At 29.9% G+C, this 57,671-nt stretch carries 53 protein-coding genes and 1 other RNA gene (2 of these 54 cut by a window edge); 21 read left to right on the top strand and 33 right to left on the bottom strand.

All coding sequences use genetic code 11. From position 1 onward, the window contains the following. The 3 genes from lpdA to CXF68_RS11595 all read left to right on the top strand — a co-directional run. Positions 1 to 334, top strand: the final stretch of a protein-coding gene (gene lpdA, locus CXF68_RS11605) for a dihydrolipoyl dehydrogenase (protein ID WP_101044850.1). It extends 1,055 nt beyond the left edge of the window; only the last 334 of its 1,389 coding nucleotides appear in the window; its start codon lies off the left edge, out of view; its stop codon occupies positions 332 to 334. 195 nt (positions 335 to 529) lie between these two features. Beyond that, positions 530 to 1,132, top strand: coding sequence for a hypothetical protein (locus tag CXF68_RS11600; RefSeq protein ID WP_101044848.1), 603 nt, complete (start codon positions 530 to 532; stop codon positions 1,130 to 1,132). 681 nt (positions 1,133 to 1,813) lie between these two features. After that, a complete protein-coding gene (locus tag CXF68_RS11595; protein WP_101044846.1) occupies positions 1,814 to 4,123 on the top strand; it encodes a DNA topoisomerase 3 in 2,310 nt (769 codons plus the stop codon). Positions 4,124 to 4,287: 164 nt separating this feature from the next. Here the strand turns inward: CXF68_RS11595 and CXF68_RS11585 are convergent, their stop codons facing one another. Further along, positions 4,288 to 4,959: an RNA methyltransferase gene (locus CXF68_RS11585; RefSeq protein ID WP_101044841.1), complete on the bottom strand. Its 672-nt coding sequence runs from the start codon at positions 4,957 to 4,959 to the stop codon at positions 4,288 to 4,290. Positions 4,960 to 5,152: 193 nt separating this feature from the next. Here CXF68_RS11585 and CXF68_RS11580 point away from each other — a divergent pair, with 193 nt between their 5' ends. Beyond that, positions 5,153 to 6,202: a sensor histidine kinase gene (locus CXF68_RS11580; RefSeq protein WP_101044838.1), complete on the top strand. Its 1,050-nt coding sequence runs from the start codon at positions 5,153 to 5,155 to the stop codon at positions 6,200 to 6,202. Continuing rightward, on the top strand, positions 6,202 to 6,969 hold the full coding sequence (locus tag CXF68_RS11575; RefSeq protein ID WP_101044836.1) for a LytTR family DNA-binding domain-containing protein: 768 nt from the start codon (positions 6,202 to 6,204) through the stop codon (positions 6,967 to 6,969). Before CXF68_RS11580 ends, CXF68_RS11575 begins: the two co-directional genes overlap by 1 nt. Before the next feature lie 28 nt (positions 6,970 to 6,997). Here CXF68_RS11575 and CXF68_RS11570 read toward each other — a convergent pair whose 3' ends face one another. The 7 genes from CXF68_RS11570 to CXF68_RS20590 form a co-directional block, all read right to left on the bottom strand. Continuing rightward, a complete protein-coding gene (locus CXF68_RS11570; protein ID WP_101044834.1) occupies positions 6,998 to 7,672 on the bottom strand; it encodes an ion channel in 675 nt (224 codons plus the stop codon). A 1-nt stretch (position 7,673) separates the two neighbouring features. Beyond that, entirely contained in the window at positions 7,674 to 10,784 is a 3,111-nt protein-coding gene (locus CXF68_RS11565; protein WP_101044832.1) for an efflux RND transporter permease subunit, read from the bottom strand. Positions 10,785 to 10,802: 18 nt separating this feature from the next. Next, entirely contained in the window at positions 10,803 to 11,894 is a 1,092-nt protein-coding gene (locus CXF68_RS11560) for an efflux RND transporter periplasmic adaptor subunit (RefSeq protein ID WP_101044830.1), read from the bottom strand. 11 nt (positions 11,895 to 11,905) lie between these two features. Beyond that, entirely contained in the window at positions 11,906 to 14,242 is a 2,337-nt protein-coding gene (locus tag CXF68_RS11555) for a TolC family protein (RefSeq protein ID WP_198553807.1), read from the bottom strand. Between the two features lie 121 nt (positions 14,243 to 14,363). Beyond that, entirely contained in the window at positions 14,364 to 14,810 is a 447-nt protein-coding gene (locus tag CXF68_RS11550) for a phosphate-starvation-inducible PsiE family protein (protein WP_101044825.1), read from the bottom strand. 104 nt (positions 14,811 to 14,914) lie between these two features. After that, positions 14,915 to 15,571: a hypothetical protein gene (locus tag CXF68_RS11545; protein WP_101044824.1), complete on the bottom strand. Its 657-nt coding sequence runs from the start codon at positions 15,569 to 15,571 to the stop codon at positions 14,915 to 14,917. Positions 15,572 to 15,604: 33 nt separating this feature from the next. Beyond that, the gene (locus CXF68_RS20590; protein ID WP_157821912.1) at positions 15,605 to 15,751 is read right to left on the bottom strand and encodes a hypothetical protein; all 147 of its coding nucleotides are present in this window, start codon (positions 15,749 to 15,751) and stop codon (positions 15,605 to 15,607) included. A 315-nt stretch (positions 15,752 to 16,066) separates the two neighbouring features. On the opposite strand from CXF68_RS20590, the gene CXF68_RS11540 reads away from it, so the two are divergent. Beyond that, positions 16,067 to 16,753 carry an NAD-dependent deacylase gene (locus CXF68_RS11540; protein ID WP_101044822.1) on the top strand — a complete coding sequence of 229 codons (687 nt, stop codon included), beginning with the start codon at positions 16,067 to 16,069 and terminating at the stop codon, positions 16,751 to 16,753. Here CXF68_RS11540 and CXF68_RS11535 read toward each other — a convergent pair. The 6 genes from CXF68_RS11535 to CXF68_RS11510 form a co-directional block, all read right to left on the bottom strand. Further along, positions 16,734 to 17,201 carry a DUF6495 family protein gene (locus tag CXF68_RS11535; RefSeq protein WP_101044820.1) on the bottom strand — a complete coding sequence of 156 codons (468 nt, stop codon included), beginning with the start codon at positions 17,199 to 17,201 and terminating at the stop codon, positions 16,734 to 16,736. The two genes, CXF68_RS11540 and CXF68_RS11535, sit on opposite strands and share 20 nt — an antisense overlap. A 191-nt stretch (positions 17,202 to 17,392) precedes the next feature. Next, the gene (locus tag CXF68_RS11530) at positions 17,393 to 18,325 is read right to left on the bottom strand and encodes an anti-sigma factor (protein ID WP_101044818.1); all 933 of its coding nucleotides are present in this window, start codon (positions 18,323 to 18,325) and stop codon (positions 17,393 to 17,395) included. Between the two features lie 244 nt (positions 18,326 to 18,569). Beyond that, the gene (locus tag CXF68_RS11525; RefSeq protein WP_101044816.1) at positions 18,570 to 21,347 is read right to left on the bottom strand and encodes a bifunctional aconitate hydratase 2/2-methylisocitrate dehydratase; all 2,778 of its coding nucleotides are present in this window, start codon (positions 21,345 to 21,347) and stop codon (positions 18,570 to 18,572) included. A 510-nt stretch (positions 21,348 to 21,857) separates the two neighbouring features. Then, positions 21,858 to 22,167: RNase P RNA component class A (gene rnpB / locus CXF68_RS11520), an RNA gene on the bottom strand. Between the two features lie 241 nt (positions 22,168 to 22,408). Further along, the gene (gene dnaJ / locus CXF68_RS11515; RefSeq protein ID WP_101044814.1) at positions 22,409 to 23,536 is read right to left on the bottom strand and encodes a molecular chaperone DnaJ; all 1,128 of its coding nucleotides are present in this window, start codon (positions 23,534 to 23,536) and stop codon (positions 22,409 to 22,411) included. A gap of 93 nt (positions 23,537 to 23,629) precedes the next feature. Continuing rightward, on the bottom strand, positions 23,630 to 24,208 hold the full coding sequence (locus CXF68_RS11510) for a nucleotide exchange factor GrpE (RefSeq protein WP_101044812.1): 579 nt from the start codon (positions 24,206 to 24,208) through the stop codon (positions 23,630 to 23,632). A 165-nt stretch (positions 24,209 to 24,373) separates the two neighbouring features. Here CXF68_RS11510 and CXF68_RS11505 point away from each other — a divergent pair, with 165 nt between their 5' ends. Beyond that, the gene (locus CXF68_RS11505) at positions 24,374 to 24,568 is read left to right on the top strand and encodes a hypothetical protein (protein WP_101044810.1); all 195 of its coding nucleotides are present in this window, start codon (positions 24,374 to 24,376) and stop codon (positions 24,566 to 24,568) included. Positions 24,569 to 24,640: 72 nt separating this feature from the next. Here CXF68_RS11505 and murA read toward each other — a convergent pair whose 3' ends face one another. The 3 genes from murA to CXF68_RS11490 are packed head-to-tail and all read right to left on the bottom strand — an operon-like array spanning position 24,641 to position 28,985. Beyond that, complete coding sequence (gene murA, locus CXF68_RS11500; RefSeq protein ID WP_101044808.1) at positions 24,641 to 25,954, bottom strand: UDP-N-acetylglucosamine 1-carboxyvinyltransferase; 1,314 nt, start codon at positions 25,952 to 25,954, stop codon at positions 24,641 to 24,643. Continuing rightward, entirely contained in the window at positions 25,955 to 26,608 is a 654-nt protein-coding gene (locus tag CXF68_RS11495; RefSeq protein WP_101044806.1) for a DUF4290 domain-containing protein, read from the bottom strand. Between the two features lie 49 nt (positions 26,609 to 26,657). Further along, complete coding sequence (locus CXF68_RS11490) at positions 26,658 to 28,985, bottom strand: ATP-dependent helicase (RefSeq protein ID WP_101044803.1); 2,328 nt, start codon at positions 28,983 to 28,985, stop codon at positions 26,658 to 26,660. 340 nt (positions 28,986 to 29,325) lie between these two features. Here CXF68_RS11490 and CXF68_RS11485 point away from each other — a divergent pair, with 340 nt between their 5' ends. After that, positions 29,326 to 29,838, top strand: a complete 513-nt coding sequence (locus tag CXF68_RS11485; protein ID WP_101044801.1) for a hypothetical protein — start codon at positions 29,326 to 29,328, stop codon at positions 29,836 to 29,838. Positions 29,839 to 30,076: 238 nt separating this feature from the next. Here CXF68_RS11485 and CXF68_RS11480 read toward each other — a convergent pair whose 3' ends face one another. Further along, the gene (locus CXF68_RS11480) at positions 30,077 to 30,916 is read right to left on the bottom strand and encodes a sulfurtransferase (RefSeq protein ID WP_101044799.1); all 840 of its coding nucleotides are present in this window, start codon (positions 30,914 to 30,916) and stop codon (positions 30,077 to 30,079) included. Between the two features lie 96 nt (positions 30,917 to 31,012). Next, positions 31,013 to 32,338, bottom strand: a complete 1,326-nt coding sequence (locus CXF68_RS11475; protein WP_101044797.1) for a dicarboxylate/amino acid:cation symporter — start codon at positions 32,336 to 32,338, stop codon at positions 31,013 to 31,015. Positions 32,339 to 32,459: 121 nt separating this feature from the next. Between CXF68_RS11475 and CXF68_RS11470 the strand changes: the two genes are divergently transcribed. From CXF68_RS11470 to CXF68_RS20845, 11 genes are all read left to right on the top strand, one after another. Further along, positions 32,460 to 33,104: a DUF937 domain-containing protein gene (locus CXF68_RS11470; protein ID WP_101044795.1), complete on the top strand. Its 645-nt coding sequence runs from the start codon at positions 32,460 to 32,462 to the stop codon at positions 33,102 to 33,104. 72 nt (positions 33,105 to 33,176) lie between these two features. Beyond that, positions 33,177 to 33,485, top strand: coding sequence for a DUF6787 family protein (locus CXF68_RS11465; protein ID WP_101044793.1), 309 nt, complete (start codon positions 33,177 to 33,179; stop codon positions 33,483 to 33,485). A 251-nt stretch (positions 33,486 to 33,736) separates the two neighbouring features. Next, positions 33,737 to 34,336, top strand: coding sequence for a CDP-alcohol phosphatidyltransferase family protein (locus CXF68_RS11460; RefSeq protein ID WP_101044791.1), 600 nt, complete (start codon positions 33,737 to 33,739; stop codon positions 34,334 to 34,336). 23 nt (positions 34,337 to 34,359) lie between these two features. Continuing rightward, the gene (locus CXF68_RS11455; RefSeq protein ID WP_101044789.1) at positions 34,360 to 34,587 is read left to right on the top strand and encodes a hypothetical protein; all 228 of its coding nucleotides are present in this window, start codon (positions 34,360 to 34,362) and stop codon (positions 34,585 to 34,587) included. Between the two features lie 47 nt (positions 34,588 to 34,634). After that, positions 34,635 to 35,441 (top strand): VanW family protein, encoded by an 807-nt coding sequence (locus CXF68_RS11450; protein ID WP_101044787.1) that lies wholly within the window; start codon positions 34,635 to 34,637, stop codon positions 35,439 to 35,441. 52 nt (positions 35,442 to 35,493) lie between these two features. Continuing rightward, entirely contained in the window at positions 35,494 to 36,027 is a 534-nt protein-coding gene (locus tag CXF68_RS11445) for a Crp/Fnr family transcriptional regulator (protein ID WP_101044785.1), read from the top strand. A 97-nt stretch (positions 36,028 to 36,124) separates the two neighbouring features. Further along, positions 36,125 to 36,289 (top strand): hypothetical protein, encoded by a 165-nt coding sequence (locus CXF68_RS21000; RefSeq protein WP_232771646.1) that lies wholly within the window; start codon positions 36,125 to 36,127, stop codon positions 36,287 to 36,289. Next, complete coding sequence (locus CXF68_RS11440; RefSeq protein ID WP_369800551.1) at positions 36,286 to 36,894, top strand: MBL fold metallo-hydrolase; 609 nt, start codon at positions 36,286 to 36,288, stop codon at positions 36,892 to 36,894. Before CXF68_RS21000 ends, CXF68_RS11440 begins: the two co-directional genes overlap by 4 nt. A 342-nt stretch (positions 36,895 to 37,236) precedes the next feature. Beyond that, positions 37,237 to 38,415 carry a hypothetical protein gene (locus CXF68_RS11435; RefSeq protein ID WP_232771645.1) on the top strand — a complete coding sequence of 393 codons (1,179 nt, stop codon included), beginning with the start codon at positions 37,237 to 37,239 and terminating at the stop codon, positions 38,413 to 38,415. 532 nt (positions 38,416 to 38,947) lie between these two features. After that, positions 38,948 to 43,024 carry a zinc-dependent metalloprotease gene (locus CXF68_RS11430; protein WP_101044783.1) on the top strand — a complete coding sequence of 1,359 codons (4,077 nt, stop codon included), beginning with the start codon at positions 38,948 to 38,950 and terminating at the stop codon, positions 43,022 to 43,024. A gap of 15 nt (positions 43,025 to 43,039) precedes the next feature. Further along, on the top strand, positions 43,040 to 43,210 hold the full coding sequence (locus CXF68_RS20845; RefSeq protein WP_198553806.1) for a hypothetical protein: 171 nt from the start codon (positions 43,040 to 43,042) through the stop codon (positions 43,208 to 43,210). Between the two features lie 361 nt (positions 43,211 to 43,571). On the opposite strand, the gene ettA is transcribed toward CXF68_RS20845, so the two are convergent. The 5 genes from ettA to CXF68_RS11405 all read right to left on the bottom strand — a co-directional run bounded on the left by ettA (position 43,572) and on the right by CXF68_RS11405 (position 49,973). Further along, entirely contained in the window at positions 43,572 to 45,263 is a 1,692-nt protein-coding gene (gene ettA, locus CXF68_RS11425) for an energy-dependent translational throttle protein EttA (RefSeq protein ID WP_101044780.1), read from the bottom strand. Positions 45,264 to 45,283: 20 nt separating this feature from the next. After that, positions 45,284 to 45,460, bottom strand: a complete 177-nt coding sequence (locus tag CXF68_RS11420) for a CAL67264 family membrane protein (protein WP_232771699.1) — start codon at positions 45,458 to 45,460, stop codon at positions 45,284 to 45,286. A gap of 127 nt (positions 45,461 to 45,587) precedes the next feature. Beyond that, the gene (gene lpxD, locus CXF68_RS11415) at positions 45,588 to 46,574 is read right to left on the bottom strand and encodes a UDP-3-O-(3-hydroxymyristoyl)glucosamine N-acyltransferase (RefSeq protein WP_101044776.1); all 987 of its coding nucleotides are present in this window, start codon (positions 46,572 to 46,574) and stop codon (positions 45,588 to 45,590) included. A 103-nt stretch (positions 46,575 to 46,677) separates the two neighbouring features. Further along, positions 46,678 to 48,702 (bottom strand): NADPH-dependent 2,4-dienoyl-CoA reductase, encoded by a 2,025-nt coding sequence (locus CXF68_RS11410; protein WP_101044774.1) that lies wholly within the window; start codon positions 48,700 to 48,702, stop codon positions 46,678 to 46,680. 155 nt (positions 48,703 to 48,857) lie between these two features. Then, complete coding sequence (locus CXF68_RS11405) at positions 48,858 to 49,973, bottom strand: histidine decarboxylase (RefSeq protein ID WP_101044772.1); 1,116 nt, start codon at positions 49,971 to 49,973, stop codon at positions 48,858 to 48,860. Between the two features lie 155 nt (positions 49,974 to 50,128). Here CXF68_RS11405 and CXF68_RS11400 point away from each other — a divergent pair, with 155 nt between their 5' ends. After that, complete coding sequence (locus CXF68_RS11400; RefSeq protein ID WP_101044770.1) at positions 50,129 to 50,593, top strand: Lrp/AsnC family transcriptional regulator; 465 nt, start codon at positions 50,129 to 50,131, stop codon at positions 50,591 to 50,593. A gap of 53 nt (positions 50,594 to 50,646) precedes the next feature. On the opposite strand, the gene CXF68_RS11395 is transcribed toward CXF68_RS11400, so the two are convergent. From CXF68_RS11395 to CXF68_RS11370, 6 genes are all read right to left on the bottom strand, one after another. Continuing rightward, on the bottom strand, positions 50,647 to 51,516 hold the full coding sequence (locus CXF68_RS11395) for a pirin family protein (protein ID WP_101044768.1): 870 nt from the start codon (positions 51,514 to 51,516) through the stop codon (positions 50,647 to 50,649). An 86-nt stretch (positions 51,517 to 51,602) separates the two neighbouring features. After that, complete coding sequence (locus tag CXF68_RS11390) at positions 51,603 to 52,040, bottom strand: MarR family winged helix-turn-helix transcriptional regulator (protein WP_101044766.1); 438 nt, start codon at positions 52,038 to 52,040, stop codon at positions 51,603 to 51,605. A 4-nt stretch (positions 52,041 to 52,044) separates the two neighbouring features. Then, positions 52,045 to 52,284 (bottom strand): glutaredoxin domain-containing protein, encoded by a 240-nt coding sequence (locus CXF68_RS11385; RefSeq protein WP_101044764.1) that lies wholly within the window; start codon positions 52,282 to 52,284, stop codon positions 52,045 to 52,047. Between the two features lie 76 nt (positions 52,285 to 52,360). Next, on the bottom strand, positions 52,361 to 52,894 hold the full coding sequence (locus tag CXF68_RS11380) for an NADPH-dependent FMN reductase (RefSeq protein WP_101044762.1): 534 nt from the start codon (positions 52,892 to 52,894) through the stop codon (positions 52,361 to 52,363). Between the two features lie 48 nt (positions 52,895 to 52,942). Further along, positions 52,943 to 53,350, bottom strand: coding sequence for an OsmC family protein (locus tag CXF68_RS11375; protein ID WP_064967556.1), 408 nt, complete (start codon positions 53,348 to 53,350; stop codon positions 52,943 to 52,945). Positions 53,351 to 53,352: 2 nt separating this feature from the next. Next, positions 53,353 to 53,703: a DoxX family protein gene (locus CXF68_RS11370; RefSeq protein ID WP_101047486.1), complete on the bottom strand. Its 351-nt coding sequence runs from the start codon at positions 53,701 to 53,703 to the stop codon at positions 53,353 to 53,355. A 161-nt stretch (positions 53,704 to 53,864) separates the two neighbouring features. On the opposite strand from CXF68_RS11370, the gene CXF68_RS21205 reads away from it, so the two are divergent. Then, positions 53,865 to 54,821 carry a helix-turn-helix domain-containing GNAT family N-acetyltransferase gene (locus tag CXF68_RS21205; protein ID WP_101044760.1) on the top strand — a complete coding sequence of 319 codons (957 nt, stop codon included), beginning with the start codon at positions 53,865 to 53,867 and terminating at the stop codon, positions 54,819 to 54,821. A 42-nt stretch (positions 54,822 to 54,863) separates the two neighbouring features. Here the strand turns inward: CXF68_RS21205 and CXF68_RS11360 are convergent, their stop codons facing one another. The 3 genes from CXF68_RS11360 to CXF68_RS11350 form a co-directional block, all read right to left on the bottom strand. After that, positions 54,864 to 56,558 (bottom strand): DUF4199 family protein, encoded by a 1,695-nt coding sequence (locus CXF68_RS11360; protein ID WP_101044758.1) that lies wholly within the window; start codon positions 56,556 to 56,558, stop codon positions 54,864 to 54,866. A gap of 94 nt (positions 56,559 to 56,652) precedes the next feature. Further along, the gene (locus CXF68_RS11355) at positions 56,653 to 57,189 is read right to left on the bottom strand and encodes a hypothetical protein (protein WP_101044756.1); all 537 of its coding nucleotides are present in this window, start codon (positions 57,187 to 57,189) and stop codon (positions 56,653 to 56,655) included. Between the two features lie 3 nt (positions 57,190 to 57,192). Beyond that, positions 57,193 to 57,671: the 3' portion of a DUF6638 family protein gene (locus tag CXF68_RS11350; RefSeq protein WP_101044754.1), read on the bottom strand. The gene runs 757 nt beyond the window's last position; the window shows 479 of its 1,236 coding nt (coding positions 758-1,236); the start codon falls outside the window, past its right edge; its stop codon occupies positions 57,193 to 57,195.

The raw sequence follows: 57,671 nt of genomic DNA, 5'->3' as shown, positions 1-57,671 counted from the left end.
AATTGCTTCTGTTGGTTTAACTGAAGAAAAAGCAAAAGAAGCTGGTTACGAATTAAAAGTTGGTAAATTTCCTTTCTCTGCATCTGGTAAAGCAACTGCAGCTGGAACTCCTGATGGATTTGTAAAAGTAATTTTTGATGCCAAGTACGGTGAATGGTTAGGTTGCCATATGATTGGTGCTGGTGTTACCGATATGATTGCTGAAGCTGTTTTAGGACGTAAATTAGAAACTACAGGTCATGAAGTATTAAAAACTATCCACCCTCACCCAACAATGAGTGAAGCGGTTATGGAAGCTGTTGCTGATGCTTATGATGAAGTAATACACTTATAGCCTTTATATAAATAAAGACAAAAAAACCTTACCAAATTGGTAAGGTTTTTTCTTTTATAAAATTACCTAAAACCTAATAATCACACCTTACTAACTAATAGTAAAAGAAAATTAAAAACTCCTTATTATGGCATTAAATTTGTTACACTCTTTCACTTAAAATTTAAAATTTAAATTAATTTAAACTAAATTACTATGAAAAATTTCACTTTAAGTGTATTGTTTTTATTTGCTATGTTAAACATATCATTTGCTCAAGAAAAAGAAAAAAGACAAGAGGTTGGTATTAATTTCACATCCCTAAACAACTTCGGAGTTACCTATAAAATAGGTACTTCTAAAAACCTATGGCGTTTTAATATTTTAGCTATAAATTTTAACAACAACAAAGACGAAGAAGCAAACACACAACAACAAGTTCACGAAAATTATAATCAGGGAGCAGGAATCAGCATTGGTAAAGAATTTAGGAAAGTTATTACTAAAAACTTAGAATTTCGTTATGGTTTTGATGTTGCTTTTAATTATAACTGGTCTAAAAATATTAATAAAAATAATAATGACTACTATGAGAGTGAAAGAACAATATACACTCCTTCTTTAATTGGTGTTATTGGTGCTAACTATATTTTTAGTGATAACTTAGCTTTTGGAGTAGAATTACTACCTCGCTTTAGTTATAGAACTGGAAAAAATAGAATAGTAAATGGTGGTGCCGAAACTAAAGGGGATATTTCTGGATTTGGATTTAACCTAAACAATGATGTTGCACGATTATCTTTATCATACAGGTTTTAAATTAACTGCTATGACAAATACTCAATAATAAAAACACAAAGGATTTATTTATAAAAAAATATAGTCTTAAGTTTAAGCCTCGCATTTTACGTGGCTTTTCTTTTACCCTTATTTTAAATGTAAACAATTACTTCTACCCTCTTTTTATTATATTCTTTTGTAACACTTAGCCAGCAAACAAATTCTGAAAAAATTAATTTGTTAAAACAAGTTAACTAAAGATAAAGCAATGTTTGAAAATATTGTATGGATAAAAACAGCATCCAAAATCAAGAATATTAATTTTAGCATAGAAAGCAAAGTGATTTTATTCTTCAAAAAATGAAAGATAAATATATCTCAGTAGATTTTATATTATATGAAGAAAGTATGACTGATCATTGTTTACATCAAAATGTATATTAGAACAACACCTTAAATTAAATTACAATCCTAAGCCATGAGTTATTCGAATAGAATAATTATCTTAATATGACCACATAGTTACGACTCCCTAAATCAAAATTTAGAATAGCATTATTTTCTATAGCTCCATAAGCTTTCTTTTTAAAGCACTTATAAATTTACAACATAAGCTAAACTATGAACGTTTTTTTTAAACTAAGCATACCAAAAACAAATTAAAATGATTTTCCAACATTCATAAATATTTTAGTAATTTCGAACTTCTAAATAGAGATAATGAAAGTCTGTATCGCAGAGAAACCAAGTGTAGCACGAGAAATTGCTAATATATTAGGAGCCAATACCAAACGAGACGGATATTTCGAAGGTAATGGCTATGCAGTTACCTATACTTTTGGTCATTTATGTACTCTTTTAGAACCTAAAGATTACAAAGCGCATTGGAAAAGTTGGGATTTAAATAATTTACCAATGCTTCCCGAACGTTTTGACACCAAAGTAACGAACGATGGAGGTATTCAAAAACAATTTAATATCGTTAAATCTTTATTTGAAAGAGCTGATGTTGTTATTAATTGTGGGGATGCAGGAACAGAAGGAGAATTAATACAACGCTGGGTAATAAACCAGGCAAATTATAAAGGTGAAGTACAACGTTTATGGATTTCTTCTTTAACTGAAGAAGCTATTAGAGAAGGTTTTAATAATTTAAAACCTTCTGAACAATACGATAATTTGTATTATGCTGGTTTTTCACGTGCCATTGGCGATTGGTTATTAGGATTAAATGCAACTCGATTATATACCGTTAAATTTGGTGGATACAAACAAGTATTATCTGTAGGTAGAGTACAAACTCCTACCCTAGCCATGCTCGTTAATCGATTTAAAGAAATTGAAAACTTTAAACCACAACCTTATTGGGAACTGCAAACTTTATATCGTGAAACACTATTTAGTTATGAAGAAGGTCGTTTTCTTAAAAAAGAAGAAGGTCAAGTTTTTGCAGATAAAGTAAAAGAAAGTGATTTTGAAATCACGTCGGTTACCAAAAAGAAAGGAAAAGAATATGCGCCTAAATTATTCGATTTAACAGGTTTACAAGTATACTGTAATAATAAGTTTGGGTTTTCTGCCGATGAAACATTAAAAATGGTTCAAAAGCTTTATGAAATGAAAGTAGTAACCTATCCAAGAGTTGATACAACCTTTTTACCAAATGATGTGTATCCGAAAATAGCAGGTATTTTAAGTAAATTAACAAACTATAGTCAATTAACAAAACCGTTATTAGGTCAGAAAATAAAGAAATCTAAAAAGGTTTTTGATGATAAAAAAGTAACAGATCACCACGCTATTATTCCTACTGGAATTCAGAATAATTTACAATACAATCAGCAACAAGTGTATGATATTATTACACGTCGTTTTATTGCTGTTTTTTATCCAGAAAGTGAAGTCGCAAATACCGCTGTAATTGGTGAAGTTGATAAAATATCCTTTAAAACAAGCGGAAAAGAAATTTTATCTAAAGGTTGGCGCATTGTTTTCGAACATGGAAATGATTCTAAAAAAACAACAGATGCTACACTCCCTACTTTTGTAAAAGGAGAAAAAGGACCGCATGAACCTAGCTTTTTAGAGAAAGAGACCAAACCGCCTCGTAATTATACGGAGGCAAGTTTACTACGTGCTATGGAAACGGCAGGTAAACAAGTTGATGATGATGAAATGCGTGAACTAATGAAAGAGAACGGTATCGGTCGTCCTTCTACACGTGCAAGTATTATTGAAACTTTATTTAGAAGAAAATATATAGCTCGTCAAAAAAAATTAGTGATCCCTACTCAAACAGGAATCGATTTAATTGATTTGATTGATAATGAATTATTAAAATCTGCAGAATTAACGGGGCGTTGGGAAAAACGTTTAAAAGAAATTGAACGAGGTGAATTTAACGCTGGAACTTTCATTAATAACATGAAAAAAATGGTGGATGAGTTGGTCTATGAAGTTCGCTCAAACACTAAAATTAAACGTCTTTCTTCTGAAAATGAAACACCTAAAGTTACTGAAAAAAAAGAAGCTCCAAAGAAAAAAACAGTTGTAAGTAAAGAGTGTCCTAAATGTAAAAAAGGAAAATTACTAAAAGGAAGTACTGCTTATGGATGTTCTGGATACAAAAATGGTTGTGATTTTAAATTGCCTTTTGATTTTATGGATAAAAAAATATCTGAAAATCAATTAATTCGTCTCATTGATAAAGGCTGTACTACTAACTTAAAAGGTTTTAAACAAGGTGATGCAAAAATTGAAGGCTTAGTTCGTTTTGATGATGTTTTTAATTTAAAACTAGAACCTAAACAAGTGTCAGTTCGAGCGGAATCGAGAACAACTGAAACCCCAGATACTATTACATGTCCAAAATGTAAAAAAGGAACTGTTTTAAAAGGGAAATCGGCTTATGGGTGTTCAGATTATAAAAATGGATGTAAGTTTGTTTTTACTTTTGATAACATCAAAAAAATGGCTAATGGGCAACCGCTAACTAAAGAGCTAGTATTAAGAATCATAAGTTCTAATTAACTTTCTTATTTCTTTTTATCAGAAATACTCCAATAATAATTAGGGCTAAGCTAATCACTATGTTTTCCCAAGACTTGTCAACGTATCCTCCCCAACCATAAAACCCATCTCTTTTATAAAAAAGGACTAAGACTCCTACTAGAATAATTAAAAGCCCTATTGCTTTATTTTCTTTCATTGTGATAATACTCAATTAACTTATCAGGGTTTTTAATGGTATTTTTTATCCATTCAAAATACAAAACTCTTTTTTCTTCAACAGATAACTCCCAATTCACGGCTGTTTTTCTTAAACGAGAAGTTACATCGTTTAAAGTTATAGCAGCCGCAACCGATATATTTAAACTTTCGGTAAAACCAACCATTGGTATTTTTAAAAAACCATCAGCTTCCTGTTTTATATAATCAGAAATTCCGTCTTTTTCAGCTCCAAATACAAAAGCAGACTTCTTTGTTACATCAAAATCAGCCAATACACAAGAATCGGTATGTGGTGTTGTACCAATAATTTGATATCCTTTTGCTCGTAAATCTTCTAAACAAGCTTTGGTATTATCACCATCTTCTTTGTACCTATTAATATTTAACCATTTCTGACTTCCTTTTGCAACATGCCTAGATACTTTGTTTGTAAACCTATTCTCAATAGCATATACATCTTGAACTCCAAAAATATCACAGCTTCTTACAACTGCACTTGCATTATGTGGTTGAAATATATCCTCTAACACAACCGCAAAATGGCGTGTTCTCTTATTTAACACCTTGTTAAATGTGTCTTTACGTTTATCTGTAATAAAACCTTCTAAATACGCTAATAATCCTTCATCAATCATAGAGCAAACATACTAAAATTTCATATTTTAGTTTCATAAAAATTCATAATGAGTAATTTTTAAAAAAATAGATAACTTTAATAGAATTTATTATCCTGCCTACATAAATTCCTTTAGCCATATACCTTTTCTTTTTAAGAAAAACTTCTTTCAAGTTAATATATACTCTAAATTAATGTAATTTTGAATTTATATGAGCACACTTTTAAATAACAATAATTGGCAATCACAAAAAATTAATCAAGCAATTATAATAGTTATCGCTTTATTAGATTCAATACTATTTAACTTACATAAAGCACTATCAGTATTTAATAATTTTTCATCAGAAAGTAACAACACTTTAAATACACCTTTATTAGATATAGTATTTAGATTGATATTTCTATTTTCAGTTTCTTGGTTCATACTTCAACTAAATACTAATTGGTATAAACATTTAAAGAATAAAAATTTCTCTATAGAAATAGGTATCTATACAATTGTTCATATAGTCTTATTTTTTATTGTCATTAAACTTTTTCTTCTTATTTCACCATTTATTACAAAACAAGAAGCTTCAAAATCTGAAATTGAGCTGCTATATTTTGGTTATACTATAATTTTTTTAACATTAATTTTTATAGCTAAATTGTTACGTTATCAAGTTATTCACAAAAATGATTTAATTGAAAAAGAAGCACTTAAAATACATAGTTTACAAAATGAATTAATGGCTTTGAAGAATCAGGTAAATCCTCATTTTTTATTCAACTCTTTAAACTCTTTGAGTGCTTTAGTTAGAGATAATGAAGAAGCAACAACATTTATTACTAAATTATCTTATCTATACAGATACATATTACAAAGTGGAGAAAAAGATGTAGTTACTTTAGAAGAAGAATTAGATTTTTTAAAAAACTATGTTCATTTAATAAAAGCAAGATATAAGGATAGAGTTTCAGTAAATGTTAATATTCAAGAACATTTATTAAACTATAAAATTCCTGTTTTATCTTTACAATTACTTGTTGAAAACGCAGTAAAGCATAACGAAACGTCAAAAGAAAACCCTTTAATTGTTAAAGTATTTAATCAAGAAAATACACTAATAGTTCAAAACGAAATAAAACCAAGAATTACATTCGGCCCTACTACAGGAAAAGGATTAAAAAATATACAAAAACGTTTTTCTTTGTTAATGAAAGACACTATAACTATTGACAAGGCAAATAATAATTTTAAAGTTAAACTACCATTATAATGAAAGTTGTAATTATAGAAGATGAAATAACCGCAAGTGAACAGTTAGAGTTTTTATTAAATAAAATAGATCAGAATATAGAGGTTTTAAAAGTTTTAGATTCTGTAAAATCTAGTATTTCTTATTTATCCAAACCTAATGATGCTGATTTACTTTTTATGGATATTCACTTATCTGATGGTATTTCTTTTGAAATATTTAAGCAAGTAAATATAACTACCCCTATAATTTTTACTACTGCTTATGATCAATATGCAATTAAAGCTTTTAAAGTAAATAGTGTAGATTATTTATTGAAACCAATAAATAAAGAAGAATTAGAAAAAGCTATTAGTAAGTTTAAACAATTAAACAATACACCTGAAGTAGCTAAAACTCAAACGCAAGTTCAAGGACTTTTAGATCTTCTTAAAAAAGAAAACCCAACATATAAAACAACATACCTTGTTCAGAAACAAGATACGCTACTACCTATAAAAATAAATGATATTGCTTTTTTTACTATTGATACAGGTATAATTAGAGCTGTTACTTTTAATAATAAATCATTTATAATCAATGAAAAATTAGAAGATATTGAAGAGGATGTTAATCCAATACAATTTTACAGAGTAAATAGACAGTTTATAATTAACAAAGATTCTATAGTAAACATAAAACCCTATTTTACAGGTAAGTTAATATTAAATACAAATCCTATTAATAAAGAAAAAATTGTAATTAGTAGAGCGAAATCTAAAGATTTTAAAGACTGGATTAATTCTTAAAATAAATTTCACCTTTTAATTTTTTTTATCAATCTTTTTTATTTGTAACTACAGATTGATTAATGTATTTACCAACAACAATGGCTGTAATAACAACTAAATACATTTGCCCCATTAAACCAATTAATATGGTTGCTTTCTGAGCTAAAGTAGTTACAGGTAATATGTCACCATATCCAATAGTTAATAAGGTTATATAGCTAAAATACATCAATTGTTCTGTTAAAGCATCAGTATTAGAAACCATCACTTTTAAACCTTCGAAAGAACCAGGATTTGAAATTTCTATTGCTAGACAGATAAAAAAACCAATTAATCCTAATGAGATATAACCACTTATTAGCCCAAAAATAACATTTCTATCTACAATTTTAGCTAGCCAAACTTGTTTAATTAATTGTGTAGCGACAAAACCATAAAACAAAAAATACCCTCCCATTTTTATGTATCTGAATAGCAATTTTTTTTCTTCTAACTTAAAAATAAAATTTAAGAAGAGTATACATAAAAGCCCTATAAAAAACCATAAAAAAAATTTGCTTTTTGAGACTAAAACAATACCTGCAACAATATTTATTAGGAAAAATATAGATAGTATTAAACTTTCAAAAACACCAGAAGGAATTAATAATGAACCAAATAATATTACTATTTGGCTAATAAAGAAAATACTAAATCGATGTGAATATAATCGTTCTAACATTTTAATTCAGTAAATCTTCATTAAACTCATAATCCTTATAATCTACTTTATACATTACACTATAAAATGCGGGTATAAACAACAACGTAATTACAGTACCAAACAATAAGCCAATCATAATGGTTACTGCCATAGGTTCCCACATTTCACCTCCTCCAAGATACAATGGTATTAAACCTAATACAGTTGTAAATGTTGCTAATAATATAGGCCTGAAACGCTGTAAACAAGCTGCTATAATGGCATCTTGTGGTTTTCTTTTTAATTCGTTTTCTTCTATTTCAATTCTATCCACTAGTACGATAGCGTTATTAATAACAATTCCTGCTAATGAAATTACACCTAAAAATGCCATAAAGCCAAATGGTACACCAAATAATAGTAAACCTAAAACCATACCTATAACACCTAAAGGAATCGTACACACTATCATTATCATTTTTCTAAAAGAATTAAATTGAATGATTAACAACATAACAATTATAAATGCTGATAAAGGTAAATAGTTAGCAACAGCTCCCATATTCTCTGCTGAACTTTTAGCATCACCTCCTAGCTCGTAATTATAATCTTTACCCCAAGCTTCTTTTTGTTTTTCTAACCAAGGTGTTATAGCTTGTGTAACTTCTGAAGCATTACCCGTAATTGTTAACTCACTCGATACTTTAATTGTTCTAGTTAAGTCAACACGCTTAATTTTTGAGTATTGCCATTCAGGTACTATAGAAGCTACTTGTAATAAAGGCACACTCTTTCCAGAGTTTTGTGCATAAATGTTTAAAGTTTCTAATGACGATAATGATTGCTGCTTCTTTTGATCGCTCTTCATTACAATAGGAATAGATTTATCTCCTTCTCTATATTCTCCTGCTTGAAAACCATCTAAAACAGTTTGCAAAGACGTTGCAATATCTTTATTTGTTACTCCAGCGGTTTGTGCTTTATTAGCATCAATATCAATAACAAACTTTTTACCTTTTGGGCCCCAATCGTCTTTAATATTTTTAGTACCTGAAATTGTAAATAGTTTTGCTTTTATAGCTTCAGAAATACTTGCTAGTTTATCAGGATTATCACCAGATACTTCAATTTCTACAGGCGTTCCACCACCACCAGAACCAAGTAAACCTACCTTAATGTCGGCATTCGGAAAGTTTTCAAACCCAAAAGCATCTAGTTTTTCAACCATTAGATTATTAACTAAAAAAGAGGATGTATTTATTAAAATATGAGCATAATTAGAATTCGCTTCATCTGCATTATACCCTAAATCATAAGCAGCCGGTCCTTCTCCAATATAAGCTGACCAATCTACAATTCCATCAGTTTTACTAGCTGTTACTTTTAAATCAGATAACATATAATCTTCAAGGGCATTAACAACTGCGGTCGTGCTTTCAATTTTTGTACCTTCTGGTAAATTAATGTCTACAGTTATCATATTACGATCACTATCTGGAAAAAAAACAAAACTTAAAAATCCAAATCCAAAAATAGATAAGAAAAACATGAATACAATTAAGATTAAAACAGATTTTTTCCAAGATAACGCTAAAAGAATAAGGTCTTTATATTTATTTTTAAGTCCGTTAATTAGTTTATCTAAAAAGCTAACTTTCCCAACTTCTTTGGGCTTTACTTTTAAGAAAAACACACAGAATAACGTAACGATACTCAACGCAATTACCCAAGATGCTAGCAATGCAATAGTAATAACAACAAAAATTGGTCCCATTATATCACCCATTACAGATTCTGCCATAAAAAAAGCTAAGAATGCTGCAGATGTTGTTAATGTTGAAATTAATAAAGGTGTAAATAATTCTGAACAAGATTCTATTGCTGCTTTTTTAACAGGAATACCTTCTTCCATTTTTACCATAACCGATTCTGCAACCACAATAGCATTATCAACCATCATACCCAACGCCATAATTAATGCAGCTAGTGAAATTTGATTTAAGCCAATATCAATTAACCCCATTATCATTAAAGTTGTAATGGTTACAATAGGTATTAAACTTGCAATAACCAACCCTGTTCTTACACCTAAAAAGAAAAGCATTACAGCTAATACAATAGCAATAGCTTGTAAAAGATTACCTATAAAATTATTAATTTTTAAATCAATATAAGTATCTATTGATGCTAAACGAGACACCTCTAAACCAACTGGTAATTTATCCTTCCATTCAGCTAATATAACATCTAACTCCTCACCTAATTTGATAATGTTAGCTCCTTTTTTAAGTGAAACATGAAGTGAAATGGCATCTTTACCATTAATACGTACTTTTTGCTTTGGTGGGTTTATATATCCTTTCTTAACAGTAGTAATATCTTTTAAAGCTAATACTTGCCCATTTTGCCCAACAGGAATTAACATATTGCGAATAGATGCAATATCATTAAAATTCCCTGTTGGTTCTAAAATAATACGTTCTGATTCTACATTAATGGTTCCTCCAGAACTTAAAATATTAGTACCAGCAATAATATTTTGCAATTTACTAGCTGTTAATCCATATGTTTTTAAACGTATATTTTCAAATTCTACAAAGACACGTTCATCTTGCACACCTTTTAATTCTACTTTTGCAGCATCTTCTAATTTAATTAAATCATCTCTTAAATCATCTGCATAATCTTTCATTTCTGCATATGCAAAACCATCAGAGATTAACCCAACCGCAATTCCAAAAACCTCACCAATACCATCATCTTTTAACTGCGGATGTACATTATTTGGTAAACCTTGAACTGTACTCAACTTACGTCGTAACCTATCCCAAACAGGTTGTAATTCTTCAGGTTTAACCTCCATCTTTAACTCTACATTAACAATTGAGAGCCCAGTACGAGATGTACTTTTAACAGATTTTAATTCAGGTAATTCTTGTGCGATTTTTTCAATTTTATCACTAACCAATTCCTCTACTCGTTCAGGACTTGCTCCTGGAAAAGATGATACAATTGAGGCTACACGAATAGTATATGGTGGCATACTATCTCTTGATAATGATGTATAAAAAAGCACCCCCATAACCATTACAACTGCCAGTATACTTAAAACAACACGATTACGATTTATTGAAAACTCGGTAAGATTCATAGTTTATTTTTAAGTTTATTATTTTAACCTTACTTGCTGACCATCAAGTAAGGTTTGTAAGCCTGCTGTAGCTATTTTATCACCATTTTTTAAACCGCTTTTTACTTTAAAACCATCGGTTGTCAGTTCACCTAATTCTATATGATGTTTACTTACTTTACCTTTTTTACCATCTTTTGATGATATAATAAATACAAAGCGACCTTTACCATCTTCTCCAACAGCTTTTACAGGAATAATTAATGATTTATTAGCTATTACATTAACTTCAGAAAAATCAAAAGTTACGCTTGATGCCATTCCAGGTTTTATTTCCTCTAAAGGAGTATCTATACCTATTGATGCTTTATAAGTTGCTGCGTCAGTATCTATAATTGGAGACACTTCTATAACTTTTCCTGATAATATTTTACCTTCTAATGCTGAAAATTCTAATTTAGTAATCATACCAATAGTCACTTTATTTACGACTGTTTCAGGTAAACCAACTTCAATTTTCATTTCTTTACCTGCATTTAAAATTGCAAATTGATGTCCAGCTCCAACACGTTCACCTACTCTACCTTCGGTATCTGCTATCAATCCGTCTTTAGGTGCTTTTATAACTCCATAACTTAATTGTGTTGCTTGAATACTTTTGTTTCGTTTTGCACTTTCAAATTGATCTAAAGCTGTTTGATACGAATTTTTAGCTTGCTCGTAATCACTCAACGAATTACTTCCTTTTTCATATAAAGACTTTATACGATTAAGATTAGATTTTGAAGTATTCATTGACGATTTAGCACTTTTTAAAGCTGATACACTTTGCTCATAAGCTAAGCTTGCTTCTACATTATCAAGTTTTGCAATCACGTCTCCTTTTTTTACTTTTTGACCTTTACTTACATTCACTTTAGTAATGATTCCACTACCTCTAAAACTTAACTCTATTTCATCACCAGCTTTGGCAACTCCACTAAAAGTTCTTATCTTTTGCGTATTAACATCTCCAACAACTGTATATTTTACAGGCCTTAAAACAATTTTCTTAGTTTTTTCTTCTTCTTTACAAGATACAAAAGCAATTAAAGTTAATAAAATTATTGCTGTATATAGTTTAATTTTCATGATGGTAGCTGTTAGTTTTTACTTAAAAAATAAGCGTTAACATTTTGAATGAATTCTTGATTTTCTACTTCGGTATGGGCTAAAAAGAAATACCCAATAGTACGTTCTAATTTCATTGACGTTAGTAAATAATTGTAGTTTGCTGTAGCACTTCCTAATTGCGATTGTAAATAATTGTTTTGTGCATCAATTAATTGAATCACTGGTACCGCTCCTTGCTTATATGCGTTTTGCGTTAAGTCTAAACTTTCTTTAGCTGTATTTTCTGCTACTTTAGAAATTTCAATATTGGCTATCTGACTAATTAAATCTAGAATAATATCATTAACATTCTTTTCGATACTTAATTCAATATTCTGTTTCTCAAAACCTAATTGTTCTTCTTGTATTTTAGCTGTTTGACGTTTAATATTACGTTGATTTTGATTAAAAATTGGAAGTGACACATTCAATCCAAAATTATATGTTCCATCTGGAGCACTTGGAAAACCAGTTGGAAAAGTAGTTCCTTCTCCGGATTTTGAAATAGCTAAATTATACTGTCCTTGCAATGCTACTGTTGGAATAAAACGACCTGTATCATTTAATTTATAAGTACGTTTTGTAATGTTTAAATTATAATCTAAACTCTTTAATTCTGGTGCGTTTTTCTTAGCTTCTTCAACTAAAAAATCAATTAATGCTGGTTGTAATTTTGGATTATCTAAAATCGTATAAAAATCTTCGTACTTGTAATTTTTAAAAACACCTTGTGATAATACTGCATCAGCAATATCTATGTCTTTATTTATGGTCGTATTTGTTAATTGATTAATCGTAAAGAATGCTTGTTTAAGTTGATTTCGTGCATCTATAAGGTTTTGCGTATTTTGTGCTAATTGACTTTTAAAACGTAATACATCTGATTTCCCTGAAGCTCCACCTTCAAAATTTTGTTCTGCTAATTCTAAATTTCGTTTTGTTAACTGCAAGTTTTGATTCTGAATAGTGGCATTTGTTTTTAATATTAAAGCATTAAAATAAGCGACAGATGCATTCAATAAAGCATCTAACTCACTAGCGTTGTATTTTGCCTTTTCAGCCTTTTGTAATTCTTTTTGAATATCAACATTTGCTGATGCACTTTCAGAATAAATAAGTTGCTCGGCAACAATAGCTCCTGAAGTTGAAAACTCAGGATTTGTTCCATTAGATATTTTAGCAACCCTTGGATCTAAATAAACACCATTAACACTTGCTGTAACATTAGGTAAATAACCACTTTTAGCCAATTTTATATCTTGTTGAACTAACTCTATACCTTTTTTAGCTGAAGACAACCCTAAATTTCTATCAACAACACTATTCATTATATCTAAAAGAGATAAAGCATCTTTTTTATTAGGTTCTTCATTGCCTGCAATAAAGTCAGCAAAACCTAACATCGCATACCGTAGCGGAAAATCTATTTGTTTAGCTGTATTAAAGTTTATCGTTAATTTATTTTTATATTCTAATAGTATTGGCAATTCTGATGCATTTGTTCCATTTGTTATGGCTTCAATATTTAAAGCAATTCGTCTAAAAAATTGATCTAAATTTGTTTGTGGTTGATTGGTTGCCAAAATACCACGTTCAACATCTGCAATTCTATTAGCAGAAAATGAGGGTAATTTCTTAACATTTACGGTATTTATTAAACTTTTGAATTGTGTATTATTTAATTGAAAACCTCCTCCTAGATAAACAGCATCTAAACCATCTAATGACTCAGACATTAAACCTGTTTCGGTAATTCTAATAATTTTATATTGCTTTCCTTCTTTTGTAAAATAAGGTTCAAATACAGATTGAAGTGGTAATATATCAGCTACATAGTCATCAACTATAATCCCAATATTTTTATAATCGAATAATGTTTTAAAAGCCTCTAGATCTTTTTTATAAGATAAAGGCGTAATGATATATGTGATGTTATTAATTTGACTTGTTTTCTGCTCTGGTAAAAGGTTTATAAAATCAGAATTTATAGAACCAAAAACAATTGTTGGCTTTGCATAAGTTTTATACTGGTAAATAGCAATATTATCTAACACACCTAAAGATAAAATAATATCTACACCATTATTATCAACTAGCGATCTATAGTTTGTTTTTGCTTTTTCTAAATTATAGTTATTTTCCAACGGTTTATTAAAATTAATTATTTGGCCTTGCCCAAGAACAGCGCTAATCTCTGTTTTTAATTGTTCTAATAAAGGTTGAATTTCTGGAGTATTTTTATCTGTAAGAAGCCCTATAGTAATAGTTTGTGCATAGCTTAGATTAAAAATTAATACAAAAAACAAAAATGGTAGTATTTTTTTCATTTGCGACATAATAATACGTAAAATAAACATTTTAAATATATAACAATTAATTTACTTTCACCTTTTAAAGTTATATTCTCTTACGAAAAAGCTCTTTTTATTAAGGCGGGGATAAAGATAACTACTTAGGTTTCCGTATTCCTCTTTTTATTAAAAAATAACCGACAGAAAGTGCTATAATCAAAGAACTAATAGCCATAATAACAAAAGGTTTCATATGAGCTATATCCAAATCAATAACATGTCTTGATATTCCTATTAAAGCAACAAGTAATACGATTTCTACATGCACTATACCTTCTTTCAAATACATTTTTATAGTGTGTAATAATTCAACACCTATTAAGACAGATAAAAAACCGCCAAAGACCTTATGTAAATGTATTAATATATCATTTTCTATAGAAAATGAATCTTGTACTCCTAAAATAACGTCACTAAAAAGTAGTCCTATAAACATTATTACTGAGTAAATAACAACTGATAAAAGTGCTAATAATAAAATTACTAGAATCCCCTTTTCTATTATTTCTATACTTTTTATAACTTTTGTCTCAATTTTTTTCATTTGTTATAAATAATTGGTTTGTCTATTTTTTATAAATTTGTTTTACACTTAAAAAACTACTTAGTTATGAAATTAGCGATAGTTTTTTTACGAAATCTGATAACCTAATCAATTAATAATTTCACTATTTCTTTTGAAAAATCTTTAGAGATAGCTCTTAAATTCTTAGGGTTATCTATCTCTGAAATAATCACAGAAATTAACTGGTTATCATCCTTTTCTGTCAAATCAAAAACAACTGTTTCTAAAATATATTTTTTTACTTCAAAATTTTCAATACGTGCTGGTTTAGTTTGATAATAGTTATTTACATAGTCTATATAAAAATTACCACTATACTTATTATAAAAATAAACAGGATAACTTCTTACTGAATATTCAGCACTAGATTCTACTGATTTCGTATATTCTTGTATCTCCTTTAATGTTGTTAAAACCACTACATCAATATCTTTATTTTTAATTCTGTTCACTAATTCACTTTCTTCTATAACTGAAAGTTTTTTATTACTATCAATTACAGGAAAGCTCTTATAGCTTTCTATAGAATGTACTCCATTATCATTTAAACGATTTACGAGATTCTCTTCAAATTGCCTTCTTATTAAATTATCTTCTGTTTTACTAAAAACAATAATATTTTTGTTCTTTAAACCTAAAGACTTGTCCTTTTTCCATGAACTAAGTGTTTCAACTGACGAACAACTAAATTGTAATGCAGTTAATACTAATATTCCGAATGTTTTAAAAAATATTTTCACGATTACGATGTTTTAAAGTGATTAAAAATTGGTTTAATGCCTCAATGCATATCCTGCTCCACTACCTAACTCTTTTAAAGTTTTACTTATTTTTTTTAAAATTTCCATTCCCTTTTTATTTAATATTTCAACTATTTTATTAATTATATTAATCTTGATTGTTAAATTTTGAGTTGTCATAATTGTTTAGTTTTAAATTCTATACAAATATATCCTGAACCTCAAAAGCATACTATGAAGATCTAAGTGACTCGACAAAAATGAAAGGTGAAATGTATTTATTAGCAAGTGAATATAAATGAGCTATGTCAAAATTCAATGAATATAAAAATTGAATGAGATAATCAAAGAGGAATGGATTTAATACCAACTAATAATCCTTGATCAGCCACACAACAAATACACTAAAAATTCATACTTTAGTATCAAGAAAAATGATAATTAGTGTTTTTTCTAATAACTGAATAATAGCTCTTGTTATAACATAATAAATAGATGAAAAAAAGGTTGGTAATATTAACAGGTGCTGGTATTAGTGCTGAAAGTGGAATTGAAACTTTTAGAGGTGCTGATGGTTTATGGGAAGGTCATGATATTTACGAAGTTGCTTCACCACAAGGTTTTCGTGCAAACCCTGAATTAGTTCTCAATTTTTACAATCAACGCAGAAAACAACTACTTACTGTTTCACCTAATAAAGCACATGTAAATTTAGTTAAGTTAGAAGATAATTACCATGTTAATATTGTTACTCAGAATGTAGATGATTTACATGAACGTGCTGGTAGTACTAAAGTTTTACATTTACATGGTGAATTATTAAAATCGAGAAGTACTTTTGACAAAAATTTAGTTTATAACTGTACAAAAGATATTAGTCTTGGCAATCACTGTGAAAAAGATTCTCAATTACGGCCGCATATCGTATGGTTTGGTGAAGATGTACCAATGTTAGATAAAGCTATTGAAATTACTGCAAAAGCTGATATTTTAATAATAATTGGTACTTCAATGCAAGTATACCCTGCTGCGAGCTTAATTGATTATGTACCTGCAAGCACCCCTATTTACTTTATTGATCCAAAACCTGTTGTAAATAAAAACGCCTTTGATAATTTAACAATTATTAAAGACGTTGCTAGTTTAGGAACCGAACAATTACTTAAGATGTTAATCGATTAAAATATTCAAATATTTCTCCTTTAGAAATTGAACTTCCTTTTTCTATTAAGTCAAAAACTTCAATATTTCGTTCTTTGTCGTATTTTTTAGTACCTGTAAGAAATTCAATTTTATCATCATTAGGGTTTTTCATTAACCACTCAAAACCTTCTTGCTCTAATAAATTTATATCTTTATCTATATTAATAACGATACGATGAGTTTCTTTTTCATCACATTTAAATAAATTAACCACTTTCGGAGAAAAGTGTTCTAAATATTCGGTTTTATTAAGCACATCATCCCAAACAACGTCACTAAAAACATTCATTTCGTCTTCAGCCACTTGTGGTTTTTCTTCTTTTAATTCTTTCCATTCTTTTGCATTTATACTCTGAGATGCCAAAAAACGGGCAAATTCTTCATGCAATCCTTCAAATTGTTCTTTGGTAAGTTGTCTGTACTTCATTCGGCAATTTTAATAATAAATTAGGGTATGAGCAATTTTATTTATGAAAATTAATACTAAATAAAAAGAGAGTTCTAGCTAAAAAATGACAACACATATACTATGTAATAAGTTTATTTACAAAAAAAACCATCTATAAAAGACGGTTTTAATATATAGAACGAATTAAAAACTCATATAAAAATTTATATTTATCTAGTTACAGTACCTGATATTACTTTACCTGAATATTTATTATCTACTGAAAAAGACGTTGCTAATGTTTGACTACTTAAAGCCTGTACAAAAGGTTTTAATCCGAAAGGAGTTTCTGCATCATTTGTTGTTGGTTCAATAGAAATTACTACTGTAGCACTTGTTAAATCAATTGGAAAAGTTACATTAGGGTATCTATTATTAGGGTCAATGATAAAATCTTCTCCCGGAAATGGAGGAACTCCATTTGGTCCTTTAAATTCGTTGTTATTAGCAGCTCCGAAAAGACTTACATCCGCAGCATCAGAATCTGAAAATCTACCAGTTGAAATTGGTGTTGGGTTTCCTGAATTATCATTTATAACAACCCATCCTTCATAAATCCAACCATCTGCAAGTGTTGGTAAATTAGTAAAGCCTCCTCCTGTTGGTGGTAATGCATTGATAAACCAAATTCCGTTAGCATCTGTTCCTACAGTTCCAACTGAAGGTGCTTTTAAAAATCCTTGACCTGTTGCTGTTTCTAAATTACTTGAACCACTATACAATGTATTATCTGTTGATGGAGATGCAGTACTGTTTATAAAAGTTCCTTTTGAAAAAATCCATCCACTTGGACTTGATAAATCTGTGCCTGTTTCTGTTGCTGATTCAATTGTTAACACATAATCTGTTGCTGCATTCACTTTAGTTATATCTAGAGATGTACTTGTATTACTAGCTCCCTCAATATGAGAAAATCTTCCTGTCGATACTTTTTCTGTTCCAACAATAAGCCAACCTTCATACACATAGTTATCACCTAAATCTGGTAAATTTTGAAATGATTGTGTTACTGTTTTTGTCGTTGCAATATCATCATTATCATCACTACAAGAAGTGAAAGAAATTGCTGCAATAGCCAATAGACTTAAAAATGCTTTTTTCATAATTGTGTAAGTATTTTATTATACAACTGTTAAGTCGAGTATAAAATTGAAACTTACACATAGCTTAAAAAACTTCTATTATATATATAAATTTACGACCTATTTAATGAAGAATATAATTATTAAAACCATCTACTATTATTACATATAACAATAACTATACTATTTCTTATTAATACTGTATAATTAAAAAGCCCGAGTTATACACTCGAGCTTTTTAATTATATAAAACAGCATAATAACTCTACACTACTAATTTCTTTGTAGATGGCTTAAATTTAGTTAAAACGATACCTTCAACTGCTTTCTCATATTCTTCCATCGTTGGAGTTCTTCCTAAAATAGTTGATAATACTACTACTGGTGTAGAAGCAAGTAACGATTCTCCTTTTTTACCATCAGTATCTCTTACAACCCTTCCTTGGAATAAACGAGTAGAAGTAGCCATTACAGTATCTCCTGGTTCTGCTTTTTCTTGATTACCCATACATAAACTACATCCTGGACGCTCTAAATATAACTTGTTTTCGTATTTAGTTCTTGCAACTCCTTTCGGCGCATTGTCATCAAATACAAACCCTGCATACTTTTCTAGTACTTCCCAATCTCCTTCTGCTTTTAATTCATCTACAATATTGTATGTAGGTGGGGCAACAACTAAGGGAGCTTTAAACTCTACTTTCCCTTTTTGCGCTTCTACGTTTTTAAGCATTTGCGCCAATATTTGCATATCTCCTTTATGCACCATACACGAACCTATAAAACCTAAATCAACTTTCTTGGTTCCACCGTAAAAAGATAATCGTTGAATATTGTCATGCGTATAACGCTTTGATACATCTTCGTTATTTACATCTGGATCAGCAATCATTGGTTCAACAATCTTATCTAAATCAATAACAACTTCAGCATAATATTTAGCATCTGCATCTGGTTTTAATGCCGATTTAGTTCCTGACTTAATCTCCTTGATACGGTTATTTGCTTTGTCAACTAATCCTTTAAAATCCTGCTTCTTATTATCCATACCCTTATCAATCATGATTTGAATACGATCTCTTGATATTTCTAAAGATTCAATTAATGTTTCATCTTCTGAAATACAGATAGAAGCTTTCGCTTTCATTTCAGCTGTCCAATCTGTAAATGTAAATGCCTGATCAGATGTTAATGTTCCAATATGAACTTCAATGATTCTTCCTTGAAATACATTATCACCACCAAACTGATTTAACATTTGTTCTTGTGTTGCGTGTACCACATCACGGAAGTCCATAAAAGATTTCATCTCTCCTTTAAAAGTAACTTTTACCGATTCTGGAATTGGCATTGTAGCTTCTCCTGTTGCTAAAGCTAAAGCAACGGTACCTGAATCTGCTCCAAAAGCGACACCTTTTGCCATACGTGTATGTGAATCTCCACCTATAATTACATCCCAATCATCAACAGCAATATCATTTAATACTTTATGAATAACATCAGTCATTGCATGGTATTTCCCCTCAGGGTGACGTGCAGTTACTAATCCAAAGTCATTCATAAACTTCATTAATCTTGGAATATTAGCTTTTGACTTATCATCCCAAACAGAAGCAGTATGACATCCTGATTGATAACCAGCATCAACAACTGGAGAAATTACAGTAGCTGCCATCATCTCTAATTCTTGAGAAGTCATTAACCCTGTAGTATCTTGAGATCCAACAATGTTTACCTCAACTCTAACATTAGAGCCTGCGTGTAATATTTTACCAGGAGTAGTTCCTACTGCATTTTTGTTGAATATTTTTTCAACAGCAGTTAAACCTTGTCCTTCAACTGAAACTTCTTTTGAAGTAGCATATACCTGAGGAACATCTATACCTAATAATTTACAGGCAAAAGTTTGTAATTTTTTACCGAAAACAACAGCATAAGAACCTCCTGCTTTTATAAACTCCATTTTTGGTGGTGTTAAAGCTGTAGAAATATCTTTTAACTCTTTATCTCCGTTGTATAACTTTTTTTCTTTAGTATTAATTGTAAGAACCGTACCTGTAGCCACAGAATATTCTTCTTTTAAGATAGCATCTCCTTCTTCATCTACAACCGTATTTCCATCAGCATCTTTTTGCTTTACCCAGTTTTTTAAATCGATACCAATACCTCCAGTTACCCCAACAGTTGTTAAGAAAATTGGAGCAATACCATTAGTACCAGCAATTACTGGAGCAATATTTATAAACGGTACATATGGACTAGACGATATACCTGTCCATAATGCTACGTTATTTACACCTGACATTCTTGATGAACCAACTCCCATTGTTCCTTTATCAGCAAGCAACATAACACGCTTATTAGGGTGTTGTTTTTTTAGAGCTAACAATTCATTCTGCATATCTTTATTATGCTCAAACATACATTGCCCATGTAACTCTCTATCTGACCTAGAATGTGCATCTGCACCTGGTGATAGTAAATCTGTAGAAATATCACCAATTCCTGCAACAAATGTTACAATTTCAATTTCTTCATCTACCTCTGGTAATTTGGTGAAAAATTCTGCTTTAGCATAACTTTCTATAATTTCTTTTGCAATATCATCTCCAGCTTTTAATGCATTCTCTAAACGCTCTGTATCCGCTTCATAAAGAAAAACCTGCGTCTTTAAAACAGCTGCTGCTTCTCTTGCTAAAGAAACATCAGTTCCTAAGGCTAAATCTAATAAGACATCAACTGAAGGTCCACCTTTCATGTGTGATAATTGCTCAAAAGCAAAAGAAGGTGTAATTTCTTTTAATACAAATTCTCCTAAGATAATTTCTTTTAAAAATTTTGCTTTTACAGTTGCTGCACTTGTAGTTCCAGGTAAAACATTATAGATAAAAAAGTTGAGAGATTCTTCTCTATGCTCATTACCTGAATCTTTAATTTGTTCAATAATTTCACTTAATAATTCAGCACCATCAACTGGTTTTGGGTGAAGCCCCTGAGCTTTTCGCTCTTCGATCTCCTTGATGTAATCTTGATAAATGTTCATAAAAGGTTTCTTTTAATGTTGATGGCTTATTTTGCAAATTCTATCGCTTATATTAAACGCACTTTAAATTTACATTTAATATTTTTAATCATATTAATATGAAAAGCCAAACAATGTAATTTTTATTAGTTTTTGTATTGCAAAAGTACTACTTATAAATAAAATTTAAAAAATAAACACTTAACTAGCTTAATTAGTAAATAAACTTTGATATAAAACATAAAAAAAAACACAATTCGAAAAAAAAACCTATTTAAATGTTAATTTTTAATCAAATTCATAATTCAAAAACTAATGATTTAAGTTTTAAATTAATGATTCGTAATAAAAAGGTAGAAATTAGTAGGTAAATTCTTATATAAAATTTTAATCCTTTACCATCATTGAGCTCCTTTTACGATAAATAGTGCTGAAAAAAGCTCGAACTAACAAGTAATAATTAATACATTTTTATTAAACGAAGTATATTATAAAACTTAAGTAATTACTTATTTCTCAAATATATAAAAATAAAAAAGTAGACCAGTAAGCTGGATTCTGTTTCTTATAAATAAGACTCTTATCATTTATCTAGTTTTACAATTACTTGTAAAATCAATCTGCCTACCCCTTAGAATCGCGCGAGTAGCGCTCAAGCTCTAATGTACATGACATTGCACCGTATAGAGTTTACCTGGTTTCACTACAGCATTACCTGTACATACTTTCTGCTGCACTTGTCCTCGATTTGCATCGGACGGTTGTTATCCGCTATACTACTCTTTGGTGTCCAGACTTTCCTACTTATACTAAATATAAGTCGATAAGATAGGTCTACTTATTTATTTTTAAATGAGTTCATAATTTTTCAAAAAAAACCCACTCAATAAATTGAGTGGGAAAATTGCTATGAAAAAGAAAAAGTGTCTATAACGTCTTATAGACACTGCAAATATAGAAATATTTTTTACTTTACACAATGTTTTTACTAAAAAATTATCTTTTTTTATAAAAAAATAAAACCCACTCAGTATTTGAGCGGGTTTTAGGTAGTCTAAAAATATTTTATTTAAAATAATTCTTTAAGAAAACATATCTTTTACTTTCTCAAAAAATGATTTATCTGATCTTTGAGGGTTTGGACTAAAATTTTCATCCTCTTGCATCGATTCAAAAAACTTACGTTGATCTTTTGTTAACTCCTGCGGAGTCCAAACATTAATATGAATTAAAAAGTCTCCATTACCATAGCGCTCTATACTAGGCAATCCTTTTCCTTTTAATCTTAAAATTTTTCCAGATTGAGTTCCTGCCTCTATTTTTATTTTTACATTTCCTGTTACTGTTTCTATTTCTTTAGAAATACCTAAAACTGCTTCAGAAAAATTAATATATAAATCGTAGTGAATGTTACTCCCTTCTCTTTTTAATGTTTCATGCTGAACTTCTTCTATTAACACTAATAAATCTCCTGGAATAGAGTTTTTACCTGGAGCTTCATTTCCTTTTCCTCCTACTTTTAATTGTACTCCTTCAGTAACCCCTTCAGGAATATTAATTGAAACTGTTTCTTCTTTAATAATTAAACCCTGAGCATCTGATCCGTTAGGTTTATTACTAATTATTTCTCCAGCTCCTTGACAAGTACCACAAGTAGTTGCTGTTTGCATTCTACCTAAAATTGTATTGGTAACTCGCATTTGTTGCCCACTACCATTACATGTTGTACATGTTTTATAAGTAACTCCTTCTGCCTGAACCTTTCTACGAACTTTAACTTTCTTTTCTACACCATTCGCTATTTCTTCTAAAGTTAGCTTTACACGAATACGCATATTAGATCCTTTAACTCTAGCTTGTCGTTGACCTCCGCCACCGCCGAAACCACCAAAACCGCCACCGCCGAAAATATCTCCAAACTGACTAAATATGTCATCCATATTCATTCCGCCGCCGCCAAAACCGCCACCGCCACCTTGTGGACCATCGAAAGCTGCATGACCATATTGATCGTAACGAGCTTTTTTATTATCATCACTAAGCACTTCGTATGCTTCAGCACATAACTTAAACTTTTCTTCTGCGCTTTTATCATCCGGGTTTTTATCTGGATGATATTTAATCGCCATTTTTCGATATCCTTTTTTAATTTCAGCTTGCGATGCCGATTTTGATATACCTAATACTTCGTAATAATCTTGTTTTGCCATTTTTATTCTATTCTGTCAGTGCCATAATTAAAGTGATGTTATATAACTTTGTAAAAAAATTTTAAAAGTAAAACCTTTTTAATGACCTATTATTTATGCTTGTCCTACCACCACTTTCGGATGACGAATAATTTTATCTCCTAACTTATACCCTTTTTCTACACAATCAACAACTTTTCCTTTTAAATCATCAGATGGTGCAGGTATTTGTGTAATTGCTTGATGCACTTCTGCATCAAAAACATCACTTGGCTTTACCTCTATAGCTGTTAATCCCTTTTGCTCTAAAGTTGATACCATTTTTTGGTGAATTAATAGCACACCTTTACGTAGTTCTTCAGCGTTTTTATCATCTTTATCATCTTCAACATGTGATAAAGCTCGTTCGAAATCATCTAAAACTGGCAGTAAAACTGTCATTACTTCCTGTCCTGCTGTTTTAAAAAGCTCCATACGTTCTTTAGAAGTACGTTTTTTATAATTTTCAAACTCAGCAAATAAACGTAAATACTTATCTTTTTCTGCTTGAAGCAATTCTTCAGTTGTAGGTACTACTTTCTCTTCAACCTCCTCAACCTCTTGTGCTTTCTCTGCTTCTTGAGTTTCTTCTACTGGCGCATTATCAATTGCGTCTTTTAACTCGTCTTCTTTTGTATATTGATCTTTACTCATTGTAAATAGTCTCTTTAAATTCTTCAGCATACTTTTATCAATAATATTGCCAATAAAAAAATTGTGTCAACTTGACATTAATTAATTCATCTCTTTTTTTAATCGTGTATAATTCCTATATTTATAGGAAATAAATTTAATTAACATTTAAGTCCCTCATTAATTATGAAAAATAACTTATTAAGTATTACTGGCGCAACAATTTTAACTAGACAAGAACAAAAAAATCTAACTGGAGGTATCTCTTCTGTAGATGCTAGTAAATGTGGTTGTGATTGCGCAGGACGTGTTACAGGTCCTTTCTATTGTCATAAGATTATTGCTTGTCCACAAGTATATACTTGTGACCAAGAAATGTAATACTATATCTTAAAAGAAAAACCAGTAACTTATAAAAGTTGCTGGTTTTTTTATTTAAATTAACTTCTTAAATTAATCTTCTATTCTTTCGATTTTTGCTCCGATAGACTTCAATCTAGCTTCAATATCTTCGTATCCTCTATCTATTTGCTCAATATTATTAATAATACTAGTACCTTTTGCCGATAAGGCTGCTATTAATAAGGAAATTCCAGCACGTATGTCTGGCGAAGTCATTTTTGTAGCTTTTAACATTGACTGAAAATCATGCCCTATTACAGTTGCTCTATGCGGATCACATAAAATCACTTTAGCCCCCATATCTATTAATTTATCAACAAAAAACAAACGGCTTTCAAACATTTTTTGATGAATTAAGACTGTTCCTTTTGCTTGTGTTGCGATTACCAATACAATACTTAATAAATCGGGAGTAAAACCAGGCCAAGGTGCATCGGCTACTGTTAAAATAGATCCGTCGATGTAGTTTTGAATTTCATAACTATCTTGCTCAGGAATAAAAATATCATCTCCTCTTTTTTCTAATTGAATTCCTAGTTTACGAAATACGTTTGGTATTTGTCCTAAATTTTTCCAACTAACATCTTTAATTGTTAATTCAGATCGAGTCATTGCTGCCATACCAATCCAACTACCAATTTCTATCATATCAGGCAATACTCTGTGCTCACAACCACTCAAAGAGGCTACTCCTTCAATAGTTAACAGGTTGGAACCTACACCTGATATTTTTGCCCCCATAGAATTCAACATTTTTGATAGTTGTTGAATGTAAGGCTCACAAGCTGCATTATATATCGTTGTTGTTCCTTTTGCTAAAACTGATGCCATTAAAATATTAGCCGTACCTGTTACCGAAGCTTCATCCAATAACATATCTGTACCAACTAAGCCTGTTTCGGTTTCAACTCCGTAAAAATATTCTTCTTTATTATAACGAAATTTTGCTCCTAGGTTAATAAACCCTTCAAAATGGGTATCTAAACGACGACGCCCTATTTTATCACCTCCAGGTCTTGGAATATATCCTTTCCCAAAACGTGCTAACAAAGGACCAACAATCATTATTGAACCTCTTAATGAACTTCCGTCTCTTTTAAAGTCAGCAGATTCTAAATATTTTAAGTTAATAGCATCTGCTTGAAATTGGTACGAATTCTTTCCTAATTTTTCAATTTTAACGCCTAATTCTCCTAAAATAAAAATAAGTTTATTTACGTCAATAATATCAGGAATATTATTTATCGTTACTTTCTCTGCTGTTAACAATACAGCACATATAATTTGTAACGCTTCATTTTTTGCTCCTTGAGGTGTAATTACTCCGTTAAGCTTGTGACCTCCTTCAATTTTAAATGATGCCATTTATTTTTTTCTGTATTTGTTATTACTATAATTAGATTTTACCTTTGGGTTGTTTTTATGATTTGATTGCCCTTGACTACTACGTTTTCTTAATAAATTTTTACTTTCAGATAACCTTTCTTTAGACTCTCTTAAATCTATTTCCTTGTCAGACAAATCATATAAATGCTTAAAGATAACTGCATCATCAACGGTATCTTTATTCCAATTTAAATAGCATTTCTTCATGTGATTTGCTATCGTAAAGACTAATGCTTCTCTTTTTTCTCCTTCTTCCCATGTCAACGCGATATTTATCATTGTTTGGATATTGTTTCCATAATAACGATACCTTGAAGCTGATTTTGGATAATCCATTTTCTTTGGCTTCTCTATCAATTCTTCTTTTGATGGTATTTCATATGGAGAATCAGCATCTAACTGAAAATCGGCTATAATATGCAACTGATCCCAGAGCTTATGTTTAAAATCTGGCACATCACGTAAATGAGGTTGTAAATTTCCCATTACATCGACAATTGCTTTTGCCATTATATTTCTTTCTTCTTTAGTTTCTAAAGCAATACAATGATTTATTAATTTCTGTATATGTCTTCCGTATTCTGGAATTATTAAGTGATCTCTCTCTGAATTGTACTCTAAATCAAACGTCATTTCTCTGTATTTATAGCTGCAAAATAGGTAATTATTACGGATTAATTATCTATCCGATTACCTTTAATTTTGCGAATTGTAATAATAATTTCTTTTTTCCTACGGTACCAAACTTAATTTCGGCTTTTTTATTGGGGCCTTTACCTTCTAAGGCAATTACCTCGCCTGTTCCAAAACGATTATGCTCAACAAAATTACCTACAACAATTTCACCTTCAAATAAGTTCATTTTCGGGTTTACTTCTGATACCTTTTTCATTTTACTTTTTGGTGGTATCAAATCTGCTTTCTCTTTTTTAGCTAAAAACTCTTTTCGTTTCTTTTGAATAGGCTTCTGAAAACGAATATTTTTAGGCGAATCATCATCAAACACACTTGCATCAATAAATCTATTCGCTAAACCTTGAGGAACTTTAGGTGCTAAATGTTCTACAAATTTACCTTCTATTTCTTCTAAAAAACGACTAGGTTCACCGTCTGTTAATTTACCCCAACGATAACGTGTTTGCGCATACGTTAAGTAAGCTACTTTTTCTGCTCTAGTTAATGCAACATAAAATAAACGTCGTTCTTCTTCTAATTCACTACGTGTATTCATACTCATACCTGAAGGAAACAAACTTTCTTCCAAACCTACAATATATACATACGGATATTCTAATCCTTTTGATAAGTGAATTGTCATTAACGAAACCATTGGTGTATCATCGCTCTCACTATCAAAATCTGTTGCTAATGCAACATCTTCTAAGAAAATAGGCAACGATGCATCATCTCCTGCTTCAATTTTATCCGTAATAAAATCTTTTATTCCGTTTAATAATTCTTGAATATTTTCAACCTTATTTACCCCCTCTGGTGTACCATCTTTTTGTAAATCTTTAACTAATTGTGTTTGCTTTACAACTAAGTCGGCAATTTCAAAGGCATTCATTTTTTGTGCGTCTATTTGTAAACGCTGAATCATTCTCGTAAAATTAGCTAGCTTATTTTTTGTTCCTATATTTATTTTTAAATCAACTTTATCTAAATTTAATAAAATCTCAAAAATTGATTTTTTATAATGATTTGCAGCGATTGCTAATTTATCAATTGTCGTTGCACCTATACCTCGTGCTGGGTAATTAATAATTCGTTTTAAAGCTTCTTCATCATTTGGGTTTATTAGTATACGTAAATACGATAATAAATCTTTTATTTCTTTACGTTGATAAAAAGACATCCCTCCGTAAATTTTATATTTAATATCTTTTTTACGTAAAGCGTCTTCCATTGCTCTTGATTGGGCATTGGTACGGTATAAAATAGCAAAAGAATCATTTGTTAATTGATTATTCATTTTGTTATCCCAAATAGACTGCGCTACAAAACGTCCTTCTTCTCCATCAGAAATTGTTCGCATTATTTTAATGCTTTCACCAGGATCATTCGCTGTCCAAACTTCTTTATCTAGTTTTGTTTTATTTTTATCTATTACACTATTGGCTGCTTCTACAATATTACTTGTTGATCGATAGTTTTGCTCTAGTTTAAATGTTTTAACATCAGGATAATCTTTTTGAAAATTTAAGATGTTATTAATGTTTGCTCCACGAAAACTATAAATACTTTGCGAATCATCACCTACCACACAAATATTTTGAAAACGATCTGCTAAAGCTCTTACTATTAAATATTGGGAGTGGTTTGTATCTTGATACTCATCAACCATTATGTACTTAAAACGACTTTGATATTTTGCTAGTACTTCAGGAAAACGTGTTAACAACTCATTGGTTCTTAATAATAAATCATCAAAATCCATAGCTCCTGCCTTAAAACATCTTTCTACATAGGCTTTATAAATATCTCCTACTCTAGGTCTACTTGCTTCTAAATCGGCTTCTTGTAAATCAGCGTTTTTAAAATAGGCTCTAACAGTTATTAAACTATTTTTAAAAGATGAGATTCTACTTAAAATTTGCTTTGGCTTATAACGATCTTTATCTAGTTTCATTTCTCTAATGATCGTAGATATTAATCGCACAGAATCTTGCGAATCATAAATTGTAAAATTAGATGGGTAGCCTAAACGATCTGACTCTGATCGTAAAATTCTAGAAAAAACCGAGTGAAAGGTTCCCATCCATAAATTTTTAGCTTCGCTAAAGCCCACTACTCCGCCAATACGCTCTTTCATTTCACGTGCTGCCTTGTTAGTAAAGGTTAACGATAAAATGTTAAAGGAATCGACTCCTTGCTTCATTAAATGAGCTATACGATACGTTAAAACTCTCGTTTTACCCGATCCGGCTCCTGCTATAATAATCATTGGGCCATCTTTTTGTAAAACGGCTGCTCTTTGTGGTTCGTTAAGTTGCTCTAAATAAGTGCTCAATAGAAAAAGATTGAAAGAATTTTTAAAACGGAAATTTAACCATTCTTTTAACTATTATAAAGAATGTATGCTTTTTTTTATTCACTTTTTTTACATACTCAAAAACAGCTAAAATTATATCATATTTTCTTGTCTCAAATATTTTTTTTTATTTGCGTGTCAACAATAAAAAACATGTCTTTTTAATTTATAATTTATATACATTACTTTAAATAAATGTGTTCTCCTTTTTTTAAATTACCCCTTAGTACAAAAGTTATAAATTAACTAAATGTATTTTTATTAAAATTTTTATTAAAATTCGGATTGGCAATTTTAACAGGACTTGTATATTCGCATTATGGAAAGTAAAATTATTGAAAGTTTAGCGTACATATTACCTGCCTTAGTTACAGGTGGTGTTGCATATTTTATATTAGGCGCTTTTATTAAGCAAGATAATAACGAGAAAAAATTTGAAACTTTAGTTAATAAAAAACGTGAGAGTTTACCTGTAAAACTGCAAGCTTACGAACGTTTACTTTTATTTTGCGAACGTATTAATCCTACAAAACTATTGCTTAGAGTAAATCCTATTGGAGATAATACTAGCAGTTATTTACAATTATTAATTGCCAATATTGAGCAAGAGTATGAGCACAACATGGTACAGCAATTGTATGTATCTGAAGATAGCTGGAAAGCAATTATAGCTGCTAAATTAACAATTATTTCTAAACTTAGAAAAACAGCTGAAACAGCTGAAAACGCAAAAGATTTACGCGAAAAAGTATTAATTGATTATTCTCAAAACGAAAACCCAACACAAACATCGATTGCTTATTTAAAACAAGAAGTTAAAAAATTAATTTAAAGCGTAATTTTATATTCTTTTTCTAGTTTAATTTTAAACTACATAAATTCAACCTAAAACACCATAATTAAAAGAGTAGTGTTAACTACTTATTTATTTTCACATCCAAAAACAGCAATTATATAACCTAACTCATTTCTTTTACTGCTTTATTCCTTACAGGTTACACACCATTACATATAAATTTTAATAAAAAACAGTATTACAAATAACCTTTCCTTTTACAAAATAAGAATTTTTATTTTTCTATTGGTAATTCTAAATTACTTGCCCATTCGGTCCAAGAACCATCAAACACTGTATAATTTTCATTTCCTGCAACTTCATTACCTAAAGCTAAAATACAAGCTGTAATACCTGATCCGCAAGAAAACACAACATTCTCTTTTTTAGGGTTTAGATCTAAAAAAATCTCTTTAAGCTCTTTAACTGATTTCATTTTTCCATTTACTTGCAATTCCGTGTATGGCAAGCTTTTTGAATTCGGGATATGCCCACCCCTTAAACCTTTTCTTGGTTCGGCTACTGTTGCATTAAATCGTGCTTTCGAACGTGCATCTAAAATACATTTCTTATCATTTGAAGCCTTTAACACCTCTATAGTACCACTTACTTTTTCTACATTAAAGTTCACCTTAAAATCACCTTTCTTTATTTTTGTTTTTTTAATTTCTTCTGTTAAAAAACTCAACTCTTGCCATTTAGGCAATCCACCATTTAAAACCGCTACATTCTTAAAACCAAAAATTTTAAATAACCACCAAGCTCTCGCTGATGAATACACGCCTATATCATCATAAACAACAATACAACTGTCGTTATTTACCCCCAGTTCTCTAGCCTGTTTTTCAAAATGATTTTCATTCGGAATTGTATTTGGAAATACTCCTTTTGAATCTAAAAAAACATTCTTTAAATCAAAGAATACTGTATTTAATATCTGCCTCCTTTCTTTTTCATCACCTTTAGAGCCTCCTACTTTAGGAATAGTTGCATCTAAAACAATTAAATTTTCTGCGTTAATATTTTCAGACAACCAATTAACAGTAACTAACGGACTTGGAACTTTAAGTTTCATTTATCTTCATTTAATAATTCATTTTTTATCTAAAAAAAAGCATCAATGATTATTTATACATTGATGCTCTTATATGCTATATATTAAGATAATTTTTTATTTTACTTCATCGTAATTATCATCCCAGTTTTTAGGTTTAGGGTCATGTAATTTACCTACTGATTTTGCAACAATCATAGATACTGTTGCATCTCCTGTTACATTAATTGTTGTACGTAACATATCTAAAGGCCTATCTACCGCAAAAATTAACGCCAATGCTACCGGATATAAATCTTTTGGAAAACCTATAGACTCTAATACAATTACCAACATAACCATACCTGCTCCAGGAACAGCTGCACTACCAATAGAAGCTAACAAAGCTGTTAAAACAATTGATAATTGATTTGCAAAACCTAATCCTTCAGGCCATAAAACTTGCATCACAAATACTGCCGCTACTGCTTGATACAAACTTGTTCCATCCATGTTTATAGTTGCACCTACTGGCAACACGAAACTAGACACTTCTTTATCTACACCAATATGCTCCTCTACTCTTTCCATAGTAACAGGCAATGTTGCTGCACTCGAACTTGTAGAAAAAGCTAATAATTGTGCAGGGCTTAATTGTTTTAAAACCCATAATGGGTTTTTCTTTGTGTAAACACTTATTAAAACTGAGTAAAAAACAATCATAATTAATAAGCCTAAAACTACAACTCCTGCATATTTTAATAAAGCTAATAAAATATCGGGATCACCTGAGGTAACCACAACATTTGCTAATAAAGCAAATACTGCATACGGAGAGATTAACATTATAAGATCTACCATTTTTAAAATGGCTTCATTTAACGAATCGAAAAATTTCTTTAATGGTTTCGCTTTTTTCTCACCAATTAGCAACATTGAAATTCCTAAGAAAATGGTAAAGAAAATTACCTGTAACATTGCTTTATTATTACTCATGGCACTTACAGCATTATCAGGCACCATGTCTACCACAAACTGTAAAGGCCCACTACTCTGCTGTCTTGTTGCTTCAGTAATTTTAGCTGTTATACTAGAACTTTTAGCATAGGTATTTGTTAATTTCTCAACTGTTTCTTGTGAAATTCCGTCTCCTGGTTGAATTACATTTACCAACACCAAACCAATTGTAATAGCAATTACTGTTGTTCCTATATAAATTAACATGGTTCTTACGCCAATATTTTTAAATTTAGAAATATCTTTTAAATCAGAAATTCCTTTAATTAAAGAAGCTATAATTAATGGTACCGCTATTAGTTTTAATAATTTTACAAAAATAGTTCCTAATGGCTTTATCCAATCTTCAATAAAATTATCCCAGCCAAATTGCAATGCTAAAAATCCAAATAAGATCCCTAAAACCATTCCAATTAAAATACGCCAGTGTAATGCTAGTTTCTTCATGTAATCTATATTATTTTTTAAAAGGTGTAAGATAAAATAAATATTTAAAATGTGACCATTAATACGTAACTTGTGTCATAATTACTATAGAACTAATTACTAATCTTATTAAAACGGAAAAATGGCAGGAATTTTAGACTTATTAAACAGCGACTTAGGTAAATCAATCATATCTGGAGTAGCAGGATCAACAGGACAAGATAGCGGTAAAACAAGTAGTGTTTTAACAATGGCTTTACCTGTTTTAATGAAAGCAATGCAACGTAATTCTGCAACTCCAGAAGGTGCTGAAGGATTAATGGGGGCTTTAAATAAACACGATGGTGGTATTTTAGATAATTTAGGAGATCTGTTTAATGGTGGTGTAAATGATAACGTTTTACAAGACGGAGGTAATATTTTAAAGCATGTTTTAGGAAACAAACAACAAGGTGTTGAGCAAGTAATTGGTCAGAAATCTGGAATGGATTCTGGTGCCGTTGCTAGTATCTTAAAAACTGCAGCTCCTCTTTTAATGGGGCTTTTAGGTAAACAATCACGTCAAAACAATGTAAGTAGTTCTAATGATTTAGGTGGTTTATTAGGCGGTTTATTAGGTGGAAACTCTGCTGATAAAGAACAAAGCTTTTTAGAACAAATTTTAGATGCTGACGGTGACGGAAGTATTGTTGATGATGTTGCTGGTATGGTTTTAGGTGGTGGAAGCCAAAAATCTAGTGGTGGATTATTAGGAGGATTGCTAGGTGGTATTTTTGGAAAAAAATAAATATTGCATTTTTATAATATCAAAAAGGGTAAACATTTGTTTGCCCTTTTTCTTTTAACTATTTTTGCCGCCATGGAAAAATTAAAACAACGTTGGGGTTTAAATACTACTTGGGATGTAATTGCCGTATTAATCGTATTTTCTATTAACGGCTCGTTTGCTTCTTGGGTTGCAAAACCTATTACAGCTTTTGTTGGGCTTTCTCCTGAAACCACTTCCCCTTGGATATATTGGCCTTTACGTATTTTACTTATTTTTCCTATTTACCAAACTACACTACCTTTAGTTGGTTGGTTATTTGGTCAATTTAAATTCTTTTGGGCTTTCGAAAAGAAATTTTTAGGTCGTATGGGGTTAGGGTTTCTTTTTAAAGACAAATAAGTATCATTTCTTCTAAAGTGAAATAATTTTTATTTATTCACTCTCCCATTACTTTCTTTATAACGAATAGTTTTTTTTGCGGAAAACCACATTTCAAATTGTGGACACCTCATATATTATCTCCTATCTTATTTTTAAATTTACCGCTACCCCATAAACAACAACGATACTTCTTTTTTTACCACTTTTATTTTAATTAGTAAAAGGAATAAAGTAATTTACACAACAAAAACAAACTTGTGAAAATTAAAATGAACACACCTCTTTCATTAATATTATTTCGATTATTATTAGCACCAATAATTTTACTACTAGCATATTTTATAGGAGAAAATGCCAAAATAATTATTGTAATCTTAATGTATTTAGGATTGATTTCTGATATCTTAGATGGAATAATTGCTAGGAAACAAAACATCTCTTCTCCTAAACTAAGACGAATGGACAGTCAAACAGATATGGTATTTTGGGTATCCATTGGGCTTGCTACTTGGATATTATATCCTAAATTGATTTCTGATAATTCAATTGTTATTTGGACAATTCTCGGAATGGAATTAGCTTGCTACGCAATAAGCTTTATAAAATTTAAAAAAGAAACTTGCACTCATGCTTTTCTTTCCAAAATTTGGGGAATTACGCTACTAATTGCTTTTACCTCTTTAATTGGATTCAACCATGCTGGAATACCATTTTATAGCGCAGTAATAATTGGCTTAATTTCCCATATCGATGTAATTCTAATAATATTAATTTTACCTAAGTGGACTCACGATATACCAAGTGCATATCACGCATATTTAATAAGAAAAAATATTAACTTTAAAAAGAATAAATATTTAAACGGATAAATAAGCTACTGAAAAACAAAAGAATGAGTCGCTCAAAAAAGAAAAACAAAATACACGGAAATACAACTGCCAAATCTGAAAAAGAAAACAAGCAAGATGCAAACCGAAAATTACGTAGAACTACAAAACAAAAAGTAAGTTCAGGTGAAACTATTTTACCTAAACTGCGAGAAGTTTCAAATATTTGGAATTTTAACAAAGACGGAAAAACATATAATCTAGAAATGTCAGAAAAAGAGCTACGAAAGTAAAAATGACTTCTTTTATTCTTACACTAACCTATTAATATAATAAGAACTTGAACGAAATTGAAAAACCAATTAAAAGAGGAACCCTAAGGCTCTTTTTAGGAAAAGAATACTTTGTATTAAAACGAAAATGGAATTGGTTTTTCTCCACCAAGAAATACTCAAAACATATTAATAAAAACAATCTTAAACATACAGTATTTAAACATAAATCACTTATTTTAAGACCTCTTAAAGATGTAGAAATGTATCTTCAAGAAAACAAGAGAACAAATCTTGAAATTGCAATAAAACATTTAAATGGAATTGAAATTAGACCAAATGAATATTTTTCACTTTGGAAATTAGTAGGACGTCCTACTAAAAGAAAAGGTTACCTAGAGGGCTTAATTTTAAAAAGCGGGAGGATTGACAAAGATATTGGTGGTGGACTTTGCCAACTGGGTAATTTACTTTTTTGGATTTTCGCACACAGCCCTTTAACCATTAAAGAAAGATACAGACATGGATTTGATGTTTTTCCTGACGTAAACAGAAAAGTCCCTTTTGGTGCCGGAGCAACTTTATCATATAACTACATTGATCTTCAAATAAAAAATGAAACAAAGAATCATTTTGTTATTAATTTATGGATGGATAAAACACATTTATATGGAGAGTTATTATCAAAAGAAAAGTTAAATGAATCTTATAGAATTGAGGAAAGAAACCATCAAATAAAACAACAATCTTGGGGTGGATACTCAAGACATAATCAAATTATTAAAATAATTTCAACAGAAAATTCTGAAACAGAAAAAATTATTGTAGAAAACCACGCTATTATGATGTACAATCCATTTCTTAAAAACAAATAAAGTAATCATTACATAAACCTGTAACTTAAAAAGATCATCTAGAAACTAGAAAATGACAAATTTCTCCAAACTATCTAATTTTTTTAAAACTGAATATTCATTAAATCAAGATGGAATAGAAGAACTATTCTCATTAATTAAGGTTATAAAACACAGAAAAGGAAGTTTATTAATTCAAGCTCAAAGCAAAGAAAAGCAACTTCGATTTCTAAATAAAGGAATAGTAAGAGAATACTACTCTAATCAAGAAAAAGAAGTAAATATTAATTTCTACATAAAACCACAATTTATTTCCGACTTACTAACGTTTAGCCAGAATTCTAACACTAACAAAAATCAAGAATGTCTTTCTTCTGTTGAAGTTTTATGTATTGATAGAAATCCTTTTTTTGATTTATTAGAAAAATACCAATGCGGTAAATCTTTTATTGATGCATCATTTCAAAAACTACTAAAACAAAAAGAAATGCTAGAGTTTAATCGGGTTACTAAAACACCAAAAGAGTTATACAACGAGTTATTCATCTATAAACCAGAATGGCTTCAATCAATACCACATCGCCTCTTATTTAAACATAACTCCTGAAACATTAAGCCGTATTAGAAAACGTACTTCTTGATTTGAATCAATGGAAATAGCCATGCTTTACTAGACTTTTGTATAAATTTAAAACACATACAAAATGTTAAAAATTCATCACATTAGAAATGCAACTATGATTCTTGAAACAGAAAAAGATGTAATTTTAATCGATCCAATGTTAGGAGATATAGGTATTATGCCTTCTTTTACATTATTTAGACATAAAGCAAGAAAAAACCCGATTGTTCCCTTACTAAGAACATAGCTTTTATATTAAATAGAGTTACACACTGTATAATTACACATCAACACCCAGATCATATTGATAAAGCAGGAGTTAAATTTTTAATAAAAAATAACATTCCTATTACCTGTCGCACTAAAGATAAAAAGGGTTTTATAAAAAGAGGCTTACACGTTACTCAGTCACTAAAATACTGGGAAAAACAAAAATTATTAGGAGGAACCATTGAAGGTATTCCAGTAAAATATGGTTATGGCTTTGTTGCTAAAACAATGGGAAATGTAATTGGTTTCTACATAAAATTACCCAATCAAAAATCTATTTACCTCAGTTCTGATACAATTTACACAGACTCAGTTAATAAAGTTCTAAAAAAATATAAGCCCGACATTAGTGTCTTAGCTTGCGGAATCGTGCAATTCGATTTATTTAAACAACTTATTATGAATATTGATGATATTCTAAAGTTTATTAAAAACACACAAGGAAAAGTTATAGCTAATCATATGGAATCTATAAACCATTGTCCATTAACTCGAAAAGAGTTAAAAAAAACACTAACACAACATCAACTAATAAATAAAGTTTTAATTCCTGAAGATGGTGAAATACTCGAAATAAACTAAAAAATACAGTTAAAATAAAATATTCCTTAACTCCACAGAATAGCAATTTAAGCTCAAAATAGTACATCATAGTATTTTGAGCTTATTATACTAATATAAACAATATTTTAAACAAACATTTATTACAAGGTAACTCTAACCAATATTTTTTAGTATTAATTTTATACCTCCTCTAAAGTTATTTTCGAAAAAATATAGCAATCAACACTCAAGGGCATTTACTTCACTTTTATTCTTTCAATTTTACCTCGTAAAAACATAAAGCATAAACATTACTTATTTACACTTAATTAAAAGGTCTGCGTATATTTGTACTATTGCTAATGACAAGAGTTAATCGCTATGAAAAAAAAAGAAAAAAGAAGTACACTTAAAGAATTAATAAACCAAAACACTTATTTATTTTCCTATACTCTTTTCGCTAATCATTACCCAAAAGGAAGTAAAAAATTAAGAGTATTATTATTTTTTATTATTGGCTTTACAACTATTAACACATTTAGCCAAACCAACTTTATAATAAATAGTTTTTCTGACAAGTATAAAGGAATGATAACGCTTGAAAAAGGCCTTAAAAATGAAATTATAAAAAAAGGAAAAACTACAATTATTGATATAAAAACCAATAAGGAGGTTATAGAAATTAAATCGAACGCCTTGCATGTTAACATCGATAAATGTAGAGTTACAACAACAAATGCTTTAAAGCTACCTTATGCTGATCAAAATATTATAATATACCAAGATTTTAATTTTGATGGAATAAATGATTTAGCCATACTCGATGGAGCATATAGTTGTTACGGTAGCCCAACATATCAAATTTACTTAGAAACAAAACAAGGGTTAAAACATAGTCCTGAATTTACCCGATTAGCACAAGAGTATTGTGGAATGTTTAAACCTAATTACAAAACTAAAACTATTCACACTATGATTAAGAGTGGATGTTGTAGATTCACAGACACTTATTTTAAAATAATTAACAACATTCCTAAGCCCTTTTTAATAGTTGAAGAAAACCCTATTTTCAATAATACAGAAGAAGGTTCAATTTCTATATCTCCTTTTAGAAAAAGAACTAAAACAACATGGAATGGAAATAAAAAAAGTATAGAAATTACAAAATATATTAATCTAGAAGAAGAAGAAATCACTAAAATAACCTCATTTAAACTTATAAAAAATCAAAAACAAGTTGTAGTGTTTAACGTAAATAATCGAATGCTATATTACGCATTAATTAAACCTAATAAAACAATTGAATTTTCGTACCCGATAAAATTGAGTTTAGAAAAATCAGATTTTAAAATTAATAAAACTGAAGATAAACTAACCTTCAATAACAATGGAGCAACTTATAAAATATACAACACTCACCATCAAAACAAAATAATTAAGATAGGAATAATCGTAGAAATTAACGGAAAAACCTATAACTTAAAAGGTGATGTGAACTCTTTAACAGGTAGTTTAAAAAACGTAAAGAAAGTAAAGCTTTATAATGTAGTAAATGAATAAACTTCATAAGAGTAAAAAAGATAAGCTTAAGATAAGTTTATTAGATTAATAGTTACGCTAATCATCAATATTCTTCACTCCGAAGAAGCATTTATTTTTAACAAACCCCTCCCTTTTTCACCAAAACAACCTATTTAGTTAAAGTGATAGTATTTCGAACCACAAACTCAAACTACCATTACTTATAATTACACTAATTTTTATCTAACTAAGAAACAAAAACAGACAAACAAGTTTCAAGTAATTGTCTCTCTCAACACACATCAATAAACAACTCACTTTAATACGATACATAAAAAACACCTTTCACCACACCTCTATTCTGATAATAAAAACCAAAAAACAGCTTCACTACATAACCAATTTTTATCATAATTTTTAAAATAAAATTAAAAAATAAACACATACACATACGATATTACCAATAACAATACTAAAATAATACAGATAAAGCAATTAACAGTATGTTTACTGAAAATTAATAAAATTTTAACGGGGAGCTATCTATTAATTAATTCAAAAAAACATTTCAATGAGAAATAATTTTACTATTGTTCTATTTATTTTGGTTTCTGCTTTACAGTCCAAAATCTACTCACAATCAAAACGCGCTTGTAAAGCTAGTATTCAAAATGAGATTTATTTTAAAAATCATCCTGAAGCGAGAAAAGAATATATTGAGTTCAACAACTATTCAAGAAAAATATCTAAAAAACAAAAAAGTAAACTAGCTAGCACTTACACCATACCTGTTGTTTTTCATGTTTATGGTGAAGTACAAAATGGTTTAACTGTAACTACTGATAAAATTAAAGTAGCTTTACATAAAATGAATGAAGACTTTCAAGGTTTAAATGCTGATTTTGCAACTGTTGATGCACAATTTGCGCCTATAAAAAGTACTTTAGATATTGAATTTAAATTAGCACAACTAGATCCTAACGGAAATTGTAGTAGTGGTGTTGTTTATTATGATGAAAAAGCTGGTTATGGTGGAACAGGTTCTAATGCTGCTGTTGCTGCTGATGCATGGGATAATTATAAATATGTTAATGTATACATCCAGAATGATTTATATGGTGATGGTGCTACAACAAACTCTGGTGTAGCTTGGTATCCAACTACATGGATGTCTGATGACGGTATTGCAAGAATTGTATATAATGGTGCTTATTTACATGGAAATGCTAATAGTGATGAATTTGCTTCTGTATTAACACATGAATTTGGTCACTTTTTTAACCTTATACATACTTTTGATGGCGGCTGTACACTTCCTAATGATGAAGTAGATGATACTCCTGCCGAAGCAGAATCAGTAGTTCCTGATGGATCTTGTACACCTAGTTTAAATTGTTTTAATGAAAATATTAACTACGAAAACTACATGGGGTACAATGGTGCTGCATACGGTTGTTATAGTATGTTTACAAAAGGACAAACAGATCGTATGTTAGCTGCATTACAACATGATGCACGTAAAACATTATGGACTGCTCAAAACTTAATAGATACTGGTGTTAATAACACTGGAGGATCTTTAGTTGTAGATACTAACGATATTAAAGAATTAGTTGCTAATGATGGTAGCTTTAATAAAACAGTAAATGTTACCCTTGATAACGCTAATTTCTCTGCAGCTTCAGGCTCTCTTACTGAAAATACAGATTATACTTTAGCTTTACCTCAAGGTTTAAATTCTTCTATTCAGATTACTTCTTTAACGACTGCTATATTAACCATTGCTGGTACAGCAAGTAGTCATTTAGTAACAAACAATGAAACTAAAAATTTAAGTTTTAATGTTTCTTCTTTTTCTGGAGCTTCTAATTTATCTTGTACCTCAATCAGTTTAAATTTAAAATTTTATAATCCTTTTGAAATTATTTATGAAAATATTGCCGATGTTTCAGCTACAACAGGAGCTACATGGGATAACCTCAACTTAACTCTTATTAATGGAAACAACAATTATGGTACTTGGGTATATGTAACCAAACATTTAAAAATTGAAACTTATGGTAAAAAATTAGTTACAAATACTGGCACAAGAGATATTACTCTTTTAAAACAAGGTAATCTTATATCTACAGCTAGCAATTTTACTGCCCCAGAAGACTATCCTGGTCAATTAGATATGAGATATGACGGATATACTGCTTGGGAAGGAAAAACAGGTTATATTGGCTTTACCACAAATCACAATGGTGAAATTATTAACGGGTGGATGAAAGCTAGTGTTTCTGACAACGGAGAAACTTTAACTGTTTATGAATATGCCTTTTCTACTAAACCAAACGGTGACATTACAGCTGGTCAAACATTAATTGACCCTAATGCGGCTGAATTACTTTTAACATCTAATACTGCCTCTGAAAGTTCAGGTAATAATGGTAACATTAATTTCGCTACAGAAATTAATATTTCTGGTGCAGCCCAATTTAGCAATAAAACATTTGTAAATGGTGTAGATTTTACCACTACAGCACCTAGCAATTATAGTCTTAAAGTTATTTATGTAAACAGCACGGAAGTTAAATTAGTAGCTGTTGGTACAGCTATAAATCATACGGAAGCAAACAACACTTCTTATAACGTAACTTTTAATACTTCTGCTTTTAACAATGGTTTTACTAACATTATAAACTATGCTAATAGTATCGACATTAATTTTATTGATCCTTACACTATAATCACAGGAACACTTAATGAATCTGTAGATAGTGCTTCTGCATGGGACTGGTTTTATATTCCCGAATTAGATGGTGCATATTATGACTATGGTTCATGGTATTTTGGTGCTAATCATTTAAAAATAGAAACATATGGTAAAAGATTAGTTACAAATGCTACTACCAGAAACATTACACTATTAGAGAATGGAGAATTAATTTCATCAACTAGTAACTTTACTGCTCCTGGAGCATACCCTGATCAATTAGATTTATATACTTCAACTCATACTGAATGGAGTAACAGAACTGGTTATATCGGTTTTGAATCTCAATATAAAGGTAAAACTGTATATGGATGGTTAAAAGTTACTGTAGCTGCTAACGGAACAGGATATACCGTTAATGAATATGCTTTCTACAACAAACCTGAAAGCCCTATTGTAGCAGGTAGTACTACATTACCTAACACTATTACATGGACGGGGACTATTGATACTAGCTGGACCAATCCTGATAACTGGAGTACAAATACCGTACCTACAATTACTAGTGGAGTTATAATACCAGCAAATGCTAATATGTTTCCAATAATCGATTCTCCAACTACAATTGGCGCTGTTATTATTGAATCTGGAGCTTCTTTAATTACAAATAGCGAATTAACTGCTACTGTTACTTATAATAGAAATTTAGCGACCAATAATTGGTATTTGGTAAGTTCACCCTTAAAAAATGAGACTATAACCAACTTATTAGATAACAACGTTTTTGCTTTAGGGACTGGTAATAATATTGGCTTAGCTCCTTACCAAAATGATGGAACTGCTTGGAACTACCAAAACGCAAACACTTTAGGAAATATTACTTCAGGAAAAGGGTATTCTGTTAAACTTAATTTAGCAGCTGACCTTAAATTTACAGGGACTACAAATTCAACTACTGTAACTTATCCTGTTACAATGAACACAAACAGTTACAACCTAGTAGGAAACCCTTATACTTCTTACATCAATTTAGGTGATTTTTTTAATGCGAATCCTTTAAACACAGTTGTATCTGAAGCTACAGCTTGGGTATGGAATCAAACTACTAGTAGTTATGATTTAAAATTAGCGGGTATTGATGGAGCCTTTCAAATAGCTCCAGGGCAAGGTTTCTTTATTAGTGCAAGTGCAAACTCAAATGTAACTTTTGATAAAGCTAATCAATCTCATACTTCAGGTACTTTTCAAAGACAATCCAACTCTAAAACTCAAATTAACATAACAGCTACAGCTAGTAACGGCACTACTAAAACAACCAAACTATATTACCTAGAAGGAGCTACCACTGGCTTTGATAATGGATATGATGGTAGTACTTTTAAAGGAACTAAAAGCAACTTTAATTTTTATTCTCAATTAGTTAATAAAGAGAATAATAAAGAATATGCTATTCAATCTTTACCTAAAGAAAACTTAGAAACAACTATTGTTCCTGTTGGCTTAGAAGTAAACACAAATCAAACAATTGTCTTTTCTGCTGAATCGTTTAATTTACCTAGTGATACGCAAGTTTATATAGAAGATAAAGTTAATAACAAATTCATTAACTTATCTAAAGAAAAATATAGTGTATCCTTAAAGAAAAAAGCGAATACACCTAGTCAATTCTTTATACACACAACTTCTAATAAAATTAACAATGATAGACATACTTTAAGTAACATATCTGTGTACCAATCTTCAAAAAACCAATTAACTATTAAAGGGTTACAAGCTAAAAATAACTTAATTAAAATCTACTCTCCAATTGGTAAAACGGTTATGGTTAAAGCCTTTAAATCTAATGGAGTTACAGCAATAAACTTACCTGAAATTTCTTCTGGGATTTATATTGTAAATGTAACTAGTGAAGGAGAAAAGATTAATAAAAAAATTATTTTAAAAAATTAAGAAAAGAATTTTAAGATGAAAAAACAAAATATATCTAAAGACACAAATATAACTCGTGGCGAAGCTTTAAAAAAAATGGGGAAATATGGTAAATACGCTGCTTTAACAGCTATTGGTACCTACCTTGTATTAAACCCTCAAAAAGCACAAGCATCTAGCCCCGAAGCACCAGGTAATGGTTTTTAATTAAAAGACAATTATCATAAACTTTAATTTAGCTCCAAGAACTTAAGTTCTTGGAGTTTTTTTGTTGCTATATTAAAAACTCAAAATAAGAAAAAAGTTTTTTCATATTAAATGAAAAAACCTCTTTTAAATACCCCCACAAATAGTACAAAAAAATACTAATAATTAAAAAGAACTACAAAATTGAGATTTCGGCACGATTATTGGATTTAACAAAGCTTTAACATAAACTACAAACTATGATGAACTATTTACAAAACAGTTTAAATTGGTGGGGAAATTGTTAAATGAAAAAGAAAGAAAAACTCGAAGTATGCTAGCTTCGAGTTTTGTTTTATAAAAATAATAAGTAGTAACTAATTTATCTAATTAGCTTTCTGTATTTAATTCGTTTTGGCATTAAATCTCCACCTAAACGTTTCTTCTTGTTTTCTTCATATTCAGAGAAACCTCCTTCAAAGAAATAAACTTCACTATTTCCTTCAAAAGCTAAAATATGTGTACAAATTCGATCTAAAAACCATCTATCGTGACTAATAACAACCGCACAACCTGCAAAGTTTTCTAAACCTTCTTCTAATGCTCTTAGTGTATTTACATCTAAATCATTCGTAGGCTCATCTAATAATAGCACATTTCCTTCTTCTTTTAAAGTCATTGCTAAATGCAATCGGTTACGCTCACCACCAGATAATGTAGAAACTTTTTTGTTCTGCTCACTTCCTCCAAAATTAAAACGACTTAAGTAAGCACGAGAATTTACTTGCTTTCCTCCCATCATTACTAAATCTTGCCCTTCAGAAAAATTTTCCCAAATAGATTTATCTTGATCAATATTAGAGTGCGCTTGATCTACATAGGCAATTTTAGCAGTTTCACCTACTTTAAAACTTCCACCATCAGGAGTTTCCTCACCCATAATCATTTTAAAAATAGTTGTTTTACCTGCTCCATTGGGACCAATAATTCCAACAATTCCTGCTTGTGGTAAATTAAACTCTAAATTATCATATAATAATTTTTCTCCAAATGCTTTCGAAACACCACTAGCTTCAATTACATTGGTACCTAAACGAGGTCCATTAGGAATGTATATTTCTAATTTCTCATCTGTTTGTTTCTGATCTTGACTCATCAACTTATCATAGTTCTTCAAACGTGCTTTTTGCTTTGTTTGACGTCCTTTTGCTCCTTGACGAACCCATTCTAATTCTCGCTCTAACGTTTTCTGACGTTTAGAAGCTGTTTTGCTTTCTTGCGCCATTCTTTGAGATTTTTGATCTAACCAAGAAGAATAATTCCCTTTCCAAGGAATTCCTTCACCTCTGTCTAATTCTAAAATCCAACCTGCAACGTTATCTAAGAAATATCTATCGTGCGTTACAGCAATTACAGTTCCTTTATATTGTGCTAAATGATGCTCTAACCAGTGTACAGATTCTGCATCCAAGTGATTGGTAGGTTCATCTAATAATAATATTTCTGGTTCTTGTAATAACAATCTACATAAAGCAACTCTTCTTCTTTCCCCTCCTGATAAGTTTTTAATTGGAGTATCACCATCTGGAGTACGCAATGCATCCATAGCAATTTCTAATTTAGTATCAAGTTCCCAAGCATTAGAAGCATCAATTTTATCTTGAAGCTCTGCTTGTTGCGCCATTAACTTATCCATCTTATCAGCATCAGAATACACTTCTTCTAAACCAAACATATCGTTGATTTTATTGTACTCTTCTAAAATAGCTACGGTTTCAGCAACACCTTCTCTTACGATTTCTATAACCGTTTTAGTATCATCTAATTTTGGTTCTTGCTCTAAGTATCCAACCTTATAACCTGGAGAAAATGTAACATCTCCTTGAAAGTTTTTTTCTACTCCAGCAATAATTTTTAATAATGTAGATTTACCCGATCCATTAAGACCAAGGATACCAATTTTAGCTCCATAAAAGAAACTTAAATAAATATCTTTTAAAACTTGCTTATTTGTACTTTGAAAGGTCTTAGAGACCTTATTCATTGAAAAAATGACTTTCTTATCGTCTGACATTTTATTTTATATTTTATTAATTAAACTCGTCCTTTTAAAGCATTAAACACCCAGGCATTCGCAAAAAAACCTAGTCCAACTGCTGCAAACCCATAACCTGCTACTTCATTATATCTAAAAGCTCCTAAACATATTAATAAAAGACCAATTAAAATCATTATAAATGTAGCCCAACTTAGAACCGTGTTTTTATTCATTGCCATGATTTACTTTTTTATAAAAAATGTGAACTACAAATATCGTATTTATTTTATAATTTCTATTTAAAAAAATTGCATAAAAAAACCGCACTAAAAGTGAGGTTTTAAATATAACATTTACTTTTTATTTTCTAGCTAACTTACGCAAAGTAACCCATTGTTTCATCATTTCACGAGCATCGGTTGCTGGGTAACCTACAACTGACTTTCCTGCTGGCACATCTGCAATAACTCCTGATCCGGCACCTACTTTCGCTCCTGAATGAATAGTTGTATGATCTTTTATAGAAGCACTCCCTCCGATAATAACACCATCTCCTAAAGTAACTGAACCTGCTAATCCACTATTTCCTGCCATAATACAAAACCTACCTAGCACAGAATTATGTCCTATTTGAACTAAGTTATCAATCTTACACCCGTCTCCTAGAATAGTAGAACTAAATTTCCCTCTATCAACACAAGAATTAGCACCTATTTCTACTTGATTACCTATTACAACATTTCCTATATGTGGAATTTTTGTTAATCCTTGTTCACTTGGTCTATACCCAAACCCATCTGCACCAATACTCACATTTGCATGAAAAATACAGTTTTTTCCTATTTCACTTCGTTCCCTTATTACGGTACCAGACCAAATAATGGTATTATCTCCAATTATAGAATCATCAAAAATTGAAACATTTGGGTATATAACTACTCCATCTCCTATAACTACGTTTTTACCGATATAACTATTTGCACCTATTGTACATTTTTTACCTAATTTAACAGAACTATCAATTACTGCTGTTGGGTGAATAGCTATTTCAAAATATGGTGCTTCTGGCTGAAAGGCTTCTAATAAAGTAGCCATAGCTAGGTCTGCATTAGCAACTTTTATAAACGCTTTATTTTCTCCTGGTTGAATATCTAATTTATTATCTATAATAGCAGCACTTGCATTAGACTTTTCCCATAAACGTGTAAATTTCTTATTTCCAATAAAAGTAATTTCACCTTTTCTTGCTTTTTCAATCTGTTCTGGAGCAGTAATTTTCTCAGAACAATCCCCTATCAATTCCCCATTAACTAGTGAATTAATTTCTTTTATTGTAAATGATTTCATGTTGATTTCTAGTAGTTAGTTTGCTAAAAATAGTGTTTAATTATTTAACAAAAAAAATCCTGTAACGTACAGGATTTTTTTTGTTAAATATATTAATTCTTATTTACAACTCAGCAGCCAACCTACTCCCTTGATTAATAGCTCTTTTAGCATCTAATTCTGCAGCAAAATCTGCCCCGCCAATTACATGTGTTTTTATTCCTTTAGCCTCTAAAGGTTCTAATAGTTCTTTAAAAGGAACTTGACCTGCACATAAAACTACATTATCTACAGCTAATATTATATGCTCTTCATTTTGAACGTAATGTAAACCTTCATCATCTATTTTAGTGTACTGTACTTCACTTATAAAATTTACTTTTTTCTTTTTTAAAACAGAACGATGAATCCAACCTGTAGTTTTACCTAACTTACTACCAAATTTACCTTTACTTCGTTTAAACATAAAAATTTCTCTCGGTGATGGATGAATATCTGCTTTCACATTCTCAATACCTGCTCGAGCTTTCATTGTTTTATCAATTCCCCATTCTTTTAACCAAGCATCTATATTTTGAGAAGTACTTTCACCTTCATGTGCTAAATATTCTGAAATATCAAAGCCTATTGCTCCTCCACCAATAACAGCTACACGCTTTCCTACTGGTTTTTTATGCTTAACAACATCTATGTAACTTAATACTTTATCATGCTCTATACCTTCTATTCTCGGTGTTCTCGGTATTATACCTGTTGCTAATACAACCTCATCAAATTTCTCGTTAACTAAATCATCAGCAGAAACTCTTGTATTTAATTTTAAGTTTACATTATGAAGCTCTATCTGCTTATTATAATATCTAATTGTTTCGTAAAATTCTTCTTTACCAGGTATTTGTTTTGCAATATTAAACTGACCTCCTATTTCGCTTTCAGCATCAAACAAAGTAACTTCATGCCCTCTTTGTGCTGCTATCGTTGCTGCAACTAAACCTGCTGGTCCTGCACCTACAACTGCTATTTTTTTCTTATTATTAGTAGGTAAGTAATTCAATTCTGTTTCGTGGCAAGCTCTTGGGTTTACCAAACAACTCGCTACTTTCTTTTGAAATGCATGATCTAAACACGCTTGATTACATGCAATACATGTGTTTATTTCATCATCACGTTCTTCTTCTGCCTTATTTACCCATTCTGGATCTGCTAAAAATGGACGTGCCATCGAAATCATATCTGCATGCCCTTCAGCTAATACTTTCTCTGCTGTCTCTGGCATATTAATTCTATTAGAAGTTACTAACGGAATTGATAATTCTTCTTTCATTTTTTGTGTTACCCAAGTAAATGCTGCTCTTGGTACTGATGTTGCAATCGTAGGTATTCGTGCTTCATGCCAACCAATACCTGTATTAATAATGGTAGCTCCTGCTTTTTCAATTTCTTTTCCTAACTGTACAACTTCTTCCCATGAGCTTCCTTGCTCAACTAAGTCTAACATTGATAATCGATAGATGATTATAAAATTTTCACCTACAGCTTCACGTATTTTCTGAACTAACTCTACTGCTAAACGGATTCTATTTTCATAACTTCCGCCATAATTATCTGTTCTTTTATTTGTTCTTTTTACTATAAATTGATTAATTAAATAACCTTCAGAACCCATAATTTCAACTCCATCATAACCTGCTTCTTTTGACAACTTAGCACAATTCACGAAATCTTTTACGGTTCTACGAATTCCTGATTGTTTTAAAGCAAATGGTTTAAATGGATTAATTGGGGCTTGTATTTTTGATGGTGCAACTGTTACTGGGTGATAACCATAACGACCAGAATGTAAAATTTGCATACAAATTTTACCTCCTGCTTCATGTACTGCATCTGTAATTATTTTATGCTCTCTAGCATGTTTTTTCGTACTCATTCTTGCCGAAAATGGTGCTGTCCAACCTTGAATATTTGGTGAAATCCCACCCGTAATAATCAAGCCTACTCCACCTCTAGCGCGTTCAGCATAATACTCAGCTATTCTTTCTGTTCCATTTTTCTCTTCTTCTAAACCAGTATGCATAGAACCCATTAAAATTCGATTTTTTAATGTTGTAAAACCCAAATCTAATGGTTCAAAAATATGTTTGTACTTCATAATCTTAATTTAAATTTATTATGCATGCATAATACTTTGCAATATACAATTTTTTAGAAAACAAAAAACTCAAGTATTTTTAATAAAATACTTGAGTTTTTTTAAATTTAAAAAAAGATCTACTTAACAGATACTAATATTATTTTGGTAATACTTTAAACTAAGACAACTAAGTTTTCTTCCACTTCTTTTTTAAGGTCTTCTAAAAAGACATTTAACTGTTCTCTTTTTATACCCGGTACACAAATTATATGTGCTATATTTTCTTCTGAAGCTAATTGATACTTTTTACATATTTTATTAGAAGGTTTCTCTAATACAACAGTTAAGGCTTCATTATTTCTCCATGCCTTTACTCCTATTCTATTAAGTTCTACTTCTAAATACGCTGCCAATTCTTGTGATTCTTTTACTCTATTTTTTAAACCTTCTTTTCCATGTTTTTTTATAAAAGACCACAAAAACAAAGGTGTTAATCCATTACGTGATCCAGTAATAGTAGTATCTAAAGTACCTACATAAGATACAGAGTTAGCTATACGATCTCTATGTTTTCTCTTAACCATTACAATTCCACAAGGAATTGGCCCTCCTATAAATTTATGACCAGATATTGCAATACTATCTACACCCTCTGAAAAATCAAATTTTGGTTTAGGTGTTACAAATGGAGCTATAGTTCCTAAAAATGCGGCATCACAATGTATATAATAATCTTTTATAGCGTACTTCTTAATTATTCTTTTAATCTCATCAAGCTTATCTACAGCCTCAGTCATAGTAGTACCAATATTCAAAAAGAAAATAGCTGGTTTATCTCTACGTAGCATTAATATTTGCTCTAAATCATCATAATCCATTTCACCATTATCTTGACTTCTAACTACAATATTATTTATATTTAATAAATGTAAATTCTTCTTTACACTATAATGTGTTGATTCACTATAATAAACAACTGCATTAGGGTAACTTTCCCTGGCAAGATATAAACCATACAAGTTCCCTTCAGTTCCTCCATTTGTAACATATCCCCATGTTTCTTTCGTATTAGAAGAAAGTATGTCTGCAAAAAAGGAAATACACTCTCTTTCTTGCTCTTTAGTGTCTATTGCTAATGTTGATTCTGACTCAGGATCACCTACATTATTAATACATAAATCTAAAAAAGGAGCGAACTCTTTATAAGAAAAATCTTTCGCCAACGGATATCCTAAAAATGTATTTGTATTCTCACTAATTCTATTATATATCTGATCTATTTTATTCATATATCACGTTGTTTATTTTCCGACACAAAGATAAAAATCAATTAAATAAAACTCATATAAAGCAAAAATTTGAAATATTTTGCTTTTAAAATCATAAATAAAAGAAAAATATACTTTACTTTTATTCTAAATAATCAGAAACAGAAATATATACTATGCAACAATTAGATATTATTGATTTGCAGCTAATAAATGAGCTTCAAACAGACGGAAAACAATCAATAAAGCAACTTTCTCAAAAAGTAAATTTATCAATTACTCCAACACATGAACGTATTAAAAAAATTGAAGCTAATGGTATTATTAAAAAATATGTTGCCATTGTTGATCCTGAATTAATAGACCGAAGTTTGATTGTATATTGCCAAATTACTTTATTGAAACATCAAGATGCAGCGTTTAAAGAATTTGAAAAATATATTAACTCTTTAGATGAAATTATGGATGTTTCATATATAGCTGGTGGTTACGACTTTCTATTAAAAGTAATTGTAAAAGATATTAAAGAGTATGAATACTTTATTTTACATAAAATGTCTCAGCTTAAAATTATTTCAAATATTCAAAGCTCATTTGTAATACGACAATTAAAAAATGAAACTAAAATTACTGTAAAATAAAACCTCTAAAAATATTTTAGAGGTTTTATAAAATATCAAAACTATAAACTAAACTAATATAAATACCCCATTTTACCTTGTTGAAAATCACGCATTGCTTCCATAATTTCAGTTTGCGTGTTCATAACATACGGGCCGTATTGTGCAATTTTTTCTTTAATTGGCTCTCCTGATAGTATTAATAAAACACTTTCTTTTTTTGCTTCTATTTGAATAGTTTCACCATCTTCGTTAAAAGTTACCATTTGTGTTGCTCCTTTTTTTAATGTAGCTTCATTGTTTATAGTAACCTCACCTTCTAATAAATAAACTAAAGATCTATGATGTTTCGAAATATCTATAAACATTTCACCCCTAACTTCAGTTTTCATTGTAAATACATTTACCGAAGTTTGAGTTTCAATTAACCCCGTTTCATTAGCTTGATTCCCTGCTATTATTTTAAGCTGAATTGTTTTGTCTTCATTTATAATTAACGGAATATCTTCACTCTTTATGTGTTGATAGTTTGCAGGCATCATTTTTTTTTCTGCTGGTAGGTTTAACCACAGTTGAATACCTTCTAATTCTCCTCCTTTTTCTACAAATTCTTTTGATGGTCCTTCAGCATGTATAATTCCACGACCAGCTGTTGTCCATTGTACATCACCTGCTTTTACTAACATTTCATTACCTAAAGAATCTCGGTGTAATTGCTCTCCTTTAAATAATAATGTAATTGGTTCAAACCCTCTATGTGGGTGTGGTCCTAGATCAAACGGATTATTAGATTGACTAATTGCATAAGGTCCATAATGATGTAATAATAAAAACGGATCTACATTTTCGATACCTTCAGTAGGTAAAGGTTGTCGTAATTTTATTGGTCCCATATTTACTAATGGACTTCCTACTTTATATTGTATTGATTTTAGTTTTTTCATTGATAATAGTTTTAAATAAAATATTTTCCAAGGAATATATTTTTACAAATTTTTCTCTGTTTTTTTTAGTAATTTCATGAAACTATTTACCTGATTTTATCTAATAAGTCACTTAATTGACCAGCTTCTTTTTCAGTTAAATTTTCTAAAAAATCTAGTTCTAATGATTTATCAATCGTAGCCAATAAGCTCAAGCCTTTTTCTGATATACTTATATAAACAACTCTTCTATCATGTTCACATCGAATTCTTTCTATAAACTCTTTGTCACATAGTTTATCCATTAGGCGAGTTGCATTTGGTGCTCGCTCTATCATTCTATCTTTAATAACTTGAACTTTTATAGCTTCTCCAGCACCTCTTAGAATTCTTAAAATATTAAATTGTTGTGGAGATATTCCGTAGGGTTTAAAAAAATCATTTTCGTTACTACTTAACCAATTTGCAGTGTACTTTATATTGATTAATGCTTTTACCTTGTTATTTTTAAACTTAGATTTTATGTCTTTAGAAATATCTCCCATCTTCTTAATATAACTCTTTTATTATGCTATTAAATTCATCTGTAGTTGGGGTTAAATACACCTTATCATTAACAAATAATGTTGGTACTTTTAGCGCTCCTCCATATAGCATTTTAGTATGCTCACTAGCTTGTTCATCTATAGAAATATCTTTATATTCAAAAACAACATCTGTGCATTTTAAGTAATTTTTAAATGCAACTGAATACGCATGCCCTCTTTTACCGTATAAAACCACTTTCATTTCTCCTAAATTTTTAATACAAATTTAATTAATTTTATTTTATACTCCAAGGAATATAAAGTCGATACAAATATTTTTATTGTAACGAAATTTTAAGCGCTTTGACAGCTTCATTTAATTGTGCATTTAAAGCTGTTTCAATGATAGCACCTTCTTTAAAATTATCATAAAAGCTAGGTAAAGAAAAATCTGCTATTATATTTCCTCCCATGTGTGGAAATCCATTTTTAGCTATTGATAACACAGAAGATCCACCTCTTCCTCCTGGTGATGTAGCCATTAATAACATTGGTATGTTATTCCATAATTTTTGATTGATACGAGACATCCAATCAAACATATTCTTAAATGCTACTGTAAAGTTTCCATTATGTTCTGCCAATGATAAAACAATACCATCTCCTTCTTGAATTAAATCAAAGAATTTTTGAGCGTTTTTAGGTATTCCATTTGCTGTCTCTTCATCTACACCATAAATAGGTAATGGGTAATCATTTAAATCTAAAGTAATTACTTCAACTTCTTTTATTAAACTTGCTGTATACGTTACTAATTCTTTATTGATTGATTTTTTACTATTACTACCTGAAAAGGTTATTATTTTCTTCATCTTTTTTATTTCTTTTATTAATTCAATATTCACTCGAACTATTTGTTTTTATTTAATACTAGTTCGTATTTCTGTTTCTCCTTTTACCATTTTAGCTACGGGACACTTTCCTGCTATTTCTAACAATTTTGTTTTTTGTACTTCTGTAATTTCTTTTTCAAATGAAATTTCTTCAGTCAATGATTTTTTAATTCCATCAGATGTTAGTTCTTCTTTCTGAGTTACATTTACAGTGATTTCACCTACATCCCATTTTTTTCGTTCTGCATACATTCTTAAAGTCATTGAAACACAACCTCCAATTGCTGTTAATAAATACTCTACTGGAGTTGGCCCATTATTGTCTCCACCTCTATCTACTGGTTCGTCTAACACAGCAAAATGATTTCTCATCTTTGCCTCTGCTAAATAGTTACGATTGGTTAAAACAACTTTTGATGATACTTTTGCTGCCATTTTTATATCTTTTTACTATAAATATATGATACAATAAGTAATATCATTGCTATTATAGCCCCCTTTTGTTCACCATCTCCTATCATTACATGGGCAAAAAACGCTAATATAAATGCAAAGAAAAAACCTGCATACGCCCATTCTTTAATTGTTTTATTCGCTACAAACCAAATAGCAACAACTCCTAAAAGTTTTGCAACTGCATACGGATAAATAATATAAGTAGGGTAACCAAAACTTGTAAACATCCCCATTACTGCTTCGTGATTAAATAAATACATACCTGCAGAAAACAACATTAATAATGTTAATAAACCAGTTGCTGAATAATAAATTATTTTGTCTTTTTTCATCTTAATTAACTTTAAGTTTAATACAAAGGTACAAAAATATTTTTTATATTCCATGGTAAATAATATCACGGGTGTTAATTGTTTCAAAAATACTGTTTTGCCAAATAATAAAATAAGTATACATTTGCATAAGTACTTATATAAATACTTATTTAATAACTATGGATGCATTAAAGAATTTAGGAGAAATTGGTATTGGTTCTCGTTTAAAAAGAGTTAGTGAATATATGATGCGAGAAACTCAATTAGTATATAATACATTTAATATTGATTTTGACCCTTATCTATTTCCTGCTTTTAGAATTATAAAAAGTAAAAATGGCGTAACAAATACTGAGATCACAAATAGTTTACATATTTCTCAACCTGCCACAACACAAGCTATTAATAAGCTTTTAAAAAAAGAACTAATCCTTTTAAAGATTGATAAAGTTGATAAGCGTAAAAAAGTTATAATACTTTCTAAAAAAGGGAAAACATTAGTTAAAAATGTAACTCCTATTTGGAATGGTATTGAATTTATAATTAAAGAATATACCAAAATATCTTCAAACTCTTTAGTTGAAACTTTAAATATACTAGAAGAAAAATTTAACAAAAAATCTTTTAGCAAAGCTATTACAGAACATATACAAATGAATACTAAAATTATGAATGCCTTAGAAATTACAAATTATAAAAATGAATATGCTTCTCATTTTTATAATTTAAATATAGAGTGGTTAAAAAGCTTTTTTTATGTTGAGGCTTATGATGAAGAAGTATTAAGTAACCCTGATAAATACATTATCGATAAAGGTGGACACATATTCTTTGCGAAAATTAATAATGAAGTTGTTGGTACAGTTGCTTTAATGCCAATAAATAGTGGTGTTTTTGAATTAACAAAAATGGCCGTATCGCCAAAACATAGGGGCTACAAAATAGGACAGCATCTTATGCAAAAATGTATTGATTTTGCTAAAGAAAATAGTTTTAAAAAACTTACGCTATATTCAAATACCAAACTTGAAAATGCAATTTATATTTATAAAAAATATGGTTTTATAGAAATTCCTGTTGAAAAAAACTGCCCTTATGAGCGTTCTGATATAAAAATGGAATTAAAAATAGGATAAGTCATATGACTTATCCTATTTTTAAAGATATTAAAGAAAATTCTAGTTATTCGAATTTTCTTTAATAGAATCTATTTGTTTTTGGAGTTTATTAATTTTTTCTGCTTCAATTTTTTGTTTAGAAGCCAACGCTATAGAATCTATTTTAATATGTTCTATTTCTTTAGCAAAGCTAATATTTTTAAAATAGTCGTTCGAAGTTTCACTTTCTTTCCAAGCTTCACCTAACTGCTCATACACCGAAGCGTTCCATTTACTTGGGTGTTTTGCATCAATCCAAACGACGTCTCTGTACTCACTATCAATTAACGCTAAATCTGGCGTTGCTGAGCCATCAAATTTATTTGAACCTTCTCTAATTGCTGAAACAGTACCAATAAAAAACAATCTTTTCTTACCTGCTATATTTTTTATATAAGGTCTAAATTCTACTGGTTTGTTTACCGACCAATCAAATTCTTTACGTGATTCTATTACTTTTAAAGGCATTGCCGAAACACCTGCATAACCTTGTTTTTTTGATGCATGGTCGTAATAATAAAACTTATTAGTACCATCAGCAGGTACAAAAACACTGTAAGTTAAACTTGTTCTTTCATCTCCTACAGGTTCTAACCCAAACCAATGGTATAAACCACTATAAGCGTTTAAATTTGTTTCAGAAAAATCAAAATCCGTTACAAACGGTTGCTGATTTTGATCATCTGGTAGGTTTGGTATTTTTACCGCTGTTTTCATATTCCAAGGTAATGGATCGCTAAATCCTCCTAAAAACTTTAAAGACTCTGCTTGTAAACGTGATACTTTTTCTGATAACGTATTTTGCCTTGTTAAATATGGATAATTTTTCATTTCCTCAGGAGAAATATAAGTTCCTTTTCCTAATAAAATACGTTCTACATAATCTCCAAAATCATGTTCTCCGTTCTCAATAACCATTACGCCTCCAAAACTTGGGTACGGAAACAAAAAGCCTTTCCACTTTATTAAACTTACTACTTGCACCCATGCTCCTTTATCGTTTTTCATATAAAAAGTATCGCTTGGCTCAAGGTTAAATAACTGAAAAATACTGAATCGTTGTACAACTGCATTGTATGTATTACGACTAAACTTTAAAGATTCTCCTATTGAAAAGGTTACTGAAATTCTGTTTTCACTTGAAAACCGAGGAAATGGTGTTGTACTTGATACTGAAAAAACTTCTTCTGTATTGTCACTAATTCCTTGCCAAACATATTTTTCGGTGGGCTGAATTGCCATCGTCCATTTATTAACTGAATCTACTCTAACTAAATGCGGTAAAGAAATATCTTTTGTTTCTCCGACTGATTCATTTGCCATTGAAAAAATATTACGTAAAGGTTGTATTCTTTCATTTTGTGTTAAAGGCAATTCGGTTATTTGAATGCGTTTTAAATTATTAAAAACATTATAGGTTCTCATATAATCGTACATTTTATAATGCCATCCAATACCATACAAAGCACCAAAAAATAAAATTAACATTCCTAAAATAAAAACCCTTTTTCCTGAACTTGCTGATTTTCTAAAATTTCTCAATCCGAAAAACAACACACAAAAACTTAACAGAATTATAAAAATGTATTTTCTAATAAATAATAATGCTGGTTGGTAATCGTCTCTTAAAACGAATAACGCAATCAGTAATATAAAAGAAAACAATATAACTCTCCTCTTTTGTTTCCCTCCTTTTTGCCAGTATTTTTTAATCATACTCTTTATTTTATTATTGCATCACTTTTAGTAAAGTTATAGCAAAATGTTTATTTATTTTAATCTGAAAGATTATTTTGTTGTTATTTCTTAATTACAACAACCCTTTATCTTTTAATCTTTCTCTAGCACTTTTTTCTTGCGCTTTTGGTTTTTCTACTTTTTTTTGTGCTTCATCGTTTTCAACACTGCTTGATGTAGTATCTGATTCTCCTCTTAAATCTTCAATAAAATCTTTTCCTTTTTCTATTGAATCATGCACTATATTCTCTAAAGAATCAGATTGCTCTTCAATTATTTTTGATGATTTAAAAATTAAATCAGCCACATAAACACCTATTAATGTACCTACAATCATAAATATAAAAACAGATATCGTTGCCAATGTTATTGGTATTAAAAACTGAATAACAACCACACTCATTAAATAGAATGTTGCGATAAAAACCAATCTTAATAAAAAAGTTTGTTCATACACAAATCCTTTTTTATTTGATGCTTTCATTTGCAATTCTTTCGAATTCAAAATTTTATTTACAAATCGATATAGTTTATTTCCTTTAGATTCTCTCCAACAAACTAAAATACCAAATAATATGGCGGCAATAAATACAATAAGCTCTGGTGTCATAATTTATATATTTTTATTAATTGTTTCAATTACCCAATCTTGCATAGATGCATCCCAATTTAAATATTGTTTGTAAAACTCTTCTTTATCATACCAATATAAAAACAACACATCGTTTGGTGAAATGTTAACCAATAGTTTCCAAATTAAATCTTGATGATTTGACCTTAATGATGAGTGTGGTTTATGCAAAGAAAAATACACACTGTTATCAATAATATCTTTAATTTTTGTTTCGTTGTTAATTTTCAGTTTATCTAAATATCTATCTACACTCATTACTTTTTTACGAGTTTCAATATTTAATTTATTCAAATAACTTTTAAATAACATATTGTCTTCTAAAATATCTTTTATTGGGTGGTTTACTTCTTCTAAATGTTTTGAAAATAAATATTTTTGTATTCGCTCATAACGATTAAACGTTCTTTCTTCTTTTAAATCACACTCTGTTATTAAATGATCTCTCAATTTCTCCATTA

This window comes from Tenacibaculum sp. Bg11-29 (genome assembly GCF_002836595.1).
Classification (GTDB): domain Bacteria; phylum Bacteroidota; class Bacteroidia; order Flavobacteriales; family Flavobacteriaceae; genus Polaribacter.
This window is presented reverse-complemented; position numbering and strand designations above follow the sequence as displayed.

Coding starts and splice junctions, on each gene's coding strand:
- CXF68_RS11380 (WP_101044762.1), bottom strand. CDS start 52,894: ATGAAGAAAATAATAACCTTTTCAGGTAGTAATAGTAAAAAATCAATC.
- dnaJ (WP_101044814.1), bottom strand. CDS start 23,536: ATGGCAAAACAAGATTATTACGAAGTATTAGGTATATCAAAATCGGCA.
- CXF68_RS11405 (WP_101044772.1), bottom strand. CDS start 49,973: ATGAATAAAATAGATCAGATATATAATAGAATTAGTGAGAATACAAAT.
- CXF68_RS11435 (WP_232771645.1), top strand. CDS start 37,237: ATGAAAAAAAAAGAAAAAAGAAGTACACTTAAAGAATTAATAAACCAA.
- CXF68_RS11465 (WP_101044793.1), top strand. CDS start 33,177: ATGGAAAAATTAAAACAACGTTGGGGTTTAAATACTACTTGGGATGTA.
- CXF68_RS11455 (WP_101044789.1), top strand. CDS start 34,360: ATGAGTCGCTCAAAAAAGAAAAACAAAATACACGGAAATACAACTGCC.
- CXF68_RS11560 (WP_101044830.1), bottom strand. CDS start 11,894: ATGAAAATTAAACTATATACAGCAATAATTTTATTAACTTTAATTGCT.
- murA (WP_101044808.1), bottom strand. CDS start 25,954: ATGGCATCATTTAAAATTGAAGGAGGTCACAAGCTTAACGGAGTAATT.
- CXF68_RS11495 (WP_101044806.1), bottom strand. CDS start 26,608: ATGACGTTTGATTTAGAGTACAATTCAGAGAGAGATCACTTAATAATT.
- CXF68_RS11460 (WP_101044791.1), top strand. CDS start 33,737: ATGAACACACCTCTTTCATTAATATTATTTCGATTATTATTAGCACCA.
- CXF68_RS21000 (WP_232771646.1), top strand. CDS start 36,125: ATGTTAAAAATTCATCACATTAGAAATGCAACTATGATTCTTGAAACA.
- CXF68_RS11355 (WP_101044756.1), bottom strand. CDS start 57,189: ATGACACCAGAGCTTATTGTATTTATTGCCGCCATATTATTTGGTATT.
- CXF68_RS11390 (WP_101044766.1), bottom strand. CDS start 52,040: ATGGGAGATATTTCTAAAGACATAAAATCTAAGTTTAAAAATAACAAG.
- CXF68_RS11540 (WP_101044822.1), top strand. CDS start 16,067: ATGAAAAAAAGGTTGGTAATATTAACAGGTGCTGGTATTAGTGCTGAA.
- CXF68_RS11585 (WP_101044841.1), bottom strand. CDS start 4,959: ATGATTGATGAAGGATTATTAGCGTATTTAGAAGGTTTTATTACAGAT.
- CXF68_RS11535 (WP_101044820.1), bottom strand. CDS start 17,201: ATGAAGTACAGACAACTTACCAAAGAACAATTTGAAGGATTGCATGAA.
- CXF68_RS11385 (WP_101044764.1), bottom strand. CDS start 52,284: ATGAAAGTGGTTTTATACGGTAAAAGAGGGCATGCGTATTCAGTTGCA.
- CXF68_RS11530 (WP_101044818.1), bottom strand. CDS start 18,325: ATGAAAAAAGCATTTTTAAGTCTATTGGCTATTGCAGCAATTTCTTTC.
- CXF68_RS11555 (WP_198553807.1), bottom strand. CDS start 14,242: ATGAAAAAAATACTACCATTTTTGTTTTTTGTATTAATTTTTAATCTA.
- CXF68_RS11410 (WP_101044774.1), bottom strand. CDS start 48,702: ATGAAGTACAAACATATTTTTGAACCATTAGATTTGGGTTTTACAACA.
- CXF68_RS20845 (WP_198553806.1), top strand. CDS start 43,040: ATGAAAAAACAAAATATATCTAAAGACACAAATATAACTCGTGGCGAA.
- CXF68_RS11510 (WP_101044812.1), bottom strand. CDS start 24,208: ATGAGTAAAGATCAATATACAAAAGAAGACGAGTTAAAAGACGCAATT.
- CXF68_RS11420 (WP_232771699.1), bottom strand. CDS start 45,460: ATGAATAAAAACACGGTTCTAAGTTGGGCTACATTTATAATGATTTTA.
- CXF68_RS11485 (WP_101044801.1), top strand. CDS start 29,326: ATGGAAAGTAAAATTATTGAAAGTTTAGCGTACATATTACCTGCCTTA.
- CXF68_RS11375 (WP_064967556.1), bottom strand. CDS start 53,350: ATGGCAGCAAAAGTATCATCAAAAGTTGTTTTAACCAATCGTAACTAT.
- CXF68_RS11550 (WP_101044825.1), bottom strand. CDS start 14,810: ATGAAAAAAATTGAGACAAAAGTTATAAAAAGTATAGAAATAATAGAA.
- CXF68_RS11600 (WP_101044848.1), top strand. CDS start 530: ATGAAAAATTTCACTTTAAGTGTATTGTTTTTATTTGCTATGTTAAAC.
- lpxD (WP_101044776.1), bottom strand. CDS start 46,574: ATGAAATCATTTACAATAAAAGAAATTAATTCACTAGTTAATGGGGAA.
- CXF68_RS11505 (WP_101044810.1), top strand. CDS start 24,374: ATGAAAAATAACTTATTAAGTATTACTGGCGCAACAATTTTAACTAGA.
- ettA (WP_101044780.1), bottom strand. CDS start 45,263: ATGTCAGACGATAAGAAAGTCATTTTTTCAATGAATAAGGTCTCTAAG.
- CXF68_RS11400 (WP_101044770.1), top strand. CDS start 50,129: ATGCAACAATTAGATATTATTGATTTGCAGCTAATAAATGAGCTTCAA.
- CXF68_RS11570 (WP_101044834.1), bottom strand. CDS start 7,672: ATGTTAGAACGATTATATTCACATCGATTTAGTATTTTCTTTATTAGC.
- CXF68_RS11595 (WP_101044846.1), top strand. CDS start 1,814: ATGAAAGTCTGTATCGCAGAGAAACCAAGTGTAGCACGAGAAATTGCT.
- CXF68_RS11360 (WP_101044758.1), bottom strand. CDS start 56,558: ATGATTAAAAAATACTGGCAAAAAGGAGGGAAACAAAAGAGGAGAGTT.
- CXF68_RS11525 (WP_101044816.1), bottom strand. CDS start 21,347: ATGAACATTTATCAAGATTACATCAAGGAGATCGAAGAGCGAAAAGCT.
- CXF68_RS11480 (WP_101044799.1), bottom strand. CDS start 30,916: ATGAAACTTAAAGTTCCAAGTCCGTTAGTTACTGTTAATTGGTTGTCT.
- CXF68_RS20590 (WP_157821912.1), bottom strand. CDS start 15,751: ATGACAACTCAAAATTTAACAATCAAGATTAATATAATTAATAAAATA.
- CXF68_RS11475 (WP_101044797.1), bottom strand. CDS start 32,338: ATGAAGAAACTAGCATTACACTGGCGTATTTTAATTGGAATGGTTTTA.
- CXF68_RS11575 (WP_101044836.1), top strand. CDS start 6,202: ATGAAAGTTGTAATTATAGAAGATGAAATAACCGCAAGTGAACAGTTA.
- CXF68_RS11470 (WP_101044795.1), top strand. CDS start 32,460: ATGGCAGGAATTTTAGACTTATTAAACAGCGACTTAGGTAAATCAATC.
- CXF68_RS11395 (WP_101044768.1), bottom strand. CDS start 51,516: ATGAAAAAACTAAAATCAATACAATATAAAGTAGGAAGTCCATTAGTA.
- CXF68_RS11370 (WP_101047486.1), bottom strand. CDS start 53,703: ATGAAAAAAGACAAAATAATTTATTATTCAGCAACTGGTTTATTAACA.
- CXF68_RS11580 (WP_101044838.1), top strand. CDS start 5,153: ATGAGCACACTTTTAAATAACAATAATTGGCAATCACAAAAAATTAAT.
- CXF68_RS21205 (WP_101044760.1), top strand. CDS start 53,865: ATGGATGCATTAAAGAATTTAGGAGAAATTGGTATTGGTTCTCGTTTA.
- CXF68_RS11565 (WP_101044832.1), bottom strand. CDS start 10,784: ATGAATCTTACCGAGTTTTCAATAAATCGTAATCGTGTTGTTTTAAGT.
- CXF68_RS11445 (WP_101044785.1), top strand. CDS start 35,494: ATGACAAATTTCTCCAAACTATCTAATTTTTTTAAAACTGAATATTCA.
- CXF68_RS11430 (WP_101044783.1), top strand. CDS start 38,948: ATGAGAAATAATTTTACTATTGTTCTATTTATTTTGGTTTCTGCTTTA.